Annotated in this window: 51 protein-coding genes, 3 tRNA genes and 1 riboswitch (2 of these 55 running past the window's edge); of the genes, 4 read left to right on the top strand and 50 right to left on the bottom strand. The window is 27.5% G+C overall.

What is annotated here, in order from left to right; genetic code table 11:
• The 28 genes from KO488_RS14680 to KO488_RS14545 form a co-directional block, all read right to left on the bottom strand.
• Positions 1-350, bottom strand: the 5' portion of a protein-coding gene (locus KO488_RS14680; RefSeq protein ID WP_216059551.1) for a redoxin domain-containing protein. It extends 145 nt beyond the left edge of the window; only the first 350 of its 495 coding nucleotides appear in the window; the start codon lies at positions 348-350; its stop codon lies beyond the left edge, outside the window.
• A gap of 83 nt (positions 351-433) precedes the next feature.
• The gene (gene lhgO / locus KO488_RS14675; protein WP_216059550.1) at positions 434-1,630 is read right to left on the bottom strand and encodes an L-2-hydroxyglutarate oxidase; all 1,197 of its coding nucleotides are present in this window, start codon (positions 1,628-1,630) and stop codon (positions 434-436) included.
• A 2-nt stretch (positions 1,631-1,632) separates the two neighbouring features.
• On the bottom strand, positions 1,633-2,229 hold the full coding sequence (locus KO488_RS14670; protein WP_216059549.1) for a lactate utilization protein: 597 nt from the start codon (positions 2,227-2,229) through the stop codon (positions 1,633-1,635).
• A gap of 17 nt (positions 2,230-2,246) precedes the next feature.
• Positions 2,247-2,588, bottom strand: coding sequence for a helix-turn-helix domain-containing protein (locus KO488_RS14665; protein WP_216059548.1), 342 nt, complete (start codon positions 2,586-2,588; stop codon positions 2,247-2,249).
• Between the two features lie 17 nt (positions 2,589-2,605).
• The gene (locus KO488_RS14660) at positions 2,606-4,555 is read right to left on the bottom strand and encodes a TRAP transporter permease (protein WP_216059547.1); all 1,950 of its coding nucleotides are present in this window, start codon (positions 4,553-4,555) and stop codon (positions 2,606-2,608) included.
• Between the two features lie 115 nt (positions 4,556-4,670).
• Complete coding sequence (locus KO488_RS14655) at positions 4,671-5,690, bottom strand: TAXI family TRAP transporter solute-binding subunit (RefSeq protein ID WP_216059546.1); 1,020 nt, start codon at positions 5,688-5,690, stop codon at positions 4,671-4,673.
• 119 nt (positions 5,691-5,809) lie between these two features.
• Positions 5,810-6,514 (bottom strand): response regulator transcription factor, encoded by a 705-nt coding sequence (locus KO488_RS14650; RefSeq protein WP_216059545.1) that lies wholly within the window; start codon positions 6,512-6,514, stop codon positions 5,810-5,812.
• A gap of 19 nt (positions 6,515-6,533) precedes the next feature.
• Entirely contained in the window at positions 6,534-9,164 is a 2,631-nt protein-coding gene (locus tag KO488_RS14645) for a PAS domain-containing sensor histidine kinase (protein WP_216059544.1), read from the bottom strand.
• Positions 9,165-9,254: 90 nt separating this feature from the next.
• Positions 9,255-9,779, bottom strand: coding sequence for a 5-(carboxyamino)imidazole ribonucleotide mutase (gene purE, locus KO488_RS14640; protein WP_216059543.1), 525 nt, complete (start codon positions 9,777-9,779; stop codon positions 9,255-9,257).
• Positions 9,772-10,926: a 5-(carboxyamino)imidazole ribonucleotide synthase gene (locus KO488_RS14635; protein WP_216059542.1), complete on the bottom strand. Its 1,155-nt coding sequence runs from the start codon at positions 10,924-10,926 to the stop codon at positions 9,772-9,774. Before KO488_RS14635 ends, purE begins: the two co-directional genes overlap by 8 nt.
• 25 nt (positions 10,927-10,951) lie before the next feature.
• Positions 10,952-11,242, bottom strand: coding sequence for a P-II family nitrogen regulator (locus KO488_RS14630; RefSeq protein ID WP_216059541.1), 291 nt, complete (start codon positions 11,240-11,242; stop codon positions 10,952-10,954).
• A 3-nt stretch (positions 11,243-11,245) separates the two neighbouring features.
• Complete coding sequence (locus KO488_RS14625; RefSeq protein WP_216059540.1) at positions 11,246-12,226, bottom strand: sodium-dependent bicarbonate transport family permease; 981 nt, start codon at positions 12,224-12,226, stop codon at positions 11,246-11,248.
• A gap of 373 nt (positions 12,227-12,599) precedes the next feature.
• The gene (locus tag KO488_RS14620; protein ID WP_216059539.1) at positions 12,600-13,979 is read right to left on the bottom strand and encodes an ATP-binding protein; all 1,380 of its coding nucleotides are present in this window, start codon (positions 13,977-13,979) and stop codon (positions 12,600-12,602) included.
• On the bottom strand, positions 13,969-14,643 hold the full coding sequence (locus KO488_RS14615; protein WP_216059538.1) for a response regulator transcription factor: 675 nt from the start codon (positions 14,641-14,643) through the stop codon (positions 13,969-13,971). Before KO488_RS14615 ends, KO488_RS14620 begins: the two co-directional genes overlap by 11 nt.
• A gap of 15 nt (positions 14,644-14,658) precedes the next feature.
• Positions 14,659-15,993 (bottom strand): Na+/H+ antiporter NhaA, encoded by a 1,335-nt coding sequence (gene nhaA, locus KO488_RS14610; RefSeq protein ID WP_216059537.1) that lies wholly within the window; start codon positions 15,991-15,993, stop codon positions 14,659-14,661.
• A gap of 175 nt (positions 15,994-16,168) precedes the next feature.
• A tRNA-Asn gene (locus KO488_RS14605) sits at positions 16,169-16,243 on the bottom strand.
• A gap of 32 nt (positions 16,244-16,275) precedes the next feature.
• A tRNA-Asn gene (locus tag KO488_RS14600) sits at positions 16,276-16,350 on the bottom strand.
• A gap of 34 nt (positions 16,351-16,384) precedes the next feature.
• Positions 16,385-16,459, bottom strand: a tRNA-Asn gene (locus KO488_RS14595).
• 180 nt (positions 16,460-16,639) lie between these two features.
• Positions 16,640-17,677 carry a uroporphyrinogen decarboxylase gene (hemE, locus tag KO488_RS14590; protein ID WP_216059536.1) on the bottom strand — a complete coding sequence of 346 codons (1,038 nt, stop codon included), beginning with the start codon at positions 17,675-17,677 and terminating at the stop codon, positions 16,640-16,642.
• A 31-nt stretch (positions 17,678-17,708) separates the two neighbouring features.
• Entirely contained in the window at positions 17,709-18,221 is a 513-nt protein-coding gene (locus tag KO488_RS14585; protein ID WP_216059535.1) for a YqhA family protein, read from the bottom strand.
• Positions 18,221-19,258 carry an aspartate-semialdehyde dehydrogenase gene (locus KO488_RS14580; protein WP_216059534.1) on the bottom strand — a complete coding sequence of 346 codons (1,038 nt, stop codon included), beginning with the start codon at positions 19,256-19,258 and terminating at the stop codon, positions 18,221-18,223. Before KO488_RS14580 ends, KO488_RS14585 begins: the two co-directional genes overlap by 1 nt.
• 4 nt (positions 19,259-19,262) lie before the next feature.
• Positions 19,263-21,875: a DNA topoisomerase (ATP-hydrolyzing) subunit A gene (gyrA, locus tag KO488_RS14575; protein ID WP_216059533.1), complete on the bottom strand. Its 2,613-nt coding sequence runs from the start codon at positions 21,873-21,875 to the stop codon at positions 19,263-19,265.
• Between the two features lie 139 nt (positions 21,876-22,014).
• Positions 22,015-22,230, bottom strand: a complete 216-nt coding sequence (locus tag KO488_RS14570) for a YdcH family protein (RefSeq protein WP_216059532.1) — start codon at positions 22,228-22,230, stop codon at positions 22,015-22,017.
• 66 nt (positions 22,231-22,296) lie between these two features.
• Positions 22,297-23,478 (bottom strand): bifunctional glutamate N-acetyltransferase/amino-acid acetyltransferase ArgJ, encoded by a 1,182-nt coding sequence (gene argJ, locus KO488_RS14565; RefSeq protein WP_216059531.1) that lies wholly within the window; start codon positions 23,476-23,478, stop codon positions 22,297-22,299.
• 1 nt (position 23,479) lies between these two features.
• The gene (locus KO488_RS14560) at positions 23,480-24,601 is read right to left on the bottom strand and encodes a potassium channel family protein (RefSeq protein WP_216059530.1); all 1,122 of its coding nucleotides are present in this window, start codon (positions 24,599-24,601) and stop codon (positions 23,480-23,482) included.
• 21 nt (positions 24,602-24,622) lie between these two features.
• Positions 24,623-24,811, bottom strand: coding sequence for a 50S ribosomal protein L28 (gene rpmB, locus KO488_RS14555; RefSeq protein WP_216059529.1), 189 nt, complete (start codon positions 24,809-24,811; stop codon positions 24,623-24,625).
• A gap of 61 nt (positions 24,812-24,872) precedes the next feature.
• Positions 24,873-25,742 (bottom strand): glycosyltransferase, encoded by an 870-nt coding sequence (locus tag KO488_RS14550; protein ID WP_216059528.1) that lies wholly within the window; start codon positions 25,740-25,742, stop codon positions 24,873-24,875.
• Positions 25,743-25,751: 9 nt separating this feature from the next.
• Positions 25,752-26,498 carry a hypothetical protein gene (locus tag KO488_RS14545; RefSeq protein ID WP_216059527.1) on the bottom strand — a complete coding sequence of 249 codons (747 nt, stop codon included), beginning with the start codon at positions 26,496-26,498 and terminating at the stop codon, positions 25,752-25,754.
• A gap of 175 nt (positions 26,499-26,673) precedes the next feature.
• Between KO488_RS14545 and KO488_RS14540 the strand changes: the two genes are divergently transcribed.
• Complete coding sequence (locus tag KO488_RS14540) at positions 26,674-27,912, top strand: O-antigen ligase family protein (protein WP_216059526.1); 1,239 nt, start codon at positions 26,674-26,676, stop codon at positions 27,910-27,912.
• On the opposite strand, the gene KO488_RS14535 is transcribed toward KO488_RS14540, so the two are convergent.
• The 13 genes from KO488_RS14535 to gltB are packed head-to-tail and all read right to left on the bottom strand — an operon-like array spanning position 27,895 to position 44,196.
• A complete protein-coding gene (locus KO488_RS14535; protein ID WP_216059525.1) occupies positions 27,895-28,884 on the bottom strand; it encodes a hypothetical protein in 990 nt (329 codons plus the stop codon). The genes KO488_RS14540 and KO488_RS14535 overlap by 18 nt on opposite strands.
• Positions 28,881-29,891, bottom strand: a complete 1,011-nt coding sequence (locus KO488_RS14530; RefSeq protein WP_216059524.1) for an ELM1/GtrOC1 family putative glycosyltransferase — start codon at positions 29,889-29,891, stop codon at positions 28,881-28,883. Before KO488_RS14530 ends, KO488_RS14535 begins: the two co-directional genes overlap by 4 nt.
• Positions 29,888-30,898: a glycosyltransferase family 4 protein gene (locus tag KO488_RS14525; RefSeq protein ID WP_216059523.1), complete on the bottom strand. Its 1,011-nt coding sequence runs from the start codon at positions 30,896-30,898 to the stop codon at positions 29,888-29,890. The genes KO488_RS14530 and KO488_RS14525 overlap by 4 nt, the downstream gene beginning before the upstream one ends.
• Positions 30,895-31,713 (bottom strand): polysaccharide deacetylase family protein, encoded by an 819-nt coding sequence (locus tag KO488_RS14520; RefSeq protein WP_216059522.1) that lies wholly within the window; start codon positions 31,711-31,713, stop codon positions 30,895-30,897. Before KO488_RS14520 ends, KO488_RS14525 begins: the two co-directional genes overlap by 4 nt.
• Positions 31,704-32,798 (bottom strand): glycosyltransferase family 4 protein, encoded by a 1,095-nt coding sequence (locus KO488_RS14515; RefSeq protein WP_216059521.1) that lies wholly within the window; start codon positions 32,796-32,798, stop codon positions 31,704-31,706. Before KO488_RS14515 ends, KO488_RS14520 begins: the two co-directional genes overlap by 10 nt.
• A gap of 6 nt (positions 32,799-32,804) precedes the next feature.
• Positions 32,805-34,070 (bottom strand): nucleotide sugar dehydrogenase, encoded by a 1,266-nt coding sequence (locus tag KO488_RS14510; protein ID WP_216059520.1) that lies wholly within the window; start codon positions 34,068-34,070, stop codon positions 32,805-32,807.
• A gap of 9 nt (positions 34,071-34,079) precedes the next feature.
• On the bottom strand, positions 34,080-34,949 hold the full coding sequence (locus KO488_RS14505; RefSeq protein WP_216059519.1) for an ELM1/GtrOC1 family putative glycosyltransferase: 870 nt from the start codon (positions 34,947-34,949) through the stop codon (positions 34,080-34,082).
• The gene (locus tag KO488_RS14500) at positions 34,924-35,850 is read right to left on the bottom strand and encodes a hypothetical protein (RefSeq protein ID WP_216059518.1); all 927 of its coding nucleotides are present in this window, start codon (positions 35,848-35,850) and stop codon (positions 34,924-34,926) included. The genes KO488_RS14505 and KO488_RS14500 overlap by 26 nt, the downstream gene beginning before the upstream one ends.
• Positions 35,850-37,325, bottom strand: coding sequence for a Ppx/GppA phosphatase family protein (locus KO488_RS14495; protein ID WP_216059517.1), 1,476 nt, complete (start codon positions 37,323-37,325; stop codon positions 35,850-35,852). The genes KO488_RS14500 and KO488_RS14495 overlap by 1 nt, the downstream gene beginning before the upstream one ends.
• Position 37,326: 1 nt before the next feature.
• Positions 37,327-37,581, bottom strand: a complete 255-nt coding sequence (locus KO488_RS14490; protein ID WP_216059516.1) for a YfhL family 4Fe-4S dicluster ferredoxin — start codon at positions 37,579-37,581, stop codon at positions 37,327-37,329.
• A 41-nt stretch (positions 37,582-37,622) separates the two neighbouring features.
• Entirely contained in the window at positions 37,623-38,375 is a 753-nt protein-coding gene (locus KO488_RS14485) for an inositol monophosphatase family protein (RefSeq protein WP_216059515.1), read from the bottom strand.
• A 4-nt stretch (positions 38,376-38,379) separates the two neighbouring features.
• Positions 38,380-39,756 (bottom strand): glutamate synthase subunit beta, encoded by a 1,377-nt coding sequence (locus tag KO488_RS14480; RefSeq protein ID WP_216059514.1) that lies wholly within the window; start codon positions 39,754-39,756, stop codon positions 38,380-38,382.
• Between the two features lie 3 nt (positions 39,757-39,759).
• On the bottom strand, positions 39,760-44,196 hold the full coding sequence (gltB, locus tag KO488_RS14475) for a glutamate synthase large subunit (protein ID WP_216059513.1): 4,437 nt from the start codon (positions 44,194-44,196) through the stop codon (positions 39,760-39,762).
• A 369-nt stretch (positions 44,197-44,565) separates the two neighbouring features.
• Between gltB and KO488_RS14470 the strand changes: the two genes are divergently transcribed.
• From KO488_RS14470 to KO488_RS14460, 3 genes are read left to right on the top strand one after another with little or no spacing between them, the layout of a single operon-like run.
• Positions 44,566-45,561 carry a TRAP transporter substrate-binding protein gene (locus tag KO488_RS14470; protein WP_216059512.1) on the top strand — a complete coding sequence of 332 codons (996 nt, stop codon included), beginning with the start codon at positions 44,566-44,568 and terminating at the stop codon, positions 45,559-45,561.
• 2 nt (positions 45,562-45,563) lie between these two features.
• A complete protein-coding gene (locus KO488_RS14465) occupies positions 45,564-46,181 on the top strand; it encodes a TRAP transporter small permease (protein WP_216059511.1) in 618 nt (205 codons plus the stop codon).
• A complete protein-coding gene (locus tag KO488_RS14460) occupies positions 46,178-47,461 on the top strand; it encodes a TRAP transporter large permease (RefSeq protein WP_216059510.1) in 1,284 nt (427 codons plus the stop codon). Before KO488_RS14465 ends, KO488_RS14460 begins: the two co-directional genes overlap by 4 nt.
• 118 nt (positions 47,462-47,579) lie before the next feature.
• On the opposite strand, the gene KO488_RS14455 is transcribed toward KO488_RS14460, so the two are convergent.
• The 9 genes from KO488_RS14455 to KO488_RS14415 form a co-directional block, all read right to left on the bottom strand.
• Positions 47,580-49,934: a PAS domain-containing sensor histidine kinase gene (locus KO488_RS14455; protein WP_216059509.1), complete on the bottom strand. Its 2,355-nt coding sequence runs from the start codon at positions 49,932-49,934 to the stop codon at positions 47,580-47,582.
• 134 nt (positions 49,935-50,068) lie between these two features.
• Positions 50,069-51,529, bottom strand: a complete 1,461-nt coding sequence (locus KO488_RS14450; RefSeq protein WP_216059508.1) for a methyl-accepting chemotaxis protein — start codon at positions 51,527-51,529, stop codon at positions 50,069-50,071.
• Positions 51,530-51,655: 126 nt separating this feature from the next.
• A complete protein-coding gene (locus tag KO488_RS14445; RefSeq protein ID WP_216059507.1) occupies positions 51,656-52,861 on the bottom strand; it encodes an NRAMP family divalent metal transporter in 1,206 nt (401 codons plus the stop codon).
• 1 nt (position 52,862) lies between these two features.
• On the bottom strand, positions 52,863-53,522 hold the full coding sequence (gene thiE / locus KO488_RS14440) for a thiamine phosphate synthase (protein ID WP_228319226.1): 660 nt from the start codon (positions 53,520-53,522) through the stop codon (positions 52,863-52,865).
• Complete coding sequence (gene thiD / locus KO488_RS14435; RefSeq protein WP_216059506.1) at positions 53,515-54,333, bottom strand: bifunctional hydroxymethylpyrimidine kinase/phosphomethylpyrimidine kinase; 819 nt, start codon at positions 54,331-54,333, stop codon at positions 53,515-53,517. Before thiD ends, thiE begins: the two co-directional genes overlap by 8 nt.
• Positions 54,334-54,354: 21 nt before the next feature.
• Positions 54,355-55,149, bottom strand: coding sequence for a hydroxyethylthiazole kinase (gene thiM, locus KO488_RS14430; RefSeq protein WP_216059505.1), 795 nt, complete (start codon positions 55,147-55,149; stop codon positions 54,355-54,357).
• Positions 55,150-55,158: 9 nt separating this feature from the next.
• Positions 55,159-56,106, bottom strand: a complete 948-nt coding sequence (locus tag KO488_RS14425; RefSeq protein ID WP_216059504.1) for an ABC transporter substrate-binding protein — start codon at positions 56,104-56,106, stop codon at positions 55,159-55,161.
• Positions 56,107-56,127: 21 nt separating this feature from the next.
• Positions 56,128-56,781 carry a thiaminase II gene (tenA, locus tag KO488_RS14420; RefSeq protein WP_216059503.1) on the bottom strand — a complete coding sequence of 218 codons (654 nt, stop codon included), beginning with the start codon at positions 56,779-56,781 and terminating at the stop codon, positions 56,128-56,130.
• A gap of 82 nt (positions 56,782-56,863) precedes the next feature.
• A riboswitch (TPP riboswitch) is annotated at positions 56,864-56,967 on the bottom strand.
• A 37-nt stretch (positions 56,968-57,004) separates the two neighbouring features.
• Positions 57,005-57,671, bottom strand: the 3' portion of a protein-coding gene (locus tag KO488_RS14415) for an ABC transporter permease (RefSeq protein ID WP_216059502.1). Its footprint extends 80 nt past the window's final position; the window shows 667 of its 747 coding nt (coding positions 81-747); its start codon lies off the right edge, out of view; it ends in the stop codon at positions 57,005-57,007.

The following is a 57,671-nucleotide window of genomic DNA, read 5'->3' as shown; positions in this document are numbered from 1 at the left end:
TCATTTACAACTTTAAATGTAAATTTATTATCATCCAAATATTTTTGTATCTCTTCTTTTGTTCCTGATTGAACTGCAATTGTAATAACTTCATAATCTTTTGATATTTTTTCTATATTTGATGCTTCAAATTTACATGTAGGACACCAAGTAGCCCAAAAATGAACGATGATTGGTTTGTTTGTTGGTACTTTGTATTCTATATTATTAAGTGATTTAAAATTTTCTATGTTTAAATTTTCTTTATTTAAATCTAGTGCTCTATAATAACTTAATGCATTCATCGCAATTGTAAGTATTACAACAAAGATTATAGTTTCTTTTAAATACTTTTTAATTTTATCTTTCATTTCTTTCCTTAAATAATATTAAAAAAAGAGTATACATGATTATTGTGTATTAAGTATTTAGACAAAGAGGAGAAAAGAAAGTTTCACTTACTTTTCTTTAGTACATGTTCTTCAACTACCCAGTTCGCGAAAGGTATTGAAGATGTAAAGGCAGGACTTACTGCATTTAAAACATGTACAGATTTTTCATCAGATTCAACCACAAAATCTTGTACTAGTTCTAATGTATTTTTATTTAATAATTGTGCTCTAATACCTGGTGTACTCCAAGAATCAAACCCTTTATGGTTCATTTTTTTCGTAAGTTTTGTTGCAAGTCCTTTTAAATAAGAAAGACTGTACTTTTTAATTTCACTAAAAGCTAAAGATCTAAAGCCAAAGGCATTTGTAATAAATAGTTTTGATTCATAATATATAATCTGAATAAACTCTTTTAGATTAAAATTATCAAAGCCTTTATAATTTTCTCTCCAAAAAGCAGGAATTGCGGTTGGTCCAATTTTACTTTCACCATCAACTGTTAAAGTATAATGAACTCCTAAAAATGGATTGTCTAAATTAGGAACAGGATAAATATTTGTTTTTAAATGTGATTTATTAGTTTTATCTTTTAAATAAATTCCTTTAAATGGAATAATTACATAATCTTTTGAAAATCCAAAATCTCTTGCAATATTATCTGCATACAAACCTGCACAATTTATTACTTTTTGTGCTTGAAAATCTCCATGACTTGTTGATACAACATTACTCAAGCTAGAAATATATTTACAATCTAATATAAGTTCAACTCCTAATTCAACAATTACTTTTGCAAATTCTTTTGTAACTTCTTTTGGATTAACAGTAGCAGTACTAGGACATAAAAGAGCTTTTTTATAAGTTTTAATATTTGGATATAAAACACATAACTCTTTTTCATCTAACCAATGAAGTTCAACACCGTTTAAATCCCCTCTTCTTTTAAGTTCTTCTAAGCCTTTTACTTCTTTATCATCAAGTGCTACTACAACTTTTTTACACTCATTTATTTGTAATTCTCTTTGTTTTACAAACTCTTTTAGGGCAAGATTACCTTCTTTAGTAAACTTTGCTTTTAATGAATTCACATCATAATAAAAACCAGCATGTAATACACCTGAATTTCTTCCACTACTGTGCATTGCAACTTCAGGTTCTTTTTCAATTACTAATATAGAGGAATTTGGAAATCTTAGTTTTAAATTTCTAGCTATATTTAATCCAATAATTCCAGCTCCAATAATTAAATAATCATACATTTTTAATATCCTAGCTCTTCATCTACTAAAATTAAAATTATTCTATCTTTTTCATCTGCTTTTATATATGTAAATTTATTTGCAATATTATCAAGATTGTGTCTGGGTTCCTTACCCATTTCTATTGATTTATTATTCATTCTATCAATATTTTTAACAGCTGCAACTTCCATCAATCTTTTAAAACCATCTTCCACATTATCAACTATTTTATTTTTTCCTACAATTACTAAAACTTTTTTAGGTCCAAAAATTAAAGCTGCTACTCTATTTCCACTTCCATCGGCATTAACTAATTTTCCATCTTTTGTAAGTGCATTTGTTCCGCAAATAAAAAGATCAGTTAAAATACCTTTTCTTCTTCTGTTCGTATTTTCTTCCATCGAAATACCTTTTTCATATTGGTTATATAAAGTAATATCCTCTTTATTTACAACATAATCAAGTAAACCAATTTGTGAAACACTCGTTGAACCACCAAGTCCAATGCTCATACCACTTTTAATAAATGTTTTACTAAGCTCAAAAGCTTCTTCTTTTGTTTTTACAAAATGAGGTTCATATCCACACTTTTTTAATATTTCTAAAAAATCATTCATATTTCTTCCTTTTTTATTTATACAAGTAATTTATAACCAACTCCAGAGATATTAGCTAATAAGTTCTGGGGTAGTTTTTTTCTAAGATTCTTTACAAAGAGTCTTTTAGCATTTACTGTAAATTCTTTATAATCTATATTTAAGAATTCATCCATTTCAAGATAAGTAACTATCCCTCTTTTTTTCAATAATAATTTGATAAAAAGATCTTCTCTTTTTGTTAAAAGATACTCTCTTGCATCATTTTTTATCAAATTATTTAAAAAATCATATTTACAATCAAGAGAAAAGTTATAAATACATACGCATTTTAACTTATTCTCGTAGTTTATTTTATTACCATCAAAAAATATTTTCATAATATCAACCAATTTCCTCATATAGAAGGAGCAAACTCTTTTTTCTCTCTTGATAGTTTCTTATGTAAAAACATTGAACTTGCAAATATTATAAATCCTATAACATGTGTATTTTGTACAATTCCAAAATAACTTTCAATATCAAAAGCATTATCAGGTGTTAAAAGTAAAACAGCTGCAAAAGCAAACATAACTCGTTCTAAAATCATCATTTTTTGATCCCAAAAACCTTCCATTACAATAGAAAAAGACATAATACCCATTAAAGCAAAACCAAATATTTCAACTCTTTCAAACCATGTTCCTGTAATCAATGGAGTAAAGGCAAATAGTAAAGGAATAATATACATTCCTTTCCCTACTTTCCATGAAACTAAACCTGTTTGCATTGGAGGGGTTTTAGCAATTGCAGCTGCGGCAAAGGCTGCAAGACAAACAGGTGGTGTAAGATTTGAATCTTGTGATAGCCAAAATATTATCAAGTGAGCTGATAATAAATACATTGCAACCTCTGGTATTTCAATTCCTGCATTTACAAGTGCTGCCATTTCTGGACTTAGCATTAATCCAACAAGGGCTGGTGCAGAAAGAACTGAAAGAACAACATATGATGCAGTTACAGGTAATCCCATTCCAAGAACTAATGATGCAATTGCAATTAAAACAATAGCAATAAGTAATGAGTTACCTGACCATTCCATAATTAATTGTGAGAATGTAATTCCAATACCAGAAATATTAATAATACCAACAATAACACCAACTGCAATAAGTAGAACACCAGTTACAACCATATTTTGGGCACCTAATGCTAAAGCTCCAAGTATTTCTTTAATACCCATTCTTTTATTTTTTGTTAAATAAGAAGCAAAAATTATAGTAATTATTGCAATACCTGCTGAATATGTTGGTGTAAATCCATAGATTAATAAACCAACTAATGTAGATAATGGAATAATAAAATGAAAACCTTCTCTTAAAATTGGAAGAATCTTAACATCACTATTTTCACCTTTAATATTATGTTCTTTAGCATGAATATTTATATAAAAAGCAATTGATGCAAAATATAAAATAGCAGGTAATATTGAAACTGTTACAATAGTTACAAATGGTATATGTGTCATTTGCGCCATAATAAATGCACCTGCTCCCATAATTGGAGGCATGATTTGTCCACCAGTACTTGCTGCAGCTTCAACTGCAGCCGCAAATGTTGGTTTGAAACCAGCTTTTTTCATCATTGGAATTGTAATAGAACCAGTTGAAACAGTATTTGCAACAGCTGAACCTGAAATTGTACCCATTAAAGCAGATGAGAATACTGCAACATGCCCAGTCCCACCAGTATATTTACCAGCAACTGCACTTGAAACATCTACAATAAAGTCTCCTGCTCCTGATTTTAAAAGGAAAGCTGCAAATAAAATAAACATAAATACATATGTCGAAGAAATTGTTGCAATTGGACCAAATAAGCCTTCACTTGTATAGAACATTCTATAAAGGAATCTCTCAGGACTCATTCCTGCAAAAGCAAAAATACCATCAATATGCTGACCTAAAAATAATAAGTAAGCAATACAGCCGACAATAAGACCGGGAATAACCCAACCTGTAGATTTTCTCACTAACTCTACTGCTAGTGCAATTGTCATTGATGCTACAATTAAATCACTTGTTCTCATTTGAGAATTTGCAACAGCATAAAGACTTTCTTCAAAAAACATCATATAAATGAATGTACTTAATGAAAGTGTTGCAAATAATAGATTGAAGAAACTTATTTCATTTTCATTTTTACTAGCTTCATATGTTAAAAAACCTAAAGAGGCAAGTAAAGCAAAGTGAGCGGAGTTAAACCATAAATCACTAATCCCACCCCAAATATTTACCCCAAAGTGGAAAAGGGATATACAGATTGCATAAATAAACGTTATTTCTTTGAAATATTTAATTTTTATCATTTTTTGTTCCTATATAAATATAGACACTATATAGACTAGGTAAATAATTCTAAATCACTTACATAATCTATATAACAAAAGAAGAATCTTCTTTTGTTATGTCTTGATTATTTGACTATTTTGCGATTAAACTTGTAGGGATTTTGATACCTTTTTCTTTATAAAATCTTGCAGCACCTGGATGTAGAGGCATTGGTAAACCTGTAATTGCTTTATCTAAAGACATTGCTTTTGTGGCTTTATGCACAGAATTTAAGAAAGATAAGTTTTCATAAATTGTTTTTGTTAAAAGATATACCGTTTCTTCTGGAGTATCTTTTGTAACAACAAGTAAGTTAGGTTGTGCAATTGTATTGATATCTTTTGTTTGACCTGGATATGTTCCTGCTTTAATTTTAAATGGACTCCATACAGGATAATTTGCACTAATTGCTTTTAAATTTTTTTCATCAAAATCTAAAACTCTAATTTTATCATTCCCAATAGAAGCAAATGCATTTGTAACAGCAGATGTTGGAGGACCTGATGGAGTATTCATCCCTTGAACTTTTCCATCTTGAAGTGCAGTTGAACTTGGAGTATATCCTAAGTATTGAACGTTCATTTTATTAAAATCAATATTTAATGCGCTCATAATAGTTTCAGCTGAAACTCTTGAACCTGAGCTTCTTCCACCTATTGCGAATCTTTCACCATAAAGATTTTTTAGATCTAAGATATTACCAGTTTTTGCATAATCAGATTTAATAGTAAACTGTTCAACATTTTGCCATAACATAGAAATAGATCTTAAATTTTCTTTGGGAGAACCCTCATATTTAGCTTTTCCTTGCCATGCCATTGAACCAAATAGTCCTTGTAAAATTGCAAAATTAACTTCACCTTTTTGAAGCATATCTACATTCTCACCAGAACCTGCCGATGTAATAGCTGAAAACGTAGTTTTATTACTCTTCGCTAATTTTAAAGATGCAATCGTTGCAATTCCAACACCAACTGGATAATAAGTTCCACCTGTACTTGCTGTTGCAATTACATATTTAGTTTCTTTTTGAGCTGCATGAACACCTGAAATCATTGTAGCTGTGATTGCTGATGTAACAAAAATCTTTTTTAAAATTGATATTTTAGACATTGTATTTCTCCTTAGTTTTTGTACTAGAAGAAGTATAACACACTTTGAAACAAAATTGTTTCAAAATTGTTTCAAATTTATGAATTTATTACAGAATGACTAATTATAAGTGCTTCTGACTATTTAATTATATATCCAAGACCTTTTTTTGAAACAATAAAGTCTTCTTTTGCTATTTTATCTTTAACTCTTTTTATAACTGTTCTCATAGTTGCATCAGAAGTATTAGTATCATTCCAAATAAATTCTTTTAAAAACTCTTTGGTTTTTATTTCTTTTATATTTGTAAGTAAAGCCTTAAGAAGTAATGTTTCTTTTTTAGAAAGATTAATAATCTCATCACCTTTAAATAATAAATTTGATTTAGTATTAAAGGAATAAGTGCTATTTAAAGAAATGATTTCTTCTTGAATTTCTTTTTTAGATTTATCTTCTAAAACTTTTGTTTTTACTTTCTTTAAAATTTCCATAATATTTTTAACCTCTAAAGGTTTAACAAAATAAGAAATTACATTTAATCCAATTGATTTAAAAAGATATTCTTCATCTTTAAAGGCAGAAACTATTATAAACTTTTGATTTTCATTTAAAATTGTAATATCTTCAATCATCGAAAGACCATCTTTATTTGGCATTTTAATATCTGTTAGAACTAAATCAAAAGCTTTATTCTCTTCATATGATTTTTTATACTTTTCAAAACCTTCTTGTCCATCCTTTGCAACTTCTACCTCATCAAAGATTGTATCAAGATAAAAACTTAATATCTCTCTTGCATCTTCTTCATCTTCTACTAATAATACTCTTGTTATTAAATCATTCATTATATATTTTTTAAAAATCTTAAATACTTAAAGTGATGATAAATTTTACACCATCATTAATATTCAATACTTCTATTTTTCCTTTCATATTTGTTTCAATAATTGACTTTGTCATATAAAGACCAATACCTGTACCTTGATGTTCAAATTTTGTTGTAAAATATGGTTCAAAAATCCTATCAATTATTTCATCGTTTATATTTCCACCATTATTTAAAATTTCTATTCTTATATTTTTATCTTCTTGGATTAAAGATATTTTTATTAAAGCTTCAAATTTATTCTTTTCTTCTTTTGACATCTTTGAGATTTTTGTTAATAAAGCATCTTTAGCATTATTTAAAATATTTAGAATTGCTTGTTTTAATTCATTTTCATAATTTGTGATAATTAAATTATTTGAATTAAACTCTATCTTTATATCTTCAGATTCATATTGATTCTTAACCATATGCAAGAGTGTATTAATACACTCTTTTATACAAAATTCATTTTGTGTCTTAGAAGGTTTATAAAAGTTTTTAAAATCATCTATCGTCTCACTCATATATTCAATATGTGTATTTGCTCTATACATAAACTTATCTAACTTTTCGCTACTTACTGCTTCATTTTTATAATTGTCTCTTAAAAATTGTAAGATTAAAGATACATTATTTAAAGGTTGTCTCCATTGGTGCGCAATATTCCCAAGCATTTCACCCATTGAAGCTAGTTTACTTTGCTGTATTAAAATCCTATCTTTATCTCTATTCTTTTTTACTTCATCTTCAACTTTTAATTTCAATTCTTCTTGACTTACTTTTATTTTAGTTATGTCATTAATATATCCATAAAAATGACTTACTTCGCCTGAATGATTTTTAATCAGAATAACTCTAGATGATATCCATCTTATTTCATTTGCTGCATTTATTACACGACAAACAATTGTAAAGTTTGGAAGATCATTTTTAAGTGCTGCATTAATTGCAACTTGTACTTTATTAATATCATCTTTATAAATTAAACTCATTAAACTCGTATAATTAGATTCAAACTCTTGTTTTGTATAACCAAAAGTCTTAATACTATTTGATATATATTTTATAGATAGATTTTTATCGTTTGTAAGTTTAAAAATGACTATCTTTCCATCTTCTACTAAAAGTTCTACATCTAAAAGTTCTTTTTTCATTCTTTTATTTTTATCTATATCCATAGACATCATAAGCATACGACCAAACTCATTATCTTCAGTTATAAATGCTTTACCTCGAGCTAAAACCCATTTAAAACCTTCATTTTTTGTTTTAAGTCTATATTCACAAATAAATGTATCATCATCTTTTGCAAAAATCTTATCAAATAAATTTTTTACATTAGCTTTATCTTCATTATGAATAAGTTCAAACCAATCTGAAAAAGTTTTAACCTCTTCTTTTTTATAACCAAACATTTCAAGCCATTTATTAGAAAAATATATTTTCTCAGTTTTAAAGTCAATATCCCATAAACCATCATTTGATGCAATAATTGCTAATTCAAACCTTTTTTTCCAATGCTCTAAAGATACAGTTTTACTTTGCAATTCATGATTGTATTCATTAAATATATTTTTTATAAAGTTTGAAAATACATATGTAAATAAGATTAAGATAGCAGTAACAACTAAAATATAAATAAATATTTGAAATAATAAATTTCTATATTCTCGTTTTATTTCAAAAACTAAATCTTTAATTTCATTATCAATTATATTTCTATCATAAAAAGTACTAATTAAAAAGTTATGTTTTTCATACATATAAGTTAAATTTTTGAACTTTTCACTATATTCATAATCCATAAAATAATGTTCTAATATCTTAAAAGAGGTATTTTCTTTTTTTTCAAGCAGTAATTCATTTGAATGTTTAAAAGCTTTATTATTTTTAAAATTATAAGTATTTTGAGAAATTATATCGTAAAACCAAATATTATAATTATTTGTATTTATTGTATTTAATATTGATTTTCGTGTAATCTCTTTTATAGAATTTATTGTAGAAAAGGAACCGATGAAATATTCTTTTTTATCAATTGAAACTCTATCAAAAAAACTAAGTCTTACAGTTCTTTCCAAATCATCTTTCCAATATTGTAAATTATCTTCACCTTGAGAATATATATATTTTAAGATAATATCTTTGTTCTTTTCTTGTACTTTTGTATTAAATACTAACTTTTGTAAATAATTAATTGAATCTTTTCCATGCAATATATTTAATTTTACTTTTTCAAAAACGACTATTTTTGTATTATTGTGTTTTTCAATTGATTCTATATATTTTTCAATATCATATATTTTACTTAAGGAGTTAGACTCAAAATAACCTATGACTTTATATGTAACCTTTTTTAGTAATATTTCTTCTTCTAAAAAAGCATCTTTTAAATTTTCTTTTACTTTATTTTTAAATCTTTCTAATTGTTCTTTTTTATTAAATTCATAGTTTAATAAAGTTTTTTGCTTTAATAAATCAATCTTTCTGTTCTCTTTTGACTCTATAATAAAAAAAGATATTACAAATAAAAGAAAAGCAAGCAGCATAATAAAAAATACTGGTATTTGAGAAAAAAGTTTTTGAATGTCATTTAAACTATATTTTTTATTTCTTTTAAAAAACATTCAAATCCTTCCATTTTGTTTCAAAATTGTTTCACTTTAAGAGTATATTGAAACTATGTGAAAAACTAAATTAATTTTTCGTTATTTGATTTATTTTGCCATTTGTTTTAAATATTTTTTATATTCAAGTTTGTCTAATTTTTTTACTTTTGTTTCTACTTCATCTTTCATACTATTTTTATATTCTGAAATTTTTTTTCTTAAACTTGAGTCTTTAACTCCAAGTATTTGTGTTGCTAATATTCCAGCATTTTTTGCACCATTAATTGCAACAGTAGCAACAGGAACTCCTCCTGGCATTTGAACAATTGATAATAATGAATCCATACCTTCTAAATTTGAACCTCTAACTGGAACTCCAATAACAGGAAGTGCTGTTAAAGATGCAACCATACCTGGTAAATGAGCAGCACCACCCGCACCTGCTATAATAACTCTTAAACCTCTTTTTTCTGCATTTTTTGAATACTCAACTAATCTATCAGGTGTTCTGTGAGCTGATACTATACTAACTTCATATGCAATTCCAAACTCTTCACACATTTGTGCAGCTGCACTCATAACTGGTAAGTCTGAATCACTTCCCATAATAATTCCAACTAATACTTTACTCATATTTTTTGCTCCCTTTTATTTTTAAAATATCTTTTGCTTTCATTGCTTTTTCTAATGCTTTATTTATATCATCATCTAAAACTGTGATATGCCCCATTTTTCTAAATGGTTTTGTAAAACTTTTTCCATAGAAGTGAAAAGATAATTCAGGAATTGCTAAAGCATCATGAATACCTTCAATAAATGGCTCACCTTCATAGCCTTCTTCACCTAATAAATTAACCATAACAGATGGCGAAATTAGTTTTGTTGAACCTAAAGGTAAATTTGTAACTGCTCTTATTATTTGTTCAAACTGCGAGGTTGCACATGATTCTTCTGTATAGTGTCCTGAATTATGAGGTCTTGGTGCTATTTCATTTAATAATATATCTCCATTTTTAGTTAAAAATAGCTCAACACCAAAAATACCAACTCCCCCTAAAATTTCAATAGACTTAATAGAAATTTCTATTGATTTTTCTTCGATTTCTTTTGAAATTCTTGCAGGTGCCATTACGCTATCACAAATATTTACTCTATCATCAAAAAGCATTTCAACAACAGGATAACATCTAATTTCGCCATTAATACTTCTAGCAACTATAATTGCTAATTCTTTATCAATATCAATAAGCTCTTCAATAAATGATTCTGCTTTAATAGCTTTAGGAAGATCTTCTACTGTTTTAAGCATCTGAACACCTTGTCCATCATACCCACCCATTTTTACTTTTTGAATTACTGGAAATCCAAAAGCTTTTAAGTCATCATCACTTTGTACATTTTTATACTTTGGGACAGGTATATTATTTTTATCTAAAAGTTTTTTTTGCTCATATTTATTTTGTATCAATTCCATCACATATGGTGATGGATATATTTTATGACCATGTTCGTATAATTCTTTTAAAATTGAAGTATCAATATGTTCTAATTCAAAAGTTGTTACATCAGATTGCTGCACTAACTCTTCAAGTTTTTCTTTATCATAAAATCCACCAAGAATATGATTATCCGAAACTTGAGCTGCTGGACAGTTAAGTGTTGGATCTAAAATCGTAACATGAAAACCCATCTTTTTAGCTTTTTGAGACATAATCTTACCAAGTTGTCCCCCACCTATTATCCCTATTTTTAAATTAGAATAGTTAAAATCTTTATTCATTCATTTCTCTTTTATAAAGTTTGTTTTATTTAAGTAACATTACATCAGTTACGATACATTTACCACCATATGTCTTAATAAAGCTTCTAATATCTTCTTGCATATTTAAATATTTTTCTTCTTCGCAAACAGCAAATAAATAGTTATTACTAAAAACATCTGTAAAATCATCTGCTGTTTTTAAACCATGACCACCACGACCTGAAATATCTTTGATAATTGTATATCCTGTGATATCATGTCCTTCTAAAAGATCAACTAATCTATTTATATAAATTGATTCAATTATTATTTCAACTTTCTTCATATTTATCATATCTTACCCCCACAACGAATTTATAAAAAAGTAATATAATGGTATTCCCAATGAAATATTAAAAGGGAAAGTTATAGCTAAACTTAATGGTAAATATATTCCTGGATTTGCTTGAGGGACTGAAAGTCTCATAGCTGCGGGAACAGCTATATAAGAAGCACTACCACTTAAGAGTGCTAAAAGGAAAGCATCACCTTTTGAAAGTTCAAAGAAGTATGCTAAAGCAACAGCAACTGATGCATTAAATACAGGCATTAGTAAAGCAAATACAATTAGAAAATATCCTACTTTTTTAAGTTCATAAATTTTTCTCGCAGCTACTAATCCCATATCTAAAAGGAAGAAAGCTAAGAAACCTTTAAATAAAGTTCCAAAAAGTGGTTCCATTGAATTCCACCCTTTTTCACCTGTTAAAATACCAATAATCAAAGCTCCTACTAATAAATAAACCGAAGGGTTTAAAAAAGCTTCTCTTAAAATCTCTTTCCAATCTGTTTTTTTCGCTTTAACATCATTTTTATCTTTTGTAAATAATGCAGCAAAAACTAAACCAATTACAATAGCTGGAGATTCCATAAGTGTCATTGCTGCAACCATATATCCACCATACTCAACACCCATTGTTTGTAAATATGTAATTCCTGTAATAAAAGTAACTGCACTAATTGAACCATAAGTAGCAGCTACTGCAATTGCATTATAAGTATCTAGTTTACGTTTTAAAATAAAATAACTGTAAATGGGGATAAGTGTTGCCATAAAAACAGCTAATAATAGTGCTTTAAATACATTTAAATCTAAACCACTTTTTGATAATTCGTATCCACCATGTAAACCTATTGCAATTAATAAATATAAAGAAAATAGTTTTGGTAAGGGTTGTGGTATTGATAAATCTGATTTTAAGAAAACTGCAAGCATTCCTAAAAAAAAGAATAGAATTGGGGGATTTAAAATATTTTGTAATATTATATCAATATTCATTCTTGTTAAGTCCTTAAATAGTTTGATTTGTAATAATTATTCTCTTTCTTTAAAATTAAATATTCTAGCTAATTAATAGTTATAAAGCCTTATTACTTTTAAATATTTAATTTAAAATGCGAAGTATATCAAAAGAAACATTTAATTAAACACTGTAAAATTACTCATAACCTTGTCAAGATAATGTCAAGTGTTATATCCTTTTTAACTTTACAAAAACCCACTAAAATTAAATTATAAGAAAATTATTTAAAAGGAGATATCATGGATGTAGTAAGAAATTTAATAATAGTAAATATTGCGTTATTTGTAGGTTTAGGTGTTTTAACAAGTAGTATCTCTGGATAGAAGTATAATATCAATTTAAATACTTTTATTTAAAAGAAATATAAAAAGTATTATATGAGTTATTGTATTTATAATTTAGTTTAAAACCATGGCGACTTAAAATTTTATCAACAATATTTAAGCCTAAGCCATGACCTTGTTGTTGATTGGGTTCTCTTGTAAATGGTTGTATATAATATATCAAATCATTTGAAAGTTTACTAGAAATATTACTAACAAAAACTATATCATCTTTACTTTCTATTGTAATTGGAAATTCTTTAGCATATTTCATTGCATTATCAATCAAATTTTTAAGTGCAATTGTTAGATAATAAAAATCTGCTTGAATATCAAAATCATTTTGAATTTTTACAATTACTTTTGCTTCATCTTCAATAAGTAATTTTGATAAAGATTCTAAGATTAAAGTGCTTGATTTAAATTTACTTGTTTTTAAAATAGCAAAGTTTAATTTTTCTCTTTCTAATAATTTACTAGTAAGCATTTCAATATCATAAAAAATCGTATTAATATTTTTGATTGTTTTATGATCATCATTTTTTTGAAGTTTTTCAATTAAGAACTTACCCTTAGCAATAGGAGTTTTTAATTCATGACTTATATTTCGAAGTAGCTCTTCTCTTGAATCTATAATATCAGATTGTTTTTGTAAATAAGCGTTTAAATTCTTTGTTATTTCACTTAATTCGTTATTCTCTCCTATATCTACTTTTATAGTTTTTTCACCATTTTTAAATAATTGTAAAACACCTTGATTGAGTCTATAGAGTTTTTCTTTTATTTCATTTATAATTTTTGAAGAAATTATAAAACTAAGAAGAAGTAAAATACTAAATAAAATAAGTAATTCAAGCTTTATAGTACTTAAAAAATCATCTCTTTTATTTTGGGTTTGTGTTAATTTATCTTGTAAATATTTAGTTTCAGAAATAAGAAGTTTTTCTGTATCAATATTTATTCTTTCAAAATCTTTATTAAAAGATTTAAAATCACTATTTTGATTAAGTACAAGACTATATAATTCTTTTTTTATAAGCTCTTGCATAATATCAAAATGTTTAAAAATAAGAATTAGATTATCTTTTTCTTCTTTTGATTCAGAATTATTTATAATTGTTAATTTTTGAGTATTGAGATTTTTAAAGAAATTATTTGCTTTATTTATTCTTTCATTTACAATATCTATTTTTTGGAAATCTGTAATAATATCAAGCACTATCCAAGAATATGAGTTATTGAATTCTTTTAACTTTTCAACTCGTATTAATTGGTCATATCTATGATTTTGTTGATAATTAATTGTGTTTAGATTAAAAATAGTATAAAAGAAAACTCCAATAATAAATGCAACAATTAATATAATTAAAGAAAATGAAATATATAAACGTTTTCTAATTGTCATAGAAAAACTTATATCCAATACCCCAAATAGATTTTATATATTTAGGTTCTTTAGAATTATCATCAATTTTATATCTAATATTACTTATATGCATATCTATAGTTCTATTTTTAGTATCATCATTAAGAGACGTTTTCTTTACAATATCTTCTCTAGAAATAATTTTATTTAAATTATTTATAAATAAAAAAAAGATTTCTTTCTCAATTTTCGTAAACTCTATTTCCATACCACTTAAGAAAATTCTTGAGTTGTTTTTATCAATACTTAAATCTTTTATTTTTAAAGAATCAGATTTATTATATCTTTTTAAAGTAGCCTCAATTCTAAGAACTAGTTCTCTAGGTTCATAAGGTTTTGAAAGATAGTCATCTGTTCCTAACTCAAAACCATAAATTTTATTCCCTATATCATCTCTTGCAGTTGAAATAATTATAGGAATATCTTTTATCTTTTTTAGTTTTTTAAACACATCAAAACCATCCATATGAGGAAGTCCCAAGTCAAGTATTACTATTGTAAAATCATCAGGATTACTTTTAAAAGAATCTAATGCATCTAAGGGATTTGAAAAAGCACTACATGAATAACTATATTCTTCCAAATACTCACTTATTAAGTTTTGTAAAACTAAGTCATCTTCAATTAGTAGTACTTTTATCATATTTAACCTTCTTATTTAATCTACTTTCTTTGCAACATATTTTAACCAAAAAAAGCCAAATAATCCAGCAAATAAAGATGCGGAAAGTATTCCAACTTTAGCTTGTAAAATAAGTTCAGGGGAAGATATAAAAGCTAAGTCAGCAACAAAAATTGACATAGTAAACCCAATACCACCTAAAAAGGATACTCCGAATATTTGATTCATTGTACTTCCTTTTGGTAATTGTGCAATTTTTAATTTGATTACAAGCCATGATAAACCAAATATTCCTATAACCTTTCCAAAAACAAGTCCAGTAATAATTCCTAAGGAAACAGGTTCTAAGATAGTATTTCCAATAGAACTAAAGTCAATTGCAATTCCTGCATTAGCTAATGCAAAAAGTGGAATTATAATAAGAGCAACAGGGAGATGTAAACTATGTTCAAGCCTAGCGGCAGGAGTCCCGACTGCATCAATTTTATCTTTTATATTTAAAAGTAAAGCTTTTTGTTTTTCATGCATCATATAATTATCTTGTGCAGGATAACTTTCATACTCTTTTACTAAATTAATTGTATCTTCTGAAAAAGAAGCTGGCGCTCTTTTGGGCTTTGAAGGAATAGTAAGTGCGGCTAAAACTCCTGCTATAGTAGCATGAACTCCTGATTCAAGCATAAAAAACCACATGAATAACCCTACTATAAAATAAGGTAAGATTGAATGAATCCCAAATCTATTTAATGCAATCATTACTAAAAACATAATTCCTGCTAATCCAAGAGGTATCATATTTATAGTTTCTGTATAAAAAAGTGCAATAACTAAAACAGCACCTAAATCATCAACAATTGCAAGTGCTACTAAAAATGTTACAAGTGTAGTTGGAACTCTTTTTCCTAAAAGAACAAGTGCAGTAATAGCAAAGGCGATATCCGTAGCCATAGGTATTCCCCAACCATTTGCTCCAGCTTCATTTGCATTAAAATACAAATAAATCAATGCAGGAAATACCATTCCTCCAACTGCAGCAATTATTGGTAATATCGCTACTTTTAAACTTGACAACTCTCCTGCTGTAATTTCTCTTTTAATTTCTAACCCAATAATAAAGAAAAATACTGCCATAAGACCATCATTTATCCAGTGATGCAAAGAATGAGATAAAGCCCATGAACCAACATTAAAATCTATGTTGACATGAAAAAAGTGTAAATAATTTTCAGCAAAAGGTGAATTAGCTAAAATAAGAGCTAAAAGTGTCATAAAAACAAGCATAAGGCCTGTTGTTGTTTGTGCATGTATAAAGTGTTCAAAGGGTGTAGCAATTCTTCGAAATGCTTTTTCCCATGGTGAATATATTTTCATAATCCTCCTAATAATAATTCATTTTAGTTAAACTTTTATCATTATATATTATTTTTGTAAAGATAATAAGTATGGAATTCTTGACATTTAATTGACATTTAACTGAAGAGTTTTTTAGGCAAAAAAAAAAGCTTCCAGATAAAAGAACCTAAGTTCAAATATCTAGAAGCTTTTATGGCTCCGGCACCTGGATTCGAACCAGGGACCAAATGATTAACAGTCATCTACTCTACCACTGAGCTATGCCGGAATGTAAGTGTATTATTTTTAAATTTAAAAAGATGGCTCCGGCACCTGGATTCGAACCAGGGACCAAATGATTAACAGTCATCTACTCTACCACTGAGCTATGCCGGAATCTAATAAATTTATAAATCATTAAAAAGGTTAATGGCTCCGGCACCTGGATTCGAACCAGGGACCAAATGATTAACAGTCATCTACTCTACCACTGAGCTATGCCGGAATATGTATTCCTCTTTAATGGGGTGGAATTATAGTAAAAAACAAATAGTTTGTCAAGCCATTTTTGGTTTTTTTTTGAAATTTATAAAGGAATGTGCTTTTTACTAATTTTTACTAGTTTTTAAAATTAATTTTTACTTTTAGATTTAAGAATAAGAAGGGAAATCTTATTCTTAATTTATTACTTTTTTGAAACTCTTTGACATTCACTAACAAAGTGTTTTGCGTTTTCAACTGGAACATCAGGTAAAATACCATGTCCTAAGTTAAAAATATGACCCTCACCTTGCATAGTCTCTTGAATCTTTTCTACACACTTAGTAGTCTCTTCTTTAGAATATAGTCTACAAGGTTCCATATTTCCTTGAAGAACATATCTTTCACCTAACTTTTCTTTTGCCATTGCCATAGGTGTTCCCCAATCAACTCCAAATACATCAAAGTTTCCATATACTCCACCCATATTAATAAAGGCAGATACACCTTTTGGGAACATAATAATAGGAACATTAGGATACTTAGCTTTTAAATAATCAGCAATTTCAACCATATATTTCCATGAGAACTCATCATATTTCCCTGGTTCAATTGCAGAGGCCCAAGAATCAAAGATTTGAACAACATCAATACCAGCTTCAATTTGTTTTTCCATATAAAACTTAACTACTTCAGTAACTTTTCTTAAAATTTTGTGTAAAAGCTCAGGATTTGAATACATCATCTTTTTACAAAGATTATATGTTTTAGTACCTTGTCCTTCAATCATATATGTTGCAAGTGTCCATGGAGCTCCTGTAAATCCAATAAGAGCTTTATCTTCTGGAAGTCTTTGCTTTAATAACTTAATCGTATCATATACATATGTAAGTTTATTTGCAGCAGCTTCTCCACCTAATAATTCATCAATATCTGATTCGCTTACTATTGGGTCTTTAAAAATTGGACCTTCACCTTTTACGAAATCCAAGTGCATTCCCATTTCATTTGGAATAACTAAAATATCAGAAAACAAAATTGCAGCATCAACTCCAACAATATCTAAAGGTTGAATAGTTACTTCACAAGCTTTTTCAGGATCATGACAAAGATTTAAAAAATTACCAGCTTCTGCTCGAACAGCCATATATTCTGGTAAATATCTACCAGCTTGTCTCATCATCCATACAGGAGTATAAGGAGTTTCTTTTCTTAAACATGCATCTACAAATATTTTTGACATTTATATTCCTCTTCTTTAATCTATAAAATTTTTACTTTTTTCCAACTTTACCTAAAAAGTAAAGTCCAATTGCTAATACCATAATTGAAAGTGCAAAATACAACATTTCTAAAGCACTAGTATATTTCATATGTAGTACTCTTTGAAAAAATCCAACTACAAGCACCATAATAATTACTTTTGCTATTTTATCTTTTAATTGATCTAAAGAGGAAATCGCCAGAATATTATTTCCTGTTTCTTTATCTTCAGCTACTTCTATTTTAGATATAAAAAGCTCATAAATACCAAATGCAAAAATTAACATAACAATTGCGATAAGATATAAATCAACAGCTCCAATTATTTTACTAACAATAACCTCATGAAAGTCTTCAGGATGTAATCCATTTAAATATACATCAAGTGTATATCTTAGGACTTCATATATATCAACAGAAGCCACAATAAATAAAATTACTGAACCTATAAGTCCAAATACAACTGCTAGAAGAATAAATAACCTACTCTTCCACATTAGGCTTTCAAAAAGTCTTTCAATCATTAGATATCATTTTCCATTTCAATCCATTTTAATGCAATTCTTACAGAATTTGTTGCTGCACCTACTCTAACTTGATCTGCAACATTAAAATAATGAACAATATTTGGAGCATATACATCTTTTCTAATTCTTCCAACATAAGTTATATCAGTATCTGTTGATACAATTGGCATAGGATAGGCATTGTTTTCTAAATCATCAATAACTTCAATATTTTCAAACTCTTCTAATGCCGTTCTAACTTCACCAACACTTACATCAACATCAGAACCAAATGTAACTGTAATTGATTCACTATGTGATCTTAAAACTGGAACTCTAACACAAGTTGCTGCTACTTGAATATTTTTCTTTAGAATCTTTTGAGTTTCATTTACCATTTTCATTTCTTCTTTAGTAAATCCATTATCTTGTGCAACATCAATTTGAGGAATAACATTTAATGCAATTTGATGAGCAAAAGCTTCTTTTTTAGCATCATCTAATGTAAATGCAAAAAATGCTTGCATTTGTTTTACTAGCTCTTCCATTCCGGCTTTTCCAGCACCAGAAACTGCTTGATATGTTGAAACATCAACTCTTTTAATTCCATATAATTCATCTAATGGTTTTAAAGATAATACCATTTGAATTGTTGAACAATTTGGATTTGCAATAATTCCAGTTTCTCTCCATAATCTAATATCTTCAGGATTAACTTCAGGTACTACTAATGGAACTTTTGGGTCCATTCTAAAATGACTTGTATTATCAATGACAATAGCACCAGCTTCAACAGCATATTTTGCAAATTTTTCAGAAATAGATCCACCTGCAGAAAAGAAAGCAATATCAACTTCATTTTCTTCAAATGCAGTTTCAGTTAATTCTAAAACCGTATATTCTTTGCCAATATATTCAATTTTTGACCCAGCACTATTAGCACTTGCTAATGGTACTATATTATTTACAGGAAAGTCATATGCTTCCATAACTCTAAAAAGTTCTTCACCTACTGCACCAGTTGCACCAACAACTGCAACATTAAATTTTCTCATTTATCTAGTCTTCCTCATTTTTTTCTATACCATCTATTAAAGATGTTTCATTTTCTTCATTATTATCACTTGAAGAAACTTCTTGATCAGTACTTGTTAATTCAATTTTTTCAGCTGGAATTATTTCACCATCTTCTGTATATCTAATAACATTACCATTTTCATCTACTTCAATTTCTTCAGCCTCTTTTGGACATTTTGCAATTGAAACAACCTTATCCCCTTTATCAACATTAACAATAATAACACCAGAAGTATTTCTTCCAGCTTTTCTAATTGTTTGCATGTCAACTCTAATCATTTTTCCAATAGAAGTAAGTGCCATTAAATCTTGAGTTTCATCAACTAAAACTTCTCCAACAACATTACCAGTTTTATTTGATAATTTCATTGATATAACACCAGAACCTGCTCTATTTGTTAATCTATATTCAGAAACAGTTGTTCTTTTTCCAATACCTTTTTCAGAGATTGGTAATAATTCTTGGCTTTCATCAGAGATTACATCAGCATCAACAACATAATCAGAATCATGTTTAAATTTAATACCTCTAACACCTCTAGTACTTCTACCTTGTTCTCTTGTTTTCTCAATATCAAATCTAATACATTGTCCTAAGCTTGTAAAAATCATTAAGAACTGTGACTCTGCATCTGTAATTTTTGCAGTTACAACTTCATCAGTATCATCAAGAACAATAGCTCTAACACCATTTGATCTAATATTAGAAAATTCAGATAATGATGTTCTTTTTACAATACCATGTTTAGTAAAGAATGCTAAAGATTTAGACTCATCAAAATCAGTAGTAGGAATTATTTCCATAATTTTTTCATCATCTCTTAAATTAATTAAGTTAACAACAGCTTTACCTTTTGCAGTTCTTGAACCTTCAGGAATTTTATATACTTTTAACCAGTATAATTGACCCATATTTGTAACAAACATTAAAGTATCATGTGTATTTGATACAAAGAATCTTTCAATAAAGTCATCATCATGAGTAGTTACAGCTGTTTTACCTTTACCACCACGTCTTTGTTTTTCGTAAGACTTAATTGGTACTCTTTTTACATAACCATTATGAGTAATTGTAACAACCATTGACTCATTTGGAATTAAATCTTCAATATCAATTTCATCATAAGAATCTTCAATATCAGTTCTTCTCTCAGAAGCAAATCTATCTTTTACATCAATTAATTCTTCTTTAATAATCTCATTTAATCTTTCTTCAGATTTTAAGATTGCTTCTAAATAATCAATTAAAATTAATAATTCTTGATATTCAGCTTCTAATTTATCTCTTTGAAGACCTGTTAATCTTCCAAGTCTCATATCTAAAATAGCTTGAGATTGAATATGAGATAAAGAAAATCTTGCCTGAAGTTTTTCCCTAGCATCTGTATCATTTGCTGATGCTCTAATTATTTTAACTACTTCATCAATATTATCAAGCGCAATTTTAAGACCTTCTAAAATATGAGCTCTAGCTTTTGCTTTTTCTAATTCAAATATAGTTCTTCTAATAATTACAGTTTTTCTATGTGATAAGAATACTGTTATTAATTCAGGTAAAGTAAATACTTTTGGTTCTTTATTATGAACAGCTAAAAGAATAATTCCAAATGTATTTTCCATTGGAGTTGATTTATAAAGGTTATTTAATACAATTTCACTCATTGCATCTTTTTTAAGCTCAATTACAACTCTAATTCCATCTCTATCTGATTCATCTCTTACTTCAGAGATTCCTTCAATTTGCTTTTCTTTTGCTAAGTTTGCAATTTGTTCAATCAATCTAGATTTGTTTACTTGGTATGGTAATTCATCAAGAATAATAATCTCTTTTTTACCTCTAGTCTCGATATGATGTTTAGCTCTTATTCTAACACGTCCTCGACCTGTATTATAAGCATCAATAATTCCACGACGCCCAAAAATTGTTCCACCTGTTGGAAAATCAGGTCCTTTTATAAATTCCATTAACTCATCAGCGGTTGCTTCTGGGTTGTCAACCATATGTAAAGTAGCTGCTAATAACTCATTTGAGTTATGAGGTGGTATTTTTGTAGCCATACCAACTGCAATACCTTCTGAACCATTTAACAATAAGGTTGGAAGTCTAGTAGGCATAACTGATGGTTCTTTCATAGTATCATCATAGTTAGCTGTAAAGTTTACAGTATCTTTATCAAGATCTTTCATAACTTCTTCAGCTACTTTGGTCATACGTGCTTCGGTATATCTCATAGCTGCTGCATTATCACCATCAACAGAACCGAAGTTCCCTTGACCATCAATTAGAGGAGCTCTCATAGAGAAATCTTGTGCTAATCTAACTAATGCATCATAAACAGAGTTATCACCATGAGGGTGGTACTTACCAATTACATCTCCAACAATTCTTGCCGATTTTTTATAAGATGATTTAGAAGTAATATTTAAATCATGCATAGCATATAGAATTCTTCTATGTACGGGTTTTAATCCATCTCTCGCATCTGGTAACGCACGTCCAATAATTACACTCATTGAGTAATCTAAATAAGACGCTTTTACAGAGTCTTCAATATTTATATCAATAATATCTTGGTTTTCGAAAAGGTTTTCCATTAACAAAGGCCTTTGTTTTGTAGTATTTAGTTATTTTATCTAAAAAGCCCTTAGCATAAGTTGTAAGAAAGATAATGTGTAAAAAAAAGCATAAAAAAAGGGTCTAAAGTAATACTTTAGACCCTTTTTATTATAAAAATTACTTAGAATTTTTATGATTTACAATCATATTGTAAAGTTCATCTTTTAGTTTTAATTTTTCTTTCTTTTTCATCTCAATAGTAGCATCATCAACATGTGATTGAACTAGTTTTGTAATTTCATTATCTAAATCATTATGTTGATCAAATAATTTATGAAAGTGTGCATCTTTTTGTTTTAATTCTGTAATTAATTCTCTATCTTCATGAAACATTTTTTTATCCTATATATTTATTTTTGTTATTTAATTATATCATTATATATCTTAAAATAATTTATATTAAGTACGATAATCAGCGTTAATTTCTACATACTTATAACCTAAATCGCAGCCATATGCAGTAAAATTACTATCCCCTAAACCAATATCACAAATAACTTTAAAATTATCATTTTTTAATACTTTTGAGGCTTTTGCTTCTTGTATTTCATCAAAGCAAAGTTCACCTTTATTATATACAATAACATTATTATATGAAATAACTAAAGTCTCTTCATCACAAGTTATTCTACTAGCACCTATAGTTGAAGCAATTCTTCCAAAATTTGGATCTTCACCAAAAAGAGCTGTTTTTACTAACAATGAATTTGATAAAGCTTTAGCAGCGATTTCAGCCTCTTCAACTGTTTTAGCATTTATAACTTCAAATGCTACTGCTTTTTTAGCACCTTCACCATCTGCAACCATTAACATAGCCATATCATGCATAACAAGTCTTAAAGCTTCAAAGAAAGCTTCCTTATCATAAGCATTTGATTCTTTACTTGCTAACAACATTACCGTATCATTTGTAGAAGTATCTCCATCAACTGAGATTGCATTAAAAGTTGTTTTACTATTTACTTTTAATGCTTCTTTCATATCAGCATTAGAAACATTCGCATCTGTACAAATAAAACATAACATTGTTGCAAGATTTGGATTTATCATTCCAGCACCTTTTGCAACGGCACCTATTTTAAAAGATTTACCATCTTCTAGTTTTACTTCATACATACAAGTTTTTGCATAAGCATCTGTTGTCATTATAGCTTTTGATAAGTTCTCACCAGAATTTGCTGTTAAATCAAAAGATTTTGCACCCTCAACTATTTTTTGTATTGGTAAAGGGTTTCCAATAACTCCAGTTGAACTCATAATTGGGTTTACTAATTCAAAAGGTAGTGAATTAAATATTGTATTAATATCTTCAATACCTTTTTTTCCAGTCATCGCATTTGCATTTTTTGAATTTATTAAAACGAAGTTTGTTTTAAAATTCTCTTCATACTGTAAAAAATGTTTTAAAGGTGCTGCTTGAAATTTATTGTCAGTAAATAAAGCCTGAACATCACAAGGTTTTGATGTATAAATAAAACCTAAATCTTTATCTCCACTTGGTTTTAATCCTGCACTAATACCATCACAGTTAAAGCCATCTATTTGATCAATATGACCTTTAATTGGTAAAATTGTAAACATGTTATATATCCTCTGGTTTAATTGTTAGATTAATTATTCGTCTAGATCTAGCAATACCTTTTTGAGAACCAACTAATAATAGCTTTGATTTTGCGCTAATTACAATTGTTCCTTTTGGCATTTGTATAAATCTACCTTTTTCTTCTGTAATACCTATTACAGAAACTTTTAATCTATCTCTTAAATGTAAATCTTTTATTTCTTTATTCACAGCCCATGAATCTTCATTCACAAAAACTTCTTCCATATCAATAGGAGTATCTCTTTTATATAAAAACTCATCAAGCACGTTTTCCATGTCTGGTCTAATTGCCATTGCAGAAACTCTTTTTGCCATTAACGAAGGAGTTGCTACAACTTTATCCGCTCCTAGTTTTTTAAGTCTAATTTTCTCATTTTGTGTTTCAGCATTTGCAATAATTAAAAAAGGATGTCTTCCTAATTCTTTTTCATACAATCTAACAGATGCAATTAAAGTAATATTATCTGAAATACTTTTTGAAAGTGAAATTGCACCTTTAGCTGAAGATAAATGTGACTTTAAAAAAGCTATTTCTTTATATGGCTCTTCTTTTACATAATATGGGTAACCATTTTCTTTTGCAATTTGTTCAAGGTTTTCACTTGGATCTACAACAACAAAAGGAATATGATTTTCTCTAAATTGTTTAGCTAATTGAGCTGTATATTCATTGTGATAAAAAATCACAAAGTGTCTTCTTAATCTTGCAATTTTATAAAGCATATTTCTTTCCTTATACAAATCAAATAGTTTTCCTTTTACCATAGCATCAATAAGAATAGCCATTGACAAAGTAAAAGTTGCAAATCCAAAAATGATTAAAGTAATTGTAAAAAATCTACCTGCAGGTGATATTTCTGCCACTTCACCAAAACCTACAGTTGTAAAAGTAATACCTGTTTGGTAAATAGCATCTAAAATGGTGAAATCATCAATAATAATATATCCAAGTGTTCCTATCATCATGATAACTTGAACTAAAACTAAAGGTAGTCTAAATGGTTTTAATTGTGAGTAGATTACGGGGTTTAAGTCGTATTCAGGCTTGGCTGATCTTATTTCCCAGCCAAGAGCTTTTTTGATTCTTCTTAAGATGCTCATGAAAGCACTTTCAAGAGCCTTCTATGAGTGTTTTTTAAGAGTTCTTAACTCTTTTGCAGAAATTCTAATTTTCTGAGTAGTACCATCTTCTAAAGTAACTCTTACAGTTCTTAAGTTTGGTAAAAATCTTTTTTTAGTTCTATTCTTTGCATGACTTACGTTGTTTCCAGACATAGGTCCTTTTCCTGATATTGCACATCTTCTTGACATTTTTGTTCCTTCTATAGTGAAAAATATTTGCGTATTCTACCTTATTTATCTTAATTCTAATTTAAATATTGTCAAGAACTGTATTTAATTTATTTATATTTTTTGACAACTCATATTTCTTTGCGATTTTTCTATTAGCTTTTTGAATTGTCTTTAAATCATCTTCTCTACTTAACAAAGCATCAACTTTAAAAGAGGTAGATGGATCATCTGGCTTTTGCATTGTTGCAAAAACATCGATAAGCTCACTGGCATGGTTTATAGATGTAGTTAACACTGCACATTTAAAATACATAGCTCTTAAAATATTTGTTGCAAAACTCTTATTATATGTAGGTAGAATAAATATATCTGCTGCTAAAAATAGTTCATTTTCATTTTCATAATCTTCTAAAAGTAAAACTTCTCCTCCAAAGTTATATTTTGATATTAAAAACTTCAAACTTGTAATTTGATTTTTGTCTGATGAAATTATTATCTGTTTATTCATTGAATTTAAAGAAACTATGATATCAAAGAAATCTTTTACACCAGAAGTTTTTAAATTTTTTGCAGTAAAATATATGATTTTAGGTGTTGAATCAATATCAAATTTCTTGCATAATGATTCTTTTACTTTTTTTGCTTTTTGATAATTTAAATTTACACTTGGGTATATTACTTTAATATTTTCTTCTAAAACATCCACTTTTTTAAGAATATCATCTTTTAATTTTTTACAATTAACAATAACTTTTTTAGCATTTTTAATATTAGTAAGCGAAATATCATCTAAAGTTCCAGAATGGAAATAAATGTCTGCATATTCTTTTTTTAAAAAAGATAGTTTTTGAAAGAATGATTTTTTTTCTAAAACTTTTATTCTTTCATCTTTTTCTATTTCTTTGATTAGATTCGTTTTTGTTTTATATGCTATTGAAATTTTATTCATTTATTCTCTTTATTGGTGAAATGCGTATATAGGGCTTTTGCTAATTTTAATGTTTTTTTCTAATAAATTCCCAAATTTATCATAAACTTTTTTAAAATCCGTTAATTCTATTTCTCTATTTGTACTTAACCAAATAATATCAAATTTTTTATTGTTTTTTTTACAAGTAATAACATTTAAATCTTTTGAATTTGAAAAATTTATAAATTTTGAATCTTCAATATGAGTATTTAGAGTATCAAATACTTTTAAAATATTTTTATCTTTAATTGAATCTTTTGATATAAAGATACAATCAATTTTTCTTGAAAAATAAGTAATTAATAAATACTTTAAGAAGTTATTAGCATTTTCATCATTAAATTTTTTATTTACTATATTAAAAGTAATTAATAAATTATCATTTGAAACTCTTGAACTTAACATAGAAAGAGAATAGAACATATCAATTTTTTTTGCAAAATCAAAAACACGAAACTCTTTTATTTCTGGATTTATATCTAAATTAAGAGTATAGTCAATCTTAGTTTTATCATATAATAAAGAGTTTTTATCAAAGAAATATTTGATTTTATTAATAAAATCAAATTTTTCAATATCTAAAGTCAGAATATTTTCATTTTGAGAATTTTTAAAAGAGTTTTGAAAAAAACTTTTAAATTTTTCTTTTTTACCTTTTAATAAATAAGAAAACATAAATATTAAGGGATAAATTAATATTGTATGTATTGAGGATTTTAGTTTGTTTAGTGTCATTATTTATATCTTTATTTTTTTATAATAATATCAAATTATTATAAAATGTAAAGATTGATTAAAATGAAAGTGATTAAGAAAAAGAACAATTTGTTTTATTTCAAATAAGTTTAGTTTATATAAATAATCATTGTGTTATTATCAGCATTACATTAAAATTGAAAGATTATTAGAAATGCCTGATATACTACAAAAATTAAGAAATACTCCTAGAATTGATTATCTAAATTATTTAATATTACTTTTTGCTTTTACACTTAGTTTTCCAAGTGAAATAAAAAGAGTAGTTGCAATATTGATGATATTACTATGGATTACTGATAGAACTAAATATGATTTTCAACTACCTAAAAGTAATATTTTTTTATTTTTCTGGATTTTTTTGGGATATTCTTTATTATCCTATTTCTGGAGTGATGCCACGTTTCAAGAAGCAATAAGCTATATAAGAAAATATTGGTATTATTTAACAATTTTTGTAATATTTAAATATCTAAAAAAAGAGTATCTAAAATACAGTATAAGTTTTTTCCTTTTAGGAATGCTTATAAGTGAAATATTATCTTATGGTAATTATTTTTCATTATGGCAAATAGGTCTTGGTGGAAAAGAAAATCCAACAGTTTTTATACATCATACAACTTATAGTGTTTTTCTTGCTGTTGTTTCAATTTTCTTATTTATAAAAATTTTAAACGAAAAATCAATAATTAACAAATCAATATATATGATTTTCTTTATAACTATAACAATAAACTTATTAGTAAATAGTGGAAGAACAGGATATATTTCATTCTTTATTACAATATTATTATTAAGTATATATTTATTTAGAGAAAAAATTAAATATATTTTTATAACAATATCTTCTATTATTTTTATAATTTTTTTAGCATATTCTATAAGTCCAAATTTTAAAAATAGAATTAATTTAATTCAAAATGATATAATAAAAGTATCAAATGAAAACAATTATAATACTGCAATTGGAGCAAGAATTGGATTATGGGTTATTTCAAAAAAAACAATTTTTGAAAATCCAATATTTGGAGTAGGAATAGCTAACAGTTATAAAACAAAAAATGACTATATTGATAAACAATCAAAAAATGATTTTAATTACATAAAAACTTTACATAGTTTTCATAATATTTATTTAGAAATACTAATACAATATGGAATAGTTGGATTAATTCTATTTATTTTCATAATATATGAGATTTTTAGAATTAAAATTAAAAATACTGAGATATATTTACTAAAAAATATTACACTATCTATTTATTTATTAGGAAGTTTTGTAGATATTCTTTTTTATTTAAAAGATGCTATGCTCTTTTTTTCTTTTATAATCGGTCTATTTTTAGCTAATTATAAAATCGAATATCAAAATAAATTAAACAATTTTAATTAATTCAATATTCTTTTGTTTATAATTAATATATAAATTTTCATACTCTAAGACTTGATCTTCTTTTAACAACATATTTGTATCTATTTGAATAATATTTAAAAAATCAATATTGTACAAATATCCAATAGTTTCTAAAGCACTTGACCTAATTGAAATTAATCCCAAGGGTCTTTTACCGTATTCTAAAATACCTAATTCTAGTATTGTAGAAAATTTTTTAATATTAAAATTGAGTTTTATTGATAAAGCATTTAAATATTCTAAATCCTCATATCTATGAGGAATATATGTAATCTTATAATTACTATAATAGTTAAGAACATTTTTGATAATTTTTTCAAAATATTCTCTTGAAATATACGTGTTTATTAAGTTGGATCCAATAAAGAAAATATTTTTTTCCATAGGTAGTAAGTTAATTGATTTTCTAAAATGAATATATTCATTTTTTATTATTTTATTATTTAAAGAAAAAGAAGTTAAGTCATAAAAGGAAAAAATTTCAAGTTTTTTTAAAAAGTTTAAAGAAAGACATCTTTTTAGAAGAAGAGTAAAAACATAATTTCTTTTAAATTTATGTATATATTCATCCTTTTTTAAATTATTGGCAATTAATAATGTCTCGTTTCCATCATCAATTAATATGTTTTCAGTAGCATTTATTTTATTTATTGAATGGATAATATATGATGTAATAAGACCGAAAAAACAATATTTTATATTTTTATATCTTATTAATATTTTATTTAAATTTATAGAATAAAGTATTTTATTTATAAAAGTGAGTTTATAAAAATATACTTTTTCCCAAAAACTATCATCAATTATACTATCGTAAAGTTTTTTGTCTACATCATTTTTATAAATACAAATTAAGATATTTCTACCTTTATTATTAAATTGTTTACAAGCCTCGATACAATTAAAAAGTTGAAAAGGAGTTCTAACTAGTGATAATGAAATATCATTCATCTAAAAATCTTTGAAAGAGCACTTTTCAAATTAAAATTAATCTCTTTTAATGAAGAATTATAATTATCACTTAAAGAATAATCAAAACTGCATATCCTTGTAATAAGATTCTTTGTTTCAAATTTATTTAATATTTTCAAATATCCTTTGTCAGGTTTTGCTTCATTTGTACCTATAGTATAAACATTTTTTTCAGAACTAATTGCTTCACTAATCATAGAAGAACTTTCTTCGGTTACAAAAATAGTATCAGATAAACCCAAAAATGCTAAAAGGACTTTTTCTTCTTTTTTATTATATGATACAAAATAAGAATAGTATTCCTTTAATTTCTCTTCTAATTCATTTTCTATATGTAAAGGGGTTCTCCTTGAAGTTGTAATAAGCCATTTAATACTTTCTTCATCTGATATTCTTTTAATAAATTCTATTAAATTATCGTAAAACTTATTATTGTATTTATATCCTGCTCCATCTCCACCTATTAATAAAGTATAATATTTTTGATTAATCTCTAGATTATTTATTTTTAAAAAATTTTCTGATTTTTCTAATAACTTTTCTTTAGTAATCGTATTTGGTGCAACATCTAAAATGATTTGGTTTCTATATCCTAAATCAATTACTGTTGTAACATAAGTGAAAAGCTCTTCTTTTAATCCTCGTAAAGATCCATTTAAAATATTTTTACTGGAATAAGCTTTAGCAAACCATGCATTAATATTTGAAACATTTCCTCCAGTTGAAAGTATTAAGTCTGGTTTACTATTAGGTAGTCTAAAGTTCTTATAAAAAAACTTTATAAACTTTAAATTTATTTTATTTTCAAAAAATCCTGAAAAGTTATTTAATAAAAACCTTAATATTTTTCTAGAAAACTTAGAATTAATTTCTACATTTATATATTCAATTTCTAAATTTGTATAAATCTCAGTTAAGTATAAAATCAAACCTTCTGTTTGATTATAATGGCCTGGTTTATTGTCTTTTAGCACTAGAATATTCATTTTAAAACTTCTTTGTATAAAGTTAAAGTTTCTTCAACCATATTATTTAAAGTAAACTTCTTTTTTGCATATATGAAGATTTCATTATATTTTTCTAAAACTAATTCATAATTATTCTTTAATTTTAGAACCTTATTACTTAATGCTTTATAGTCATTAAAAGGTATAATAAACTCATTTCCAATTATATCTTTTATATCAGATACATCTGTTGATAATACAGGTGTTTCGGATAACAGGCTTTCAACGAAAACATAAGGAAAACCTTCTCTATCAGATGTAATTATAAATAACTTGGAAATCTTCATGATTTTTTTAATATCTATATTATCGACATTACCAACAAACAATATTTTTTCTGAAACACCTTCGTTTTTAGCTAATTCAATCAATTTTTCTTTATATTCTCCATCTCCTGCAAGAATACAAAAGACATCTAAGTCTTTTAATGATTTTATTAATATATCAAATCTTTTTACATCACAAAGTCTACCAACAGAACAGATTAAAAACTTATCTTGAGGTATATTATATTTAGCGAAAATATCATTATCTTTTATCTCTTTAAAATCAATACCATTATAAATTGTTTTTTTATTCTTATTTTTCAGTTTTTGTGAAATTTTATTAGAAACAGTAATTACAAAATCACTTTTTTCAAATGATGATAAGTCTCTTTTATAACTATGAAGAGTCGAGATAATTTTAGTATTTAAAAATGGCTTTAATCTTACAATCATTGATGTTGCTTTGTTTGCTTGAGTATGGATAATATCAAATTTTTCTTTTTGTAAAATTTTTAATAGTTTATATAAAATAAAAATATTTTTTCTTCCTTTTGACAAATCAAGTGATATAAATCTTACTCCTTGAAAAAATGACTTAAAGTCATTATGAGCAATAACAGTAATATCTACATTATTATCTTTTAATTGTTTTGATAACTCAATAGTATGCTTCTCTAATCCTCCGTCTTCATTTCCTGCAAGAATTTGACATATTCTCATTTAGATATTCCCCTTAATCCTCTTTTCAATTTTATCTTAAAGGCTAATAAGTTATCTTTTCCACTTATAGTAATTCGTTTTAACTCAAACAAATTTGTATTTTTGATATCATCAATTCCTTTTTTAGTTGTTGTGGCATTTAAATAATTTGTTTTTTTTACAATATTAATATCTTCATCATCATAAATTCCAAAAGGATAACAAAAAGAGTTACACTTAATATTAAAATTTTTTTCGATATTTAATTTCGAATTAATTATCTCTTTTTCTTTTTCTTTTTTAGATAATGTTGACAAATTATCATGAGTCATTGTATGAGATCCAATTTCTATTATGCCTGAGTCAATTAACTCTAACACTTGATTATCAGATAATTTTTTTTCTCTTTTTAATTCACCATTACTATTTTTCTTTTTTCTTTTTGATGACCATTCTCTATCATGCCTATCTACAACTAAATATATTGTGGCCTTTGCATTATATTTTTTTAATATTGGCAAAGCATTAATATAATTATCTTCATACCCATCATCGAATGTAATTGCAATTGATTTATCTGTCAAATTATCTTTATTTAAAATCAACTCACTCATTGTAAGAAAAGTCCAATTATTATCATATAAAAACTTAATCTGTTTTTCAAATTCTAGAGGAGAAACTCTTAAACCATTAAATTTTGCACCTTTTTTATGCTCAGATATCATATGATACATAAGAATTCGAGGAGATGACAAGTCAACAGTTTTTGTCCACCATGCATATCTAATTGAATAATATATAAAAATAATTAATAGTAATATAATTATTAATTCCAAGAAACTAATCCTTTATATACATTTAAAGTTTTTTCTAACATATTACTCAAAGAAAAATTGTTAGAAATATAAGTATATCCATCAAAATTTAAGCTTCTTGCTTTTAAAATTTTTTCAGCTAACTCTTTTTCATTTCCAATTCCAAAAAAGAAGCCATTTTCATTTTCTAGTATTATATCTTTTACACCACCATGATTTGTAGCAACTACGGGAGTATTTAAAGCAAGAGATTCAGCAACTGCACGTCCAAAGCTTTCTGGTTTTTTAGAAGAACTAACTACTACATCACTTAAAGCATATATCTCTGCTATTTTACTTTGACTTCCTGTAAAGATGATATTTCTTTCTAAATCAAGTTCTGCTATTAGCCTTCTTAATGAATTTAAATAGTCTTCTTTGTCAGATCTTACTCCACCTACAATTAGCGCTTGAACACCTGATACTTCTTTTTTTATAATAGAAATAGCTTTTATAAAAGTTTCATAATCTTTTAATTGTGTAACTCTTCCAACAGAAGAAATAATAAATTTGTTTTCTAAATCATATTTATTTTTAAAATCTTTTATAAAAGCTTTATCTATATTTAATAAGTTAAATAATTCTAAATCTATTCCTCTTGGAATTACTGTAATGATTTTATTATCTGTCTTATAATTCTTTTGAATATATTCTTTTATACTATTACTAACACAAATTACAGCATCTGATTTTGTCATTATTTTACTATAAAAGCTAACAGAATTAAATCCATGTACAGTGCTAACAACTCTAATATTTAAGCTTTTATTGGCAAAAAACACTAGCCATGCAGGTACTCTACTTCGTACATGTAAAATATCTGGTTTTATTTCTATTAATATTTTTCTTAATTTAAAAACTCTTGTAATACTAGTAAATATATTCTTACTGCAAACATCAAAAGTGATATGTTTCCCACCATCTAAATCAATTTGATTTGATAGTTTACCTCCATTACTAATAACAATAGAGTCTATGTTTAGTTTTGAGTATTCACGATTAAGCTCAACAACACCACGTTCAACTCCACCTTCATTAAGTTCAGGAAGTAATTGCACAACTTTCATAATAACTTACAATTTCCAAGTAGGTTTTGGTATTACATTTTTAACGTCAACTAATACATTTTCACCATTTATTAATAATTCAAATTCTTCTTGTGAAATAGTTCTAAATTTATCATGTCCAACGGCTACAACTATAGCTTCATATTTTTTATCAGATTTTAAGGGGTCATTTATAAAGTTATAATTATAGTAGCTTTTATCTTTTTCATCTATCCATGGTTCATATACATCAATTACAGCACCATATTCTTGCAGTTCTGAAATAATATCTACTACTTTCGTATTTCGTATATCTGGGCAGTTTTCTTTAAAAGTTAAACCCATTATTAAGATATTAGAATCTTTAATTCTTTTACCTTTTTTAATCATAAGTTTTATTGTCTTTTCAGCTATATATTTACCCATTCCATTATTAATCTGTCTTGCACCTAAAATTAGGTTTGGTTTATATCCTAGTTCTTCTGCTTTAAAAGTAAGGTAATATGGATCTACTCCAATACAATGTCCACCTACTAGTCCTGGTTTTAATTTTATAAAGTTCCATTTTGTTGCTGCTGCTTCTATTACATCATTTGTATCTATATTCATAGTATCAAAGATTAGTGCTAATTCATTTACAAGTGCTATATTTACATCTCTTTGAGTATTTTCTATAACCTTTGCTGCTTCTGCTACTTTTATTGAGCTTGCTTTATGTGTTCCTGCTGTTATAATTGAATTATATAGTTCATCTACTTTATCAGCAATCTTAGGAGTTGAGCCTGCTGTAATTTTAAGTATCTTAGTAACTGTATGTTCTTTATCACCTGGGTTAATTCGTTCAGGAGAATATCCACAAAAGAAATCTTTATTAAAAGTCATTCCTGAAGTTGATTCAAGCTCAGGCACACATACTTCTTCTGTAACACCTGGATAAACTGTTGATTCATATATTACAATATCATCTTTTTTTAGTACACGTCCAATCATTTGAGATGATTTTACTAAAGGAGTTAAATCTGGTCTATTAGAAGAATCTATTGGAGTTGGTACTGTTACTATATAGATATTTGCATCTTTTATATCATCTAGGTTACAAGAGTAAGTAATACTATCTCTTACTTCTTTTAACTCATCACTTGTTAATTCTAGTGTTCGATCATAATTATCGTTTAGCTCTTTTACTCTTGGTTCATTAATATCAAAACCTACAACTTGATACTTTTTTGCAAAAGCTGCAGCTAGTGGTAATCCTACATATCCTAGGCCTATTATGCATATCTTTTTATTCATTTTAAACCTTTATATTTCTATTTTTTCTAATAATTTACTAAAATTAACTTTCTCTTTTGTACTATTTACAGTATGCGCTAAATTATGGAACTTTGTATCAAACTTTTTTGATCTTAACTCAATAATTGAAATATCAGCATCACTATTAGCTCGGGCTTCACTTAACATTGATGTTGAATCTATTGTAATAAATAATTCACTACAAAGATTTATAAAATCTGGTATAGGATTTATTGTTGGAGTATCTGAATATATTAATTTATAATCAAATTCATACTCATTTAATAAATCCTCAATTTGTCTTGAAGTTCTTCTTGAAGTTGTGACATATTTTAAATAATCATCATAATTTTTAAATATCAAATTTAAAACATTTTTAATATTCTCTACATCCATAGTAAAAATACTATTATCGCCACCTATTATAATTCCTATAGATTTTTCATCAGATTTGATAATATTTTTAGGAACTGTATATGACAAGTTTAAAGGAATAGTAATTATATTATCTAATTGCGGAGGATTATCATGTTTTTGTGCAATAATATAATTAAAATCTGTATATTTATATGATTTAGGAAGCATTAATGCTATTGATTTTAAATTATGTGTTTTACTTATAAATTTATTAAAATAGTAAGTACTTGAACCAGTACTTACAACTGCATCATAAAAATCATAATTATATTTTCTATAATTTTTAAATAATTCATCTGAGTATCTATCAAATTTATCTAGAATGTAAGAAAATAATTTAAATATTTTTAATTTAAATTTTACTTCTAAAATATCATAACTTATATTTTTTATTTTACAAAATGCGATTGATTGATTTAGATGACCGGGTGTACCATCACTTATTATTAGTATTCTTTTCATATATCTCTCTATAATGATTTTTGAACCTTTTATGAGGCCAAAACCACTGTTTTTTATCTTCAAGTATTATAGCAGATAATGCATTAGCTTGTAGTTGAGATAGCTCTTTTATATCATTTTCTTCATTTTGCGTTTTAATAGGAAGAATTGGTTCATAAACTTTCATTTTATATTTATAATTACCTTTATTAAACATAGCAATAGGAACTATTACAGCATTAAACTTTCTTGCTAATAAAGAAGATGTAGAACTTTGGTATGCTTTTTTCCCTAAAAACTCTACTTCTGTACCATCTTTTGAATTAATATTTTGATCTATTATTAAAGATATTGCTTCTTTTTTCATCAAAGCTTTTACCAGTTTTTTAACAGCACCCGATCTTAAAATTACTTTTGAACCACAAGCTTCTCGAGCCTTTATAATAAATTCATCAATTTCTTCAAAATTTGATTTCCGCATAACTTGATGAGTTTGAACAATCATTCTATTCATATAGGTTCCAGCCATATCCATATTTCCATAATGAGCAGAAATAAAGATTATAGGTTTATTTTCATTTTTTAATTTTTCTATAATTTCTTGATTTTCTATAGTTACATCTTTTTTAAGCTCTACATCTGTAACATCTAAATTTTCTATTAAAGATTGTGCCCATAAAAGCATGTTGAAATATGAATATTTCTTTATTTCTTCAATTTCATTTTTATCAAGTTTTTTAAATTTCTCATTTTTACCATCAAAGACAAAGTTTAAATTTGTTTCTATTATTTTATTTGTTTTTGAAGAAAATAAATATGCAAGTTTTGCTAAAATTCTAAAAAAACCTCTTCTTAAAGAAACAGGTAATTTTCTTAAAATAAAAACTAAAGCAAGAAAAAGTTTATAAACAACTTTTTTCATTATAAAATCTCTAAATTAAACTCTTTAGGTAATTCTAATTTTTCAATATTTGAATTAATTAAAAAAGTTTTATTTTCTAATTCTAATTTTAATGTATTATTTTCTTCATCTAATAAATAGTTAATTTTAGGTCTAGATAGATCTTGATTTGTAACAATATTTAAAGATATCATAAAAGACAACCATCTCATCACATCAATACTTGGAAGTAAATCCTCATATTTCTGAATATCTTTTTTTGATGGTAATGATTTTTTAGAAAACTTAATAACATGAGCAATAATAACTCTTGTAGTGTGTAAAAAATCAAAAGAAAGACCATTTAATATAAAATCAAAAGCATTATCATTTGATTTATAAAAATTAAGTGTTGAACCAATTGAATGAAGTTTTGAAGCAATTACAAGATAAGTTTTATACTTATCTTCAAGTTGGTGAATAGGTTTTAATACATCAAATATTTTTGAAGCATTATTTCCCATATAAGCACTTTGTTTAGGCTCAATCTCAAATCTATCTAAAAGTGATCGAACACTTACATTAAAATTAGAAGGAAATACACAATTTGAGTTTCTAAGTAAATCACTTAAGTAAACACCTTCTCGTACACCTACCCCCGAAGTAACTACATCAGATATATTTAATTCGTCTAGAATAGTCTTTAAAATAAAAGTACCCTCTTTAATCGTATCAAATCTATCTTTTTTAATACCTAAAGTTTTTAATTCATCATTATTTTCAGCATTTATAACTTGAAGTAAAAAACCTTCTTCTTTTGAAACTTTATATTTATATCCATGTAAAATATCTAATGGATATTCATTTCTTTGCATGATTATTTTAGAAATAGATCTAATACTTCCACCAATACCTACAATAGTATCTGGTATTTCAATATTAAGTTCAAAAATCTTTTTTAAATTATCTAGAATATATTTTCTAGCACCTTCAATATCATTCTTATTAAAAAAAAGTTCTTTTATTCGTACTGTTCCAATATTTAAAGAAATTGATTTGATAATTTTGTTATCTTTTACAAAACAAAACTCAGTGGAACCTCCACCTATATCAACAGTAACAAAACTACTATTATGAAGTAAGTTTAGTGCAGCAACACCACCATAATAAGCTTCTTTTTCTCCATCAATGATCTTAATATTTAAACCAAAATCTTTTTTGATTCTTGATAAGAAAACTTTTGAATTAGGGGCATCTCTTAAAGCAGAAGTTGCAACACACATTACTTTTCTAGACTTTAGGGATTCAGATATATTTAAAAAAGATTTCATAGATTCGTATGCACGTTGCATAGGAATTTCTTGAAGGTTTCCATTATTTTCATAACAGCCTTCAGAAATTTTAACCCTACTTTTCGTTTCATTTATTAAGTTAAATGCAAACCTACTACTTTTTTGTAGTACAACCATACGCATTGAGTTCGACCCAATATCAATAATAGTTGTGATTTTAGACATATTAAGCTTCTTCTTCTTCTAACTGTTTAAATTTAAATTTTAACTCTTCCATTGTTTCTTGATTATCAGGATCTATAATAATACAATCAACTGGGCAAACCTCAATACATGAAGGTTCTTCATAATGACCAACACATTCTGTACATCTATCAGAATCAATTAAATATATTGGATCACCCTCTTCAATTGCGTAATTTGGGCACTCTTCTCTACAGGCATCGCAAGCGATACATTCATCAGTAATAATTAAAGACATTAACACGTTCCTAGTATAAATTATATATCTTGGAGTTATAACTAATTATTCTTTATAATTTCTTTAATTTGGAAAAATTTCTGTTTATTTTCGGATATAAGTACAAATTTCTCTGTTTTGTATAAAAATAGTTCATTACAAATATATAAAGAAGCTAAAATATCGAACTCTCTAATATTTCCAGCAAACAATACAAAATCATAGTTTTTTGCATCACATAGAGATAATGCAACAGCACCAGGTGATCTAAATTTTAATTTTTCATGTCTTAATTTTGTACAAATTTCTGGATATGAGTATGCTCTTTCAAAAATTCCTATCTTTTTAGTAGAGGAAACTATTAAATTATCTCTATTTTCATAAAAATATTCTTTTTTAATATCATCATCAAAAGCTTTATATGTCAAAACTCCACTGACTAAATTACAAACAAAACCTGCAATTGTTTCATTTTTATAAACTAAAGCAACAGATGTTCCATAATAAGGTAAATTTGAAGAAAAATTATCACTACCATCAAGTGGATCAATAATTATGTCAAACTTTTTGTCATTACTTAATCTTCCACACTCTTCTGAGTAAATGTTTCCAAAAATTTCTAGGTATTTTATAAATATATTTTCTGCAATTAAATCAATATTTAGTGTTTTATCTCCACCAAATCCAATTTGTTGTGAGTAGTTTAAATCTTCAAGTGTTAATTCGTTATTAATATATAAAAATAACTTTTTATTAGCTAATATTACAGCCTTTATAAAAGAGCTTTTATAAAGGTCTGTAATTGGGATATTCATTAACTTAAACTAAAATTTTAATAATCGCTCTAGCTGCATCTCTTCCGTCTGCTGCAGCAGTTACTGCAAGATGAGCACCTCTTTTACAATCTCCACCTGCATAAACTTTTTCATTTGAAGTTTGAAAAGATTTATTAATTTCAATTCCACCCCATGAATTAGTTTCTACATTTAAATCTTTTAAGAAAGATGGAACTTCAGGTGAGAATCCTAAAGCCATAATAATAATATCAGCTTCTTCTAAATATTCGCTTCCTTCATCAATTACAACTCTTTGTCTTCCTGACTCATCCGCTTCACTCATAGATGTAGTAAATAATTCTACACCTAATGCTAATTTACCTTCAGTTTTAATAGCTTTAGGGCTTACATTAAATACAAATTCTACACCCTCTTCTTTTGAGTTTACAACCTCTTTTTTAGATCCTGGCATATTAGCTTCATTTCGTCTATAAAGACATTTTACGCTACTAGCACCTTCTCTAATTGAAGTTCTAACACAATCCATTGCAGTATCTCCACCACCAATAACAACAACTCTTTTATCTTTTACATCAACAAAATCAATTTTATTATTACCTAAGTTTCTTTTTTGGATACCTGTTAAGAAATTAATTGCTAAATGAACATTAGATGATTTCTCACCTTCAATACCTGCATATCTACTTGCAGTTGCTCCAATTCCTATAAAAATTGAATCAAATTGACTTTCTAAATCTTTTGCAGAAATATCTTTTCCAACTTCACAATTTAAATGAAGTTTCATTCCAGATTCTAATAACCAACTAATTCTTCTATCAATTGTAGTTTTATCAAGTTTAAATCCTGGAATTCCATACATTAAAAGTCCACCAGCTCTATCAGCTCGTTCAAACATCTCAACTTGGTAACCTTTTCTTAAAAGAAAAGTAGCCGCTGATATACCAGCTGGTCCTGAACCTATAATTGCAACTTTTCCATCTTTCTTATTTTTAGAGAATTTTGGTTTTAAACCTCTTTCAAAAGCTGCTTCTGAAATATGTGTTTCAACTGCACCAATAGAAATAGCACCATGTCCTGTATTTAAAGAACAAGCGCCTTCACAAAGTACATCTTGAGGACAAATTCTTCCTAAAATTTCAGGGAAAGGAGATGTTTCATTTGATAAAGCAAAGGCTAAATCTGGATTTTTTGTCGCTGTTTGTTTTAGCCATGCTGGAATAAAGTTTCCTAAAGGACATCCAGTATGACAGTATGGATCTCCACACTGCATACATCTATCAGATTGTTCTTTAGCTCTTTGTTTCCCAAATACTTGATATACTTCATTATAATCTTTTAATCTTTGAAGAACATCTCTTTTTTCAGGATTAATTCTCTCAAATTTAGTAAAATTTAACATATTCTAATCTCCCTCATCTGGATCAAGTGGTAATACTGTCATATTTTTAGGTTTTACCATCCAGAAGTTTCTAATTTCAGATCTATAGTTTTGTAATATTCTATCAGCTTCTTCACTTTCTGTTTCATGAAGATAATCTAATAATAATCTTTTTAAGTAAAGTCTTTCTCTTTCAGTATCATCTGTATCAATTCTTACTGCTTCAATTAACTCTTGATTCATTTTATCAACAAAGGCTTTTTCAGGATCGTATATAAATGAAATACCACCTGTCATACCAGCACCGAAGTTAATACCTGTATTTCCTAATATAACTACGATTCCACCTGTCATATATTCACAAGCGTTATCTCCTGTACCTTCAACAACAGAAATACATCCTGAGTTTCTTACAGCAAATCTCTCACCAACAGAAGCTCTTATATATAAAGTTCCACCAGTAGCACCATATAAACATGTATTACCACCACCAGCAAATCTTTGACCTTGATGTTTTGGATTAACGATAATTTTACCACCGTTCATTCCCTTACCAACATAATCATTAGCAGCACCATCTAGATATAAATTCATACCCGTAGAAAGGAACGCACCAAAAGATTGCCCAGCAATACCTTTAAGATTAATATTAATAGAGTTTTCAGGTAAACCTTTATCTCCATAGAATCTTGCAATTTCACCTGAAATTAATGCACCAAATGATCTATTTAAGTTAGAGATTTCTGTATTAATTTTAATTGGAGAATTAGGGTTTTCAATAGTTCTATGAACTTTTTTAAGTAATTCTTTTTCATATTTATTATCATCAAAAGGAGCATTTGTTTCTTTTTGACATGTATCAATACCGTCAATTCTTCTTAAAATATTTTGGAAGTCAAACTTTTTAGCAAAATCATCATCAATTACTTTTAATAAATCAGAACGTCCTACAATTTCTTCAATTGTTGAATAACCTAATGATGCAAGAATATTTCTAACATCTTCAGCAATAAATGTAAAGTATGAAATCAATCTTTCAACTGTACCCTCAAAGTGCTCCCTTAAACTCTCATCTTGAGTAGCAACACCTACTGAACATTTATTCGTATGACAAATTCTTAAAATTTTACAACCAAGTAATGTTAATGCAGCTGTTCCAAATGCGTATGATTCAGCACCAAGCATTGCAGCTTTAACTACATCCATACCTGTTTTTAAACCACCATCAGTTTGTACATGTACAAACTCTCTTAAGTGATTTGCTTTTAATGCATTGTGAGCTTCTGAAAGACCCATTTCCCATGCATTTCCTGCATGTTTAAGTGAAGTTAATGGAGCAGCACCTGTTCCACCATCTCCACCTGAAATAATAATCTTATCAGCATAAGCTTTTGCAACACCTGCTGCAATTGTCCCAACACCAATTGAAGATACTAATTTAACTGTAATTTTAGCTAATGGATTGATTTGTTTTAAATCAAAAATTAATTGAGCTAAATCTTCAATAGAGTAAATATCATGATGTGGTGGTGGTGAAATTAAAGTAACACCTGCAACTGTATGTCTTAATGTTGCAATTAAAGGAGTAACTTTATGACCAGGTAACTGACCACCTTCTCCTGGTTTTGCACCTTGTGCAACTTTGATTTGTAATTCTTCTGCTGATCTTAAATATCCAGGTGTAACCCCAAATCTTCCAGATGCAATTTGTTTAATTTTAGAATTTTTTAATGTATTAAATCTTTTTGGATCTTCTCCACCTTCACCTGAGTTTGAAGAACCACCAATAGTATTCATAGCTTGTGCAACTGCTTCATGTGCTTCAGGAGAAATAGAACCACATGACATAGCAGCTGATGCAAATCTTTTAAAGATATCTTCTTTTGATTCAACAGCACTTACATCAATAGATTCTTTATCAGAATTAAATTCAAAGAAATCTCTAATAAATTTTTTATCTCTTGTTTCAACTAATTCTTTTAAACTATCAAAATCAGAAATATCTTCTTTTTTACTTGCATTCTTGTTATGCATTGCTTTAGTAGTAGCTGGTCCATAATCATGATACTCACCACCATTAGAATACTTATAGAACCCACCTAAATCAAGAGGGAACATACAGTTTTCTTCAATATAAGCATTTATATGTGATTTTTCTATTCTTTTTTCAATATCTTCATAAGTTAATCCAGCTAAATCAGTATATGCACCTTCAAAACAATCTTCAGTAATTTCATCAGATAATCCAATAACATCGAATAATCCAGAGTTTCTATATGAAGCAATAGTACAAATACCCATTTTAGACATGATTTTTAATAAACCTGCATTTAAAGATTTATGAGTATTTTTTAATAATCTTTGTAATTCATACTTAGATAAATCTTTTTTCTTAAATAATGCAACCGTTGTAGCATACATCATATATGGATAAATAGCTGTTGCACCAAATCCAATTAATACTGCAGCCATATGAGGATCATAAACTTCACCTGTAACTGTTACAATTGAAACGGAATGTCGTACTTCTTCTTTTAATAATTGATGATTTATATATCCAACAGCCATTGCCATTGGAATTAATTTTGCTTTTTCTCCAACATCTCTATCATCTAAAATAATAACAGAAACTTTTTCTTCTTTTACTGCTTTTACAACTTTAGAAGATAAAGCAGCTAATGAAACTTTTAAGTCTGTAGTAAAAGTAGTTGAGAATGTTTTATTTTTATAATAAGCATCATATCTTGGAGATTGATTATAACCAAACGAGTGGAGGATATCAAACTTTTCTTTCATTAAAATTGGACTTGTTGTTTTTAATCTTTTTGCAAATTCTGGTTGCTCAGCTAAAATATTATGAATCTGACCAAATCCAGTTTCTAAAGACATTACAACTTTTTCTCTATATGGATCAATAGGAGGGTTTGTAACTTGTGCAAATTTTTGCTTAAAGAAATCAGTAAAATTTCTGTTTACTTCAGAGAAACATGCTAAGGGAGTATCATCCCCCATAGAACCAACTGGTTCTTTCCCATCTGTAGCCATTGGTTCAATCATTTGATCAATTGCTTCATATGTAATATTAAAATATTTTTGCTTTTTTTCTAAATCATCTACAATATAATCACTAGTATTTAAGAAAGAATCTTCAATATACTCTTGGATATAATCCATATCTTCATTTAACCATTTTGAATAATATTGAGATGACTTTAAATAATCATTAATATCATCCTCTTTTAATACTTTCCCGTGTTTAAGGTCAAGAGCAATCATTTCTCCTGATTGCAATCTACCTCTTTCTAAAATATTATCTTCATCTAAAGTTAATGTTCCATACTCAGATGTAATATATAATTTATCATCTTTTGTAATTACATATTTAGAAGGTCTTAAACCATTTCTATCAATTAAACAACCAATATGTCTACCATCTGTTAAAGAAACAGCAGCAGGACCATCCCATGCTTCCATTGCAGTTGCAGTATATTCATAGAATGCTCTTAAATCAGCATCCATATGCGGTGCATTTTGCCAAGGTGCAGGAACTAAAGATCTTGCAGCTTTAAAAAAGTCAACACCATTTGCTAACATAAATTCAAACATATTATCTAACGAAGCAGAATCAGAAGAACCTACTTGTAAAATTGGTAATAAACGTTTCATTTCTGCATCTGAAAAAATCTCTGATTTTAATTGTTCAGATTTAATTTCAACATTAAATCTATTAGCTTCAACAGAGTTTATTTCACCATTATGCGCTATTGCTCTAAAAGGTTGTGCTAATTTCCATTGAGGTAATGTATTAGTAGAGAATCTTTGGTGAAATAATGAAAATGAGATTTTAAAGTCTTCATCTCTTAAATCAACATAAAAATGCTTAATATGCGTAGGCATAATAAGACCTTTATAAGCGATAACTTTAGATGAAAAAGTAGGAATATAAAAATCTTTTTTATCTATTAATTTATGCTCACATTCTTTTCTTGTTAAATAAAGCATTGCATCAAATCTTTTTGATGACATTAAAGTATTAGGCACTACAAATACTTGAATAATATTTGGTAAAGAAGCTAAGGCTTGTGCACCTAAAGCATCCGTATCAACTGGAACAGTTCTTCTTAATACAACTTTTAAATCATTGTTTTCACAGAATTCTTCAAATGTATCAATATCAGCTAAATCTTTTGCAAAAATCATAGCAATACCATAAGTTTCAGGTAAATCAACACCTTCACTTGTTGCTACTTTTCTCATAAAATATTCTGGAATAGATAATAATAAACCAGAACCATCTCCAGTTTTACCATCCGCGGCTACTGCACCTCTGTGCATCATTCTTTCTAGTGAAGTTATTGCATCTTCTAAATTTTTATGACTTTGTCTGTTCTGCATATCAGCAACAAGACCAAAACCACAGTTATCTTTAAAAGAAGTTAGTAAGTCTAAATTACAACCCATCATTTTCCTTTATATTTAATCTTTATATATTCCTTAGTAAAGTGCTATAATATACTTTAAATTTCTTTAAATTATGTTTAAAATCCATTAACTATTTTTCAATTAGATTAGCTAAGTAAAGGGATGCTGGTGATTATTTATACAATAATAGAATAATTTACATATAATTTAAATACAACTTTTTCTACTACTTTTAGTAGTACTATTTGTATTCCTTTTAAACTTATTTTTTTCTTTAATTATAAAATTAATACAATAACAATATATTGATTTAATACACAAAAACTTTCAAAATTTTTGTAAAAATACATAATTACTACATAACTTTAGACTATAATTTTTTCATATCAAAATTAAGGAGATATAATTATGAAAAAATTACTAATAGGAACTATCGCAGCAGCAGTGGTAGCAAGTTCAGCAATGGCAGCGGATTACACGCTGAAGTTTTCTCACGTTGTAAGTGACAATACACCAAAAGGTAAGGCAGCTAGATTCTTTGAACAAAGATTAGAAGAATTATCTGGTGGTAAGATTGATGTTCAAGTTTATCCATCATCTCAATTATATAAAGATAATGCAGTTTTAAAAGCCTTAAGATTAAACTCTGTTCAAATGGCAGCACCATCTTTTTCTAAGTTTGGTAAAATTGTACCTCAATTAGCATTATTTGATTTACCATTTATTTTTAGAGACGCAAAGCATTTACATGATGTTCAAGATGGTGAAGTTGGAGAAGCTTTAAAAGCTAAAGTAACTGCAAAAGGTATTGTTGCATTAAACTACTGGGATAATGCATTTAAACAATTATCTTCAAATAAAAATGCTTTAAGTATGCCAGCAGATGCACAAGGTCAAAAATTCAGAATTATGTCTTCAAAAGTATTAGAAGCACAATTCCACGCAGTTGGAGCAAATCCACAAATGATGCCTTTCTCTGAAGTATATTCAGGGTTACAACAAGGTGTAATTGATGCAGCTGAAAATCCAATATCTAATATTTATACTAAAAAATTCCATGAAGTACAAAAATATTTAACTATATCAAATCATGGTTATTTAGGTTACTTAGTTGTAATGTCTAAAAAATTCTGGAACTCTTTACCAGCTGATTTACAAGCTAATGTAAAACAAGCTATGAATGAAGCAACTGATAAAGAAAGACAATACGCAGCAGAACTAAATGATTCTCAATTAGAATTAATTAAAGAATATGCTAAAAAAACTGGTAAACTTGAAATTAACGAGTTAACTGCTGAGCAAAAAGAAGCTTGGAGAAAAGCTGTTAGTAAGATTTACCCAGAGTTCTATTCTGATAGAAAAATCGGAAAAGATTTAATTGAGAAAACAATAGCGACTAAATAATTATGTTTAATATAATAAGTAAAACTATAGGTTTTATAAACCAGTCAATAGCAGCAGTCGGTATAACAGCCGGCGTTGCTGTTGCTTTTACTAATGTTGTTGCAAGATATGCTTTTGACGCGTCATTAGTATGGGCAACGGAACTTACAATCTTTTTATTTTTATGGAGTGCTTTTTTTGGTGCTGCATATTGTTTTAAAAAAGATGCACATATTGCTGTTACAATTCTTTTAGATATTATGCCATCAAAAATAGCAAAAGGTATGCTTTTAATATCTCATACAATAACTATCGTATTCTTACTTGCAGTTGCATACTTTGGATATGAATACCTATTATTAGTAGCAGATATAGATGAAAGATCTATTGATTTATGGGACATGCCTATGTGGATTATATACTTAGTTATTCCTGTATCATTCTTTTTTGCAGCATATAGAGTTGGTGAAAAAATTATACAAATTGTAAGAACACCGCATGATGAAGTTGTTGCAGAAAGTGAAGCTGAACAAGTTTTAGCTGGTATGGGTGTTGGAGCAAAAGATAATGATAATAAACATGTTAAGAACTTAAATAACATGGTTAAAGAAGTAGAAAAGAAAACAGGAGGAATGCTATGAGTATAGCTGTATTATTTGGATTATTTTTCTTCCTTGTTCTAGTAGGTGCACCAATTGCTATTTGTCTTGGAGCTGCTACTTTTGCATCATTTATGATATTCACAGATATCTCTCCAATTGAAATTTCTTCAATGATGTTTGAAAAAGTTGAACATTATTCGCTAATGGCAATTCCAATGTTTATTTTAGCAGGAAATTTACTTTCAAAAGGAAGTGCGGCTAATAGAATTATTGAGTTTGCGAAATCTATTGTAGGACATCTTCCAGGTGGCTTACCAATTTCTGCTATTTTTGCATCTATTATTTTTGCAGCAGTTTCAGGTTCATCTCCAGCAACTGTTGTTGCTATTGGTTCTATTATGTTTGGAGCAATTATAAATGCTGGATATCCTAAGAAATATGCAGTAGGAACTATTGCAACTGCTGGTTCATTAGGTATTTTAATTCCACCTTCAATTGTTTTAATTGTATATGGAGTTACAGCTGAAGTTTCAATTGGTAGATTATTCATGGCAGGAGTAGTTCCAGGTATATTACTTGGTATTATGATGATGGTTGTTACATATATTGGGGCAAGAAGACTTGGATTTAAAAGAACTGAACCAGCTCCTTTTAAAGAAAGACTAGCAAAAATGAAAGATGCATCATGGGGACTTATGACAATTGTTATTGTTATTGGTGGTATTTATGGTGGTATCTTTACTCCAACTGAAGCTGCTGCTGTTGCTGCTGTTTGGGCATTTTTAATCTCTGTATTTGTTTATAAAGATATCAAGATGTCAGAATTTTTTGATACAGCTTTAGACTCTGCTAAAACAACTGCAATGATTATGTTTATTATCGCAAATGCAATGTTATTTGCGCATTTTCTTACAATTGAAAATATTCCTCAAGGAATTACTGAAACATTAATTGAAGCAAATGTTGATAAATATATGTTCTTACTTATGGTAAATGTACTTTTAATTTTAGCTGGGTCTTTTATGGAACCAAGTGCTATTATTATGATTATGGTTCCTTTATTACTTCCTGTTGCTGTTGCACTAGGAATTGACCCTATTCACTTTGGTATTGTAATTACTATCAATATGGAATTAGGAATGGTATCCCCACCTGTTGGATTGAACTTATTTGTAACTTCTGGACTTACTGGAATGAGTATAAAAGATGTTATTGTTGCAGCGTTCCCTTGGACGATGACAATTTTAGCAGGATTAATACTTGTAACTTATGTACCTGAGATTGCTCTTTGGTTACCAAATCTAATGTATGGTGGATGATAGAGTTTTATACATTTGAACTAATTGATTTTATGGGTGTTTTTCCCATAAAATCAAATTTTCTATAAAGAAAACTATTTGACTATTCTTCATAGATGGATCAGTAGTTCTTTTTACATTAACTTATAGGTAATTTAACTGAGATTTCAGCTCCCAAATATTCTTTGTTATGATATAAATATCTTACATTATTGGCTTTTATACTTCCATTCATTCCATCTACAATTAAATTGTAAGTCATACTAAGTCCTAGTCCTGTGCCTTTTGATTTATTCTTAGTTGTAAAATATGGCTCAAATATTCGAGGTAAAGCTTTTTCTACAATACCACCTGCATTATCCTTTATTTTTATACATACTTCATTATCTTTAATAGAAGTTGATATAAATATGAATTTATCTTTAATTCCACTTTCAGTAAGTGCATCTTTTGCATTATTAAATATATTTATTAGACACTGTATCAATTCATTAGGATAACCATTAATAACAATACCATCTTTAAAATCCAAAACTAAATTTATATCATTATTTTTAATTGTTCCTTTTACAAGTTCTAGAAAACTATTTATATCTTCACTTAGATTATAAGTTATTTTTGTCCTATCATTACTTATGAAATTTTTAAAATCCTCAATAGTTTTAGATAGATACTGAGCATTGTTATTTATATCAGTACATGTCTTATCCAATAACTCATCAGTTAATAGACCATATTTTTTTTGCAATTGCATACCTGTAGCACCTGTTGATATTACTGATAGTGGTTGTCTCCATTGATGAGCAATATTTCCTATCATCTCACCCATTGCTGCTAATTTAGACTGTTCAGATATTAATTGATCTTTCTTTTTTTCTTCAGTAATATCATGAAGAATACCACTCCATAAAATACTACCATCAGAAAGCTTTTCTGGTGTTGATTTTCCATGAATCCAACGTAACCCTTTTTTAGGAAGGTTAACTCTATATTCTAAATTCCACTCTTCCATTGTTTGTATTGATTTTAAAACAGAAGAGTTAAACATTTCTTTATCATCTTGATGCGTGTAATGTAAAATAGCACTTGAATCTTTAAGTGCATCTTCAGGAAACACACCATATACCTCTTTCATACTCTTACTAACGTATGTAAATTTTGAATTTCCATTCGGATAAAGTCTATATTGATAAATAGCACCAGGTACATTTTCTGTTAGCTTTTGAAGTTTTTCATGGCTTTTTTCTAGTTTTTGCTCTAGATGTTTTGTTTCAGTAATATCACGATATGTTCCAGTTATTCGTGTAGGATTTCTATTTTGATCATAACTAACCTTACCCCTACCCTGTATCCATATCCAAGAACTGTTTTTGTGTTTAAGTCTATAAATAGCTTCAAAATATTCTGTTTTAGCATATATATGATCTCGTATAGCATTTCTTACATTAATTACGTCATTTAGATGAATTTTGTTTTCCCATGTTTCATATGAATTAGATAGCTCATGCGCTGCATATCCAATTATCTCTTTCCCTTTAGGAGAGACATATACACTTCTATCAATCATATTCACATCCCAAATAGCATCATTATTTCCCGTTAGTGCTTTTTCCATACGTTCATTTAAAAGTTTAATTTCTTCTTGTGCTACTGTAAGTTCAGTCATATCTCTGAAGGAAGAAATTGAATATAGTATTTTGCCATTTGAGTCACGAACAGCATTAACATTTAAGTCAACATTTATTTTACAACCATCTTTCTTCTTTAGAATTAGGGCCATATCTTGCACACTTCCTGTTTTAATAAAGTTTTCAAAAACTTTGTGTGCATCATTAAGAGACTCTTCAGAGTATAGATTAAATACTGATTTTCCAATTATATCATCTCTTGAAAAGCCTGTTTTTCTTAATAATGTTTTATTACAAAGTAAGACTTTTGAATCTTTAGGAGATACGGATATATACATGTCAGGAGAATTATCATATATAGACCGAAATTTTTCCTCAGAATCATAAAGTCTATTTAGAATTTTCTTTTGTTCTGAGATATTAGTAAAAATACAACTTGTATATAGCATTTGACCATTATCATCATTGATAATAACACCATCTAAAGCTACTGTTATTTTACTTCCATTTTTATGTAACATATCAAACTCAACACCTGAAATATAACCATCTTTCTTTAAATTAGGAAATTGATTAAAATATGTTTGTTCTGTTTGGACTGTAAGAAAGTCTTTAAAATGATGGCCAAGAATTTCTTCTCTCTCATAACCTAGTTCTTCACACCACTTTTCATTTACTCTTAATATTTTTCCTTTAGAATCTAATGATTGGGAGGGTTGAGGAATTTTTTCTAATATTTTAATAAGTTGTTTATTCATGTTTGCAAGAGCAGTGTTTTCATTAGTAGCTGTAGCTAATAAAATTTTTAATTCTTTTATTTGATCTTGTAATGAACTTATATCAGGATCAGCTTTCTCATCTATCATATTTATATACCTTGGCATTATTATTACTCTATTATATAAGAATGTCACTAAAGGGGACTTAATTAAATAGATAAGGGATATAATATAGTAGATAAAAAAACATCTTCTTTTTTTGATTTAAAATCATTTAATAATTAGTAATCTCTTTTTATATTTTTTGCTTTAACATCATTTTTACCAATAAATTCTTTTGCATTAGCATTAGATACAACTAATTTTGCAATTTCATCTGTAATCATAGAGATATCATGTGTTTGAGATGCTATCTGTGCATTTTGTTGTGTTTGTTGGTCAAGTAAAGTTACAGCATCATTTATTTGTTCAATTCCAGCAAGTTGTTCTTTACTTGACATTTCTATATCAGCTATAAGATTTATTGTATTTGTAATATTTTGATTTAACTCTTTATATCCTTCTATCATATGGCTTGCTATTTCTTTACCTTCATTTGCCTTTGATGTTGCATTTGTAACAATATTTTTTATTTCTTTAGCTGCTTCAGCACTTCTACTTGCTAAATTTCTAACCTCTTGTGCAACTACTGCAAATCCTTTTCCAGCTTCTCCAGCAGTTGCTGCTTCAACAGCTGCATTTAGTGAAAGAATATTTGTTTGAAATGCAATTTGATCAATAATTGTAATAGAATCATTTATAAGATTTACTTGAGTATTTATTTCATCCATTGAGACTGTTGTTTGATTTGCTAGTTTTTCTCCATCATTTGCTGACTTTGTAACATTATCTGAATAACTAGCCATTTTTGCTATATTTTGGGTATTACTTCTGATATTTGACGTAACTTCTTCTAATGCAGCAGATGTTTCTTCTAAAGATGTAGCTGCTTCATTTGAACTAATATTTAGTTTATCCACATTAGAAAGTAATATATTTGAACTCTCATCAAGTGTTAATCCATTTGATTTATTTTCTACTAACATATCATTTATTACATTTGCAAGGCTATTTAATCCTTGTGATGTACCTCCTAAATTATCTCCTGTTATTCTATGTGAAAAGTTCAATTTTTCAAAAGATAATAAAGCATCAGATATTCTATTCAAATCACCATCAACTTTTGTCGATACAATTTCAAATAATTCATTTACGCCATTTTTAAGTTCTTCTATTCCTTCATTTTTAGTTGATTCAGTTATTGTTTGTTCCATAACCCCAGTTTTTGCTAATTCAATAGCTTTTTTCACAGCATCTATTACTTTTTTAGATTCAGTAATATCTTGAGCAAATTTAACAATACGAATTACTTTTCCATTGTTATTTTTCACAGGCGTATATGAAGCTTGAATCCAAACAGAACTACCATCTTTTCTAATTCTTTTAAACTCATTTATTTGAGATATTCCTTTAGCTAAATTATCCCAAAATTCAGCATACTCTGCTGTACTTATATATTCCTTATCACAAAAGATTTTATGATGAGTACCAACTACTTCATTTAGTTTGTACCCAAGTACATTTAAAAAATTATCATTAGCATGGAGAATTGTACCATCTGGTTGAAATGATATAATTGCAAAGTTTTCTTCCATTGCTATTAATCGTCCTGATTCTTCTTCTGTTTTTCCAAAATTAAACACTTTAAATATTCCTTTTTTGTAATTATAAATCCAATATTTTATATTATACTTATTAACATTTTGTTTAATTAATCATATCAAAAATCGTATTTATTTACTGTATTATTTTTACAAATATTTACTAAATTAAATGAAAATGAAATAAACTACAACCATAGAAGCTAAATAAACCAGTCCACATAGAGCTAAAAGTGTAAGCCATTTTGGTTTCTCATACTGCTTTGATAAACTATAATTTAAGTACGCAAAAACAGGAGCTGATATAAATGATGCAGTCATAGCAAAAGGTATCATTTTCCCAATAGAACTAGAAAAAAACTGTATTATTATAAATGAGACAACAGCTGTAAAAAGCATAGAATATTGTAGTGCTTTATGTGAGAAAATTTGTGTTCTTTTATCTTTTAGTAAAGCTATACTTTGATGATTACACCTTGAATATCCATCAACGGCAACAATAGTTGTACCATAGATACAAATAAAAGCAACAAATGTAATAAATCCCCTTGTCCATTCTCCAATACTAAGTGCATACATATCAATAAATTGATTGATAAATTTTCCACCACTAAGTGGCGCTATATTTTGTCCATATTGAACTAATGCACCCAAAGACATGAACATTAAGGCTAAGATTATAGTTATTAGATAGCTACTATTAAAATCAATTAATCTTTTTTTCTTATATTTAGGATCTAATTTATTCTTTTCTACTACCCAAATAGAAGCAGAAACACTAAGTTCCATAGGTGAAGGCATCCAACCCATAAGTGCAATTAAAAATGGTATTGCAGCTAATTGGAATGGATTTGGTTCTATAAAATCTATTGATTCTTCACTTATTTGAGAAAATGCTAAAATCAAAGCTATTAGAGTAATGATAGTTAAAAATAGCATTATAATTTTGGATACAGTATCTAAGGCTTTGTACTGTTTGTAATAAAGTATAAAAAGATAAGAAAGAAGTATAAAAATACTATAAAACTGCAATGATAAATCAAAAGGTATGAGCATTTTTAGTAACACTGCACCAAGTAACGTTCCCCCTGCTACATTTACAACTGTTGCAAAGGCATTAAAAACTAAAAATACCCATAAATAGCCTTTTCCTTTTTCACTATAACCTTGAAGTAGAGTTTTATTATGAATTGTACTATAATCAAAAGCAATTCTATAAAATGGATATTTTAATAGATTTACTATGATAATAAATAGTGCTAATTGATAACCATAGTAGGCTCCTGCTTGTGTTGAAGCTATAATATGTGAGCCACCAACAGCTGATGAAGCCATGATAATACCTGGTCCAAAATTCTTCAAAAACTCTTTCAATTTATTTACCTTTTAAGTTTACTACTGTTTGCTCTATATTTTTTGATTTTGTGATTGCAGAAATAATAGCAACTCCGTCACAGCCACTTTTTAAAATATCATTTACGTTTACTTCCTCTATTCCACCAATAGCAACTAAAGGTTTTGAAATATTTTCATTTCTTATACTTTTGATTAAATCTAATCCAACACTTTGCTTTGCATCACTTTTAGAAGTGGTTTCATATATTGGTCCAACACCAAAATAATCAATACCTTTTATATCATTTGCTTTGATTGCTTGATTTAAAGTATTTGTAGATAAACCAAGTAAAAGTTTTCCTTTTATTTGCTTTATAACTTCTCCTACTTCTTTATCATCTTGTCCTATATGAAGACCTGTAGCATTTAATTTTAAAGCAAGTTCTACATCATCATTTATAAAAAAAGGTACATCATATTTTTTACAAAGTTCTTGAGCTTTCTTTGCTAAATTAAAAATCTCTTCTTTATCTTCTAGGCAATTTTTTCCTTTTTCTCTAAACTGAAAACAAGTAATACCATCTTTTAAAGCTTCTTCTAAAATAAAAAGTAAATTTTCATCAGGTTTACTTCCTAAATGAAGACAATCTTGTGTTCCTGCTATAAAATAAACTTGCAGCATATTTTTAATATTAATCATCTTTTTTCTTTAAAGAATATGCCCAATGATTTGTTGGGCCATGTCCTGAACCAATATTTAAAGGATTACTAATTGCTGCACTTATAAACTCTTTTGCTAAAAAAATACTTTGTTTTATACTATTTCCTTTTGCAAGCTCTGCAGTTATACAAGCACTAAAAGTACAACCAGTTCCATGTGTCTGAACAGTAGCAAATCTAGGTGAACTTAAAGTGAATTCATCATCTTGTGTAAATATTATATCTTCACAAATTTCACTTGTACTATTATTTGTATGACCACCTTTTATAATTACTACTTTTGCACCCATTTTTTGTAAGATTAAAGCTGCTTGTTTTGCACTTTCTTTATCTTTTATATCAATATTTGTTAAAGCTTTTACTTCAGGTAAATTAGGAGTGATTACATCACAAAGTGGTATAAGTTCATTTTTTAGTGCATTTATTGCATTTTCTTGTAAAAGGGCAGCTCCACCTTTTGATATCATTACAGGGTCTAAAACAAAATATCCAAAATTGTATTCCTTAATACTTTTTGATACACATTTTATAACTTCTGCACTTCCTAACATACCGATTTTAAAAGCTTTAATATTAAAATCATCTGCAATAGCTTTTAGTTGAGTCTGTATAGTTTCTAGTGGTATTTGATGTATATCAAATACACCTGTTGTATTTTGTGCAGTAATTGCTGTTATTACTGTTGTTCCAAAAACACCTCGTTCTTGGAAGGTTTTTAAATCTGCTTGAATTCCTGCTCCCCCTCCACTATCAGAACCTGCTATACTTAAAGCTTGTGCTACTTTACTCATTATTTTTCCCTTCTTGATATATTAGTCAAAACTTATTTTCGCATATTTTTGAACAGTTTCATCATCTATTTTTGCCAAACTATCAAGTAATCCAACATAAAACTGTCCTGTTTGATTATCATTTAAGTTTTCTTTTACAATTTGCCCTGCAACTGCATAAGATGTACAAGCACTTAAAGTAAGGTCAAAATTATTTTCATCTAAAGTTAAAAATGCTCCACAAACTGCGCTTAAAAGACAACCAGAACCCGTAATCTTTGGAAAAAGTGTTGTTCCATTGTTTATTTTTGCTACTTTTTTTCCATCACTTATATAATCAATTTCTCCACTAATAGAGACAATACAATTATATTTTAAAGAGACATCTTTAGCTATTTGTGATAAATCTGCTTTTCCAGTACCTACATCAACACCTTTTACATTCCAATTAACTTGTGCAAGGTGTGCAATTTCTCCTGCATTTCCTCTTATTAAATCAAACTTTATTTCATTTAAAAGTGTTTTTACAGTTTCTTGTCTAAATGTTGTAGCCCCAACCCCCACTGGATCTAATACTACTGGTATCTTATTTTTATTTGCACTAATTCCAGCTTTACGCATAGATTTTACTGTTTGGCTTGTAAGTGTTCCTATATTTATAACTAAAGCTTGAGACATAGCTGGTATTTCATCCATCTCTTCAATTGCATTTGACATAATAGGTGAACATCCAAGACTCAATAAACCATTTGCTGTATAATTAGCTACAACTATATTTGTAATATTATGTATTAGTGGACTATTTTCTCTTAATTTTTGTAAATTATTTGATTGCATTTTCAACCTTTATTTTACAATTTCTTGTGCATAATCATCTAAATTTGGTATAGCTTTGATAAGTTTATTTTCCTTCATAAACAATGCCATTTGTTCATATACAGTTTTATCAAAAGTAGCAGGGTTTTGTGCTAGATAAGGTAAGGTATCACTCCATGCAAGAGTATTTAGCTCATTGTTTAACTCTTTTGGTTTATAGCTTACAAAAGCTTCCCAAGATTTCTTTGGGTTTTCTTTTAAGTATTTTGTAGCTTCTTGTAAAGCTTTTACAAAGTTTTTATATTTTTCTTGTGATGCATTATCTTTATTTGCTACAACTATAAGTTCATCATATTTTGGAACTCCATAGTTTTCTGGAAAAAAGGCAATTCCTTCTTGTTTCTCTAATTTTAATTGATTTAATTCAAAGTTTCTAAAAGATCCTATAACTGCATCAACTTGTTTACTCATCAAAGAAGGAGATAATGACCAATTAACATTTACAAGTTCCACATCTTTTGCAGATAAATTTACAGATTTCAACATAGAGTCTAACAGTGCTGTTTCAAATCCACTTACAGAATACCCTACTTTTTTACCTTTTAAATCTTCTATTTTTTCTATACCACTGTTTTTTAACACTACTAAACTATTAAGTGGAGAGTTTACAAGTGTTGCAATTCTAACTAAAGGTAAGCCTTGGGCTACTTGCATTTGAAGTTGTGGTTGATAATCAACTGCTAAATCAGCTTTTTTAGCAGCTACAAGTTTTGGTGGCATAGATGGATCAGCTGGTTCGATAATCTCAATTTCAAGATTGTTTTTTTCAAAAAAACCTTTTTGTTCTGCGATTATAATAGCTGCATGATCTGGATTTACAAACCAGTCTAATAGTAGGCTTATTTTTTCTTTTTCAGCATGTGCCGCTGAACTTAAAAGCATTAAAGTTAGTGATATTTTTGATAATATTTTTTTCATAATTTTCCTTTTCTTATGTTTTTATGATAGGTCTAAACCCATTTGCCAAAAAGATATCTCCATACGTGTAGCTGTTGTGAAAATATCTTGTATTCTTTCCATTTGTTTTTTTGATAAGTCTTTACATAGTTCTTCAAAGAATTGTGTAGCATCATTTGCTGCTTCTTGATACTCTTTTGAAGCATACATATCTATCCAAGATTGATAGGGATTATTGTCTATGCTTAGATTATTTAAAGTGATAAAATCAGCCACTTTTGCATAACCTACAAAACAAGGAATTACACCTGCATAAAGTTGGGCTAAATCTCCATTCATACCGCAATCAAGTACATATCTTGTATATGCAATACAAGCTGGCGATTCTTTTTGTTCATAGATTGATTTTTCATCTATTCCAAACTCTTTACAATAGTTTATATGTAGTTGTATTTCATCTAATATAGAATTTAAAGCTTGTCTTGAAAAATCCATTTGCTCGAAGTTTTCACTTTTATACATAGCAAGTGCAAAAGCCCTTGAATAATGAAATAAATAAATATAATCTTGCATTAAATAGTGTTGAAAGTTTTTGAGTTCTAATGTTCCATTAGCTAATTTTTGTACAAATTCATGTTTAATATAATTATCCCAATGGGGTTGCGAATTTTTGATTAGTTCTTGTGTAATAGTCATGCTTCTCCTTTTAACTTATAAACATAAGAAGAGAAGAGTTTATCTTGAAATAAAGATAGACAAAATTTGAAGTATAAAAATACATTTGCAAAAAGCAAATCCCTACGCTAGAATTACCTAGATCAGGTTCAAAGGTCGAAGTTTCAAACTTCCTCTCAGCCTATATATAAGCTCCCTATGCATTAAAAAATAAATACTATCACAAAAAAGAGTTTAAGTCAATTTAATGTAAATGAGAAGCCCAAGGTATAAACTTTTTTGTCAAATAATCTGTTAAAAAATAGATACTTAAAGTAAGAAGTATAAGTATAAAAAGTGCAGAGAACATTAAATCAATTTGCATTCTTGCATTTGCATGTAACATAAGATAACCAAGTCCTTTAGAAGAACCAACCCATTCTCCAATAACTGCCCCAATAGGTGCTATGCAAACTGCAATTTTAAGGCCAGAAGCTAAGGATGGTAAACTAGCACGAAATCGCACTTTGAATAAAATCTGAAAAGCAGTTAGTTTGTATGTATGTGCAAGTTGAAGCCATTGTTTTGGTGTATTTTTAAGTCCATCATAACAGGCTGTTGTTATTGGAAAATATATGATAATTACTGTCATAACTATTTTTGAAGCCATTCCATAACCAAACCATAGAACTAAAAGTGGGGCTATAGCAAATACTGGAATCGCTTGTGATATTACAAGTATAGGAAGTAAATATTTCTCAATTTTTTTAAAATAGAGTAAGGCAAAAGCTGAACCTAGACCAAAAATAGTACCAATAATTATTCCTAGAATTATTTCTATTAGTGTAGTTTGTGTGTGTTCCCAAAGCAAAGAGTATTGATTTATTAATTGAAGAAAAACATCTTTTGGTTGTGGAAGTATATAGTGTGGT

The organism is Poseidonibacter lekithochrous, from assembly GCF_018861145.1.
In the GTDB taxonomy this organism is placed as follows: domain Bacteria; phylum Campylobacterota; class Campylobacteria; order Campylobacterales; family Arcobacteraceae; genus Poseidonibacter; species Poseidonibacter lekithochrous_A.
Note: the sequence above shows the minus strand (reverse complement) of the source record. Positions and strands in the feature narration are given on the sequence as shown.

What these genes read in the sequence shown, in the direction of transcription:
- lhgO (WP_216059550.1), bottom strand. Translation starts at nt 1,630, where the DNA reads ATGTATGATTATTTAATTATTGGAGCTGGAATTATTGGATTAAATATA.
- KO488_RS14670 (WP_216059549.1), bottom strand. Translation starts at nt 2,229, where the DNA reads ATGAATGATTTTTTAGAAATATTAAAAAAGTGTGGATATGAACCTCAT.
- KO488_RS14665 (WP_216059548.1), bottom strand. Translation starts at nt 2,588, where the DNA reads ATGAAAATATTTTTTGATGGTAATAAAATAAACTACGAGAATAAGTTA.
- KO488_RS14660 (WP_216059547.1), bottom strand. Translation starts at nt 4,555, where the DNA reads ATGATAAAAATTAAATATTTCAAAGAAATAACGTTTATTTATGCAATC.
- KO488_RS14655 (WP_216059546.1), bottom strand. Translation starts at nt 5,690, where the DNA reads ATGTCTAAAATATCAATTTTAAAAAAGATTTTTGTTACATCAGCAATC.
- KO488_RS14650 (WP_216059545.1), bottom strand. Translation starts at nt 6,514, where the DNA reads ATGAATGATTTAATAACAAGAGTATTATTAGTAGAAGATGAAGAAGAT.
- KO488_RS14645 (WP_216059544.1), bottom strand. Translation starts at nt 9,164, where the DNA reads ATGTTTTTTAAAAGAAATAAAAAATATAGTTTAAATGACATTCAAAAA.
- purE (WP_216059543.1), bottom strand. Translation starts at nt 9,779, where the DNA reads ATGAGTAAAGTATTAGTTGGAATTATTATGGGAAGTGATTCAGACTTA.
- KO488_RS14635 (WP_216059542.1), bottom strand. Translation starts at nt 10,926, where the DNA reads ATGAATAAAGATTTTAACTATTCTAATTTAAAAATAGGGATAATAGGT.
- KO488_RS14630 (WP_216059541.1), bottom strand. Translation starts at nt 11,242, where the DNA reads ATGATAAATATGAAGAAAGTTGAAATAATAATTGAATCAATTTATATA.
- KO488_RS14625 (WP_216059540.1), bottom strand. Translation starts at nt 12,226, where the DNA reads ATGAATATTGATATAATATTACAAAATATTTTAAATCCCCCAATTCTA.
- KO488_RS14620 (WP_216059539.1), bottom strand. Translation starts at nt 13,979, where the DNA reads ATGACAATTAGAAAACGTTTATATATTTCATTTTCTTTAATTATATTA.
- KO488_RS14615 (WP_216059538.1), bottom strand. Translation starts at nt 14,643, where the DNA reads ATGATAAAAGTACTACTAATTGAAGATGACTTAGTTTTACAAAACTTA.
- nhaA (WP_216059537.1), bottom strand. Translation starts at nt 15,993, where the DNA reads ATGAAAATATATTCACCATGGGAAAAAGCATTTCGAAGAATTGCTACA.
- hemE (WP_216059536.1), bottom strand. Translation starts at nt 17,677, where the DNA reads ATGTCAAAAATATTTGTAGATGCATGTTTAAGAAAAGAAACTCCTTAT.
- KO488_RS14585 (WP_216059535.1), bottom strand. Translation starts at nt 18,221, where the DNA reads ATGATTGAAAGACTTTTTGAAAGCCTAATGTGGAAGAGTAGGTTATTT.
- KO488_RS14580 (WP_216059534.1), bottom strand. Translation starts at nt 19,258, where the DNA reads ATGAGAAAATTTAATGTTGCAGTTGTTGGTGCAACTGGTGCAGTAGGT.
- gyrA (WP_216059533.1), bottom strand. Translation starts at nt 21,875, where the DNA reads ATGGAAAACCTTTTCGAAAACCAAGATATTATTGATATAAATATTGAA.
- KO488_RS14570 (WP_216059532.1), bottom strand. Translation starts at nt 22,230, where the DNA reads ATGTTTCATGAAGATAGAGAATTAATTACAGAATTAAAACAAAAAGAT.
- argJ (WP_216059531.1), bottom strand. Translation starts at nt 23,478, where the DNA reads ATGTTTACAATTTTACCAATTAAAGGTCATATTGATCAAATAGATGGC.
- KO488_RS14560 (WP_216059530.1), bottom strand. Translation starts at nt 24,601, where the DNA reads ATGAGCATCTTAAGAAGAATCAAAAAAGCTCTTGGCTGGGAAATAAGA.
- rpmB (WP_216059529.1), bottom strand. Translation starts at nt 24,811, where the DNA reads ATGTCAAGAAGATGTGCAATATCAGGAAAAGGACCTATGTCTGGAAAC.
- KO488_RS14550 (WP_216059528.1), bottom strand. Translation starts at nt 25,742, where the DNA reads ATGAATAAAATTTCAATAGCATATAAAACAAAAACGAATCTAATCAAA.
- KO488_RS14545 (WP_216059527.1), bottom strand. Translation starts at nt 26,498, where the DNA reads ATGACACTAAACAAACTAAAATCCTCAATACATACAATATTAATTTAT.
- KO488_RS14540 (WP_216059526.1), top strand. Translation starts at nt 26,674, where the DNA reads ATGCCTGATATACTACAAAAATTAAGAAATACTCCTAGAATTGATTAT.
- KO488_RS14535 (WP_216059525.1), bottom strand. Translation starts at nt 28,884, where the DNA reads ATGAATGATATTTCATTATCACTAGTTAGAACTCCTTTTCAACTTTTT.
- KO488_RS14530 (WP_216059524.1), bottom strand. Translation starts at nt 29,891, where the DNA reads ATGAATATTCTAGTGCTAAAAGACAATAAACCAGGCCATTATAATCAA.
- KO488_RS14525 (WP_216059523.1), bottom strand. Translation starts at nt 30,898, where the DNA reads ATGAGAATATGTCAAATTCTTGCAGGAAATGAAGACGGAGGATTAGAG.
- KO488_RS14515 (WP_216059521.1), bottom strand. Translation starts at nt 32,798, where the DNA reads ATGAAAGTTGTGCAATTACTTCCTGAACTTAATGAAGGTGGAGTTGAA.
- KO488_RS14510 (WP_216059520.1), bottom strand. Translation starts at nt 34,070, where the DNA reads ATGAATAAAAAGATATGCATAATAGGCCTAGGATATGTAGGATTACCA.
- KO488_RS14505 (WP_216059519.1), bottom strand. Translation starts at nt 34,949, where the DNA reads ATGAAAAGAATACTAATAATAAGTGATGGTACACCCGGTCATCTAAAT.
- KO488_RS14500 (WP_216059518.1), bottom strand. Translation starts at nt 35,850, where the DNA reads ATGAAAAAAGTTGTTTATAAACTTTTTCTTGCTTTAGTTTTTATTTTA.
- KO488_RS14495 (WP_216059517.1), bottom strand. Translation starts at nt 37,325, where the DNA reads ATGTCTAAAATCACAACTATTATTGATATTGGGTCGAACTCAATGCGT.
- KO488_RS14490 (WP_216059516.1), bottom strand. Translation starts at nt 37,581, where the DNA reads ATGTCTTTAATTATTACTGATGAATGTATCGCTTGCGATGCCTGTAGA.
- KO488_RS14485 (WP_216059515.1), bottom strand. Translation starts at nt 38,375, where the DNA reads ATGAATATCCCAATTACAGACCTTTATAAAAGCTCTTTTATAAAGGCT.
- KO488_RS14480 (WP_216059514.1), bottom strand. Translation starts at nt 39,756, where the DNA reads ATGTTAAATTTTACTAAATTTGAGAGAATTAATCCTGAAAAAAGAGAT.
- gltB (WP_216059513.1), bottom strand. Translation starts at nt 44,196, where the DNA reads ATGGGTTGTAATTTAGACTTACTAACTTCTTTTAAAGATAACTGTGGT.
- KO488_RS14470 (WP_216059512.1), top strand. Translation starts at nt 44,566, where the DNA reads ATGAAAAAATTACTAATAGGAACTATCGCAGCAGCAGTGGTAGCAAGT.
- KO488_RS14465 (WP_216059511.1), top strand. Translation starts at nt 45,564, where the DNA reads ATGTTTAATATAATAAGTAAAACTATAGGTTTTATAAACCAGTCAATA.
- KO488_RS14460 (WP_216059510.1), top strand. Translation starts at nt 46,178, where the DNA reads ATGAGTATAGCTGTATTATTTGGATTATTTTTCTTCCTTGTTCTAGTA.
- KO488_RS14455 (WP_216059509.1), bottom strand. Translation starts at nt 49,934, where the DNA reads ATGATAGATGAGAAAGCTGATCCTGATATAAGTTCATTACAAGATCAA.
- thiE (WP_228319226.1), bottom strand. Translation starts at nt 53,522, where the DNA reads ATGATTAATATTAAAAATATGCTGCAAGTTTATTTTATAGCAGGAACA.
- thiD (WP_216059506.1), bottom strand. Translation starts at nt 54,333, where the DNA reads ATGAGTAAAGTAGCACAAGCTTTAAGTATAGCAGGTTCTGATAGTGGA.
- thiM (WP_216059505.1), bottom strand. Translation starts at nt 55,149, where the DNA reads ATGCAATCAAATAATTTACAAAAATTAAGAGAAAATAGTCCACTAATA.
- KO488_RS14425 (WP_216059504.1), bottom strand. Translation starts at nt 56,106, where the DNA reads ATGAAAAAAATATTATCAAAAATATCACTAACTTTAATGCTTTTAAGT.
- tenA (WP_216059503.1), bottom strand. Translation starts at nt 56,781, where the DNA reads ATGACTATTACACAAGAACTAATCAAAAATTCGCAACCCCATTGGGAT.